The sequence below is a fragment of the Diaphorobacter sp. JS3051 genome (genome assembly GCF_015832135.1).
GTDB lineage: Bacteria > Pseudomonadota > Gammaproteobacteria > Burkholderiales > Burkholderiaceae_C > Diaphorobacter > Diaphorobacter nitroreducens.
Genome location: NZ_CP065409.1, coordinates 1 through 56,129, shown reverse-complemented (window position 1 = coordinate 56,129; position 56,129 = coordinate 1). Strand labels below are relative to the sequence as shown.

Annotated in this window: 52 protein-coding genes and 5 pseudogenes (1 of these 57 running past the window's edge); 27 read left to right on the top strand and 30 right to left on the bottom strand. The window is 64.5% G+C overall.

Annotated features, from left to right (window positions below; all coding sequences use genetic code 11):
- Nucleotides 1-721, top strand: partial view of a cache domain-containing protein gene (locus I3K84_RS21955; RefSeq protein WP_231403509.1) — the 3' portion only. It extends 242 nt beyond the left edge of the window; 721 of the gene's 963 nt are visible here — the last part of the coding sequence; the start codon falls outside the window, past its left edge; the stop codon is at nt 719-721.
- 116 nt (nt 722-837) lie between these two features.
- Here I3K84_RS21955 and I3K84_RS22620 read toward each other — a convergent pair.
- Nucleotides 838-1,029: pseudogene (locus I3K84_RS22620) on the bottom strand (hypothetical protein); the annotation flags it as partial.
- Nucleotides 1,030-1,111: 82 nt separating this feature from the next.
- Here I3K84_RS22620 and I3K84_RS21950 point away from each other — a divergent pair.
- From I3K84_RS21950 to I3K84_RS21935, 4 genes are all read left to right on the top strand, one after another.
- Complete coding sequence (locus I3K84_RS21950) at nt 1,112-1,510, top strand: hypothetical protein (protein WP_196994976.1); 399 nt, start codon at nt 1,112-1,114, stop codon at nt 1,508-1,510.
- Nucleotides 1,507-1,854 carry an IS66 family insertion sequence element accessory protein TnpB gene (gene tnpB, locus I3K84_RS21945; RefSeq protein WP_196994975.1) on the top strand — a complete coding sequence of 116 codons (348 nt, stop codon included), beginning with the start codon at nt 1,507-1,509 and terminating at the stop codon, nt 1,852-1,854. The genes I3K84_RS21950 and tnpB (I3K84_RS21945) overlap by 4 nt, the downstream gene beginning before the upstream one ends.
- Nucleotides 1,855-1,934: 80 nt before the next feature.
- Entirely contained in the window at nt 1,935-3,500 is a 1,566-nt protein-coding gene (locus I3K84_RS21940) for an IS66 family transposase (RefSeq protein ID WP_196994974.1), read from the top strand.
- Nucleotides 3,497-4,024 carry a hypothetical protein gene (locus tag I3K84_RS21935; RefSeq protein WP_196994973.1) on the top strand — a complete coding sequence of 176 codons (528 nt, stop codon included), beginning with the start codon at nt 3,497-3,499 and terminating at the stop codon, nt 4,022-4,024. The genes I3K84_RS21940 and I3K84_RS21935 overlap by 4 nt, the downstream gene beginning before the upstream one ends.
- 129 nt (nt 4,025-4,153) lie before the next feature.
- Here I3K84_RS21935 and I3K84_RS21930 read toward each other — a convergent pair.
- Nucleotides 4,154-6,886: pseudogene (locus tag I3K84_RS21930) on the bottom strand (Tn3-like element IS1071 family transposase); the annotation flags it as partial.
- Between the two features lie 171 nt (nt 6,887-7,057).
- Between I3K84_RS21930 and I3K84_RS21925 the strand changes: the two are divergent.
- Complete coding sequence (locus I3K84_RS21925) at nt 7,058-7,333, top strand: hypothetical protein (RefSeq protein ID WP_196996224.1); 276 nt, start codon at nt 7,058-7,060, stop codon at nt 7,331-7,333.
- A 212-nt stretch (nt 7,334-7,545) separates the two neighbouring features.
- On the opposite strand, the gene cadR (I3K84_RS21920) is transcribed toward I3K84_RS21925, so the two are convergent.
- A complete protein-coding gene (gene cadR / locus I3K84_RS21920) occupies nt 7,546-7,974 on the bottom strand; it encodes a Cd(II)/Pb(II)-responsive transcriptional regulator (protein WP_196996223.1) in 429 nt (142 codons plus the stop codon).
- Between the two features lie 209 nt (nt 7,975-8,183).
- On the opposite strand from cadR (I3K84_RS21920), the gene I3K84_RS21915 reads away from it, so the two are divergent.
- The gene (locus I3K84_RS21915) at nt 8,184-9,539 is read left to right on the top strand and encodes an IS5 family transposase (RefSeq protein ID WP_196996279.1); all 1,356 of its coding nucleotides are present in this window, start codon (nt 8,184-8,186) and stop codon (nt 9,537-9,539) included.
- A gap of 12 nt (nt 9,540-9,551) precedes the next feature.
- Here I3K84_RS21915 and I3K84_RS21910 read toward each other — a convergent pair whose 3' ends face one another.
- The 14 genes from I3K84_RS21910 to I3K84_RS21845 form a co-directional block, all read right to left on the bottom strand.
- Nucleotides 9,552-10,184 (bottom strand): thioredoxin domain-containing protein, encoded by a 633-nt coding sequence (locus I3K84_RS21910; protein ID WP_196996278.1) that lies wholly within the window; start codon nt 10,182-10,184, stop codon nt 9,552-9,554.
- Nucleotides 10,181-10,621, bottom strand: coding sequence for a disulfide bond formation protein B (locus I3K84_RS21905; RefSeq protein ID WP_196996277.1), 441 nt, complete (start codon nt 10,619-10,621; stop codon nt 10,181-10,183). Before I3K84_RS21905 ends, I3K84_RS21910 begins: the two co-directional genes overlap by 4 nt.
- Nucleotides 10,614-12,743 (bottom strand): cation-translocating P-type ATPase, encoded by a 2,130-nt coding sequence (locus I3K84_RS21900; protein WP_196996276.1) that lies wholly within the window; start codon nt 12,741-12,743, stop codon nt 10,614-10,616. Before I3K84_RS21900 ends, I3K84_RS21905 begins: the two co-directional genes overlap by 8 nt.
- Nucleotides 12,740-12,976, bottom strand: coding sequence for a heavy-metal-associated domain-containing protein (locus I3K84_RS21895; RefSeq protein ID WP_370567848.1), 237 nt, complete (start codon nt 12,974-12,976; stop codon nt 12,740-12,742). Before I3K84_RS21895 ends, I3K84_RS21900 begins: the two co-directional genes overlap by 4 nt.
- A gap of 35 nt (nt 12,977-13,011) precedes the next feature.
- On the bottom strand, nt 13,012-13,500 hold the full coding sequence (locus I3K84_RS21890; RefSeq protein ID WP_196996275.1) for an isoprenylcysteine carboxylmethyltransferase family protein: 489 nt from the start codon (nt 13,498-13,500) through the stop codon (nt 13,012-13,014).
- On the bottom strand, nt 13,487-14,002 hold the full coding sequence (locus I3K84_RS21885; RefSeq protein ID WP_196996274.1) for a copper chaperone PCu(A)C: 516 nt from the start codon (nt 14,000-14,002) through the stop codon (nt 13,487-13,489). Before I3K84_RS21885 ends, I3K84_RS21890 begins: the two co-directional genes overlap by 14 nt.
- A 239-nt stretch (nt 14,003-14,241) precedes the next feature.
- Nucleotides 14,242-16,710 (bottom strand): heavy metal translocating P-type ATPase, encoded by a 2,469-nt coding sequence (locus I3K84_RS21880; RefSeq protein ID WP_196996273.1) that lies wholly within the window; start codon nt 16,708-16,710, stop codon nt 14,242-14,244.
- A 64-nt stretch (nt 16,711-16,774) separates the two neighbouring features.
- Nucleotides 16,775-17,161, bottom strand: a complete 387-nt coding sequence (locus tag I3K84_RS21875) for a hypothetical protein (RefSeq protein ID WP_196996272.1) — start codon at nt 17,159-17,161, stop codon at nt 16,775-16,777.
- A 43-nt stretch (nt 17,162-17,204) separates the two neighbouring features.
- Entirely contained in the window at nt 17,205-20,324 is a 3,120-nt protein-coding gene (locus tag I3K84_RS21870) for an efflux RND transporter permease subunit (RefSeq protein ID WP_196996271.1), read from the bottom strand.
- Between the two features lie 9 nt (nt 20,325-20,333).
- A complete protein-coding gene (locus tag I3K84_RS21865; RefSeq protein ID WP_196996270.1) occupies nt 20,334-21,446 on the bottom strand; it encodes an efflux RND transporter periplasmic adaptor subunit in 1,113 nt (370 codons plus the stop codon).
- Nucleotides 21,443-22,033: a hypothetical protein gene (locus I3K84_RS21860; protein WP_231403515.1), complete on the bottom strand. Its 591-nt coding sequence runs from the start codon at nt 22,031-22,033 to the stop codon at nt 21,443-21,445. The genes I3K84_RS21865 and I3K84_RS21860 overlap by 4 nt, the downstream gene beginning before the upstream one ends.
- Entirely contained in the window at nt 22,030-23,283 is a 1,254-nt protein-coding gene (locus tag I3K84_RS21855) for a TolC family protein (protein WP_196996269.1), read from the bottom strand. Before I3K84_RS21855 ends, I3K84_RS21860 begins: the two co-directional genes overlap by 4 nt.
- Before the next feature lie 683 nt (nt 23,284-23,966).
- Nucleotides 23,967-25,055, bottom strand: coding sequence for an IS5-like element ISDisp1 family transposase (locus tag I3K84_RS21850; RefSeq protein ID WP_011803559.1), 1,089 nt, complete (start codon nt 25,053-25,055; stop codon nt 23,967-23,969).
- Between the two features lie 195 nt (nt 25,056-25,250).
- A complete protein-coding gene (locus I3K84_RS21845) occupies nt 25,251-25,586 on the bottom strand; it encodes a DUF4148 domain-containing protein (protein ID WP_196996268.1) in 336 nt (111 codons plus the stop codon).
- Between the two features lie 147 nt (nt 25,587-25,733).
- Here I3K84_RS21845 and I3K84_RS21840 point away from each other — a divergent pair, with 147 nt between their 5' ends.
- The gene (locus I3K84_RS21840) at nt 25,734-26,420 is read left to right on the top strand and encodes a heavy metal response regulator transcription factor (RefSeq protein ID WP_196996267.1); all 687 of its coding nucleotides are present in this window, start codon (nt 25,734-25,736) and stop codon (nt 26,418-26,420) included.
- Nucleotides 26,417-27,727, top strand: a complete 1,311-nt coding sequence (locus tag I3K84_RS21835) for a heavy metal sensor histidine kinase (protein ID WP_196996266.1) — start codon at nt 26,417-26,419, stop codon at nt 27,725-27,727. Before I3K84_RS21840 ends, I3K84_RS21835 begins: the two co-directional genes overlap by 4 nt.
- Before the next feature lie 89 nt (nt 27,728-27,816).
- On the opposite strand, the gene I3K84_RS21830 is transcribed toward I3K84_RS21835, so the two are convergent.
- The gene (locus I3K84_RS21830) at nt 27,817-28,335 is read right to left on the bottom strand and encodes a TrbM/KikA/MpfK family conjugal transfer protein (protein WP_196996265.1); all 519 of its coding nucleotides are present in this window, start codon (nt 28,333-28,335) and stop codon (nt 27,817-27,819) included.
- A 160-nt stretch (nt 28,336-28,495) separates the two neighbouring features.
- Between I3K84_RS21830 and I3K84_RS21825 the strand changes: the two genes are divergently transcribed.
- From I3K84_RS21825 to I3K84_RS21770, 12 genes are all read left to right on the top strand, one after another.
- Complete coding sequence (locus I3K84_RS21825) at nt 28,496-28,855, top strand: hypothetical protein (RefSeq protein WP_196996264.1); 360 nt, start codon at nt 28,496-28,498, stop codon at nt 28,853-28,855.
- A complete protein-coding gene (locus tag I3K84_RS21820; protein WP_196996263.1) occupies nt 28,834-29,019 on the top strand; it encodes a hypothetical protein in 186 nt (61 codons plus the stop codon). The genes I3K84_RS21825 and I3K84_RS21820 overlap by 22 nt, the downstream gene beginning before the upstream one ends.
- Nucleotides 29,006-29,374, top strand: a complete 369-nt coding sequence (locus tag I3K84_RS21815) for a hypothetical protein (RefSeq protein ID WP_196996262.1) — start codon at nt 29,006-29,008, stop codon at nt 29,372-29,374. Before I3K84_RS21820 ends, I3K84_RS21815 begins: the two co-directional genes overlap by 14 nt.
- A 32-nt stretch (nt 29,375-29,406) precedes the next feature.
- Complete coding sequence (locus I3K84_RS21810) at nt 29,407-29,652, top strand: hypothetical protein (protein WP_196996261.1); 246 nt, start codon at nt 29,407-29,409, stop codon at nt 29,650-29,652.
- Complete coding sequence (locus I3K84_RS21805; RefSeq protein WP_196996260.1) at nt 29,649-30,575, top strand: zeta toxin family protein; 927 nt, start codon at nt 29,649-29,651, stop codon at nt 30,573-30,575. The genes I3K84_RS21810 and I3K84_RS21805 overlap by 4 nt, the downstream gene beginning before the upstream one ends.
- Nucleotides 30,576-30,834: 259 nt before the next feature.
- Nucleotides 30,835-31,596 carry a ParA family protein gene (locus I3K84_RS21800; RefSeq protein ID WP_196996259.1) on the top strand — a complete coding sequence of 254 codons (762 nt, stop codon included), beginning with the start codon at nt 30,835-30,837 and terminating at the stop codon, nt 31,594-31,596.
- A 13-nt stretch (nt 31,597-31,609) separates the two neighbouring features.
- On the top strand, nt 31,610-32,635 hold the full coding sequence (locus tag I3K84_RS21795; protein ID WP_196996258.1) for a ParB/RepB/Spo0J family partition protein: 1,026 nt from the start codon (nt 31,610-31,612) through the stop codon (nt 32,633-32,635).
- Entirely contained in the window at nt 32,632-32,961 is a 330-nt protein-coding gene (locus tag I3K84_RS21790) for a hypothetical protein (RefSeq protein ID WP_196996257.1), read from the top strand. The genes I3K84_RS21795 and I3K84_RS21790 overlap by 4 nt, the downstream gene beginning before the upstream one ends.
- A 30-nt stretch (nt 32,962-32,991) precedes the next feature.
- Nucleotides 32,992-34,143, top strand: coding sequence for a replication protein RepA (locus I3K84_RS21785; protein ID WP_196996256.1), 1,152 nt, complete (start codon nt 32,992-32,994; stop codon nt 34,141-34,143).
- A gap of 1,080 nt (nt 34,144-35,223) precedes the next feature.
- Nucleotides 35,224-35,973 carry a hypothetical protein gene (locus tag I3K84_RS21780; RefSeq protein WP_196996255.1) on the top strand — a complete coding sequence of 250 codons (750 nt, stop codon included), beginning with the start codon at nt 35,224-35,226 and terminating at the stop codon, nt 35,971-35,973.
- Between the two features lie 11 nt (nt 35,974-35,984).
- Nucleotides 35,985-36,155: a hypothetical protein gene (locus I3K84_RS21775; RefSeq protein WP_196996254.1), complete on the top strand. Its 171-nt coding sequence runs from the start codon at nt 35,985-35,987 to the stop codon at nt 36,153-36,155.
- 45 nt (nt 36,156-36,200) lie between these two features.
- Nucleotides 36,201-36,572, top strand: coding sequence for an H-NS family nucleoid-associated regulatory protein (locus tag I3K84_RS21770; protein WP_196996253.1), 372 nt, complete (start codon nt 36,201-36,203; stop codon nt 36,570-36,572).
- Here I3K84_RS21770 and I3K84_RS21765 read toward each other — a convergent pair.
- Nucleotides 36,514-36,819, bottom strand: coding sequence for a hypothetical protein (locus tag I3K84_RS21765; RefSeq protein ID WP_196996252.1), 306 nt, complete (start codon nt 36,817-36,819; stop codon nt 36,514-36,516). The two genes, I3K84_RS21770 and I3K84_RS21765, sit on opposite strands and share 59 nt — an antisense overlap.
- A 165-nt stretch (nt 36,820-36,984) precedes the next feature.
- Between I3K84_RS21765 and I3K84_RS21760 the strand changes: the two genes are divergently transcribed.
- On the top strand, nt 36,985-39,687 hold the full coding sequence (locus I3K84_RS21760; protein ID WP_196996221.1) for a Tn3 family transposase: 2,703 nt from the start codon (nt 36,985-36,987) through the stop codon (nt 39,685-39,687).
- 96 nt (nt 39,688-39,783) lie between these two features.
- On the opposite strand, the gene I3K84_RS21755 is transcribed toward I3K84_RS21760, so the two are convergent.
- From I3K84_RS21755 to I3K84_RS21740, 4 genes are all read right to left on the bottom strand, one after another.
- Complete coding sequence (locus I3K84_RS21755; protein ID WP_196996251.1) at nt 39,784-40,377, bottom strand: TolC family protein; 594 nt, start codon at nt 40,375-40,377, stop codon at nt 39,784-39,786.
- Between the two features lie 164 nt (nt 40,378-40,541).
- Nucleotides 40,542-40,904 carry a DUF2946 family protein gene (locus I3K84_RS21750; protein ID WP_011804714.1) on the bottom strand — a complete coding sequence of 121 codons (363 nt, stop codon included), beginning with the start codon at nt 40,902-40,904 and terminating at the stop codon, nt 40,542-40,544.
- A 63-nt stretch (nt 40,905-40,967) separates the two neighbouring features.
- Nucleotides 40,968-41,678: a transglutaminase family protein gene (locus I3K84_RS21745; protein ID WP_011804715.1), complete on the bottom strand. Its 711-nt coding sequence runs from the start codon at nt 41,676-41,678 to the stop codon at nt 40,968-40,970.
- 7 nt (nt 41,679-41,685) lie between these two features.
- The gene (locus tag I3K84_RS21740) at nt 41,686-43,947 is read right to left on the bottom strand and encodes a cation-translocating P-type ATPase (RefSeq protein ID WP_011804716.1); all 2,262 of its coding nucleotides are present in this window, start codon (nt 43,945-43,947) and stop codon (nt 41,686-41,688) included.
- A 77-nt stretch (nt 43,948-44,024) separates the two neighbouring features.
- Between I3K84_RS21740 and cadR (I3K84_RS21735) the strand changes: the two genes are divergently transcribed.
- Both cadR (I3K84_RS21735) and I3K84_RS21730 read left to right on the top strand, forming a co-directional pair.
- On the top strand, nt 44,025-44,465 hold the full coding sequence (gene cadR, locus I3K84_RS21735; protein ID WP_011804717.1) for a Cd(II)/Pb(II)-responsive transcriptional regulator: 441 nt from the start codon (nt 44,025-44,027) through the stop codon (nt 44,463-44,465).
- A gap of 298 nt (nt 44,466-44,763) precedes the next feature.
- Nucleotides 44,764-46,461: a site-specific integrase gene (locus I3K84_RS21730; protein ID WP_196995177.1), complete on the top strand. Its 1,698-nt coding sequence runs from the start codon at nt 44,764-44,766 to the stop codon at nt 46,459-46,461.
- 785 nt (nt 46,462-47,246) lie between these two features.
- Here the strand turns inward: I3K84_RS21730 and I3K84_RS21725 are convergent.
- Nucleotides 47,247-47,876: pseudogene (locus I3K84_RS21725) on the bottom strand (IS1595 family transposase); the annotation flags it as partial.
- A 45-nt stretch (nt 47,877-47,921) separates the two neighbouring features.
- On the opposite strand from I3K84_RS21725, the gene I3K84_RS21720 reads away from it, so the two are divergent.
- The 3 genes from I3K84_RS21720 (at nt 47,922) to I3K84_RS21710 (ending at nt 49,964) form a co-directional block, all read left to right on the top strand.
- Entirely contained in the window at nt 47,922-48,362 is a 441-nt protein-coding gene (locus I3K84_RS21720) for a LexA family transcriptional regulator (RefSeq protein ID WP_196996250.1), read from the top strand.
- Between the two features lie 6 nt (nt 48,363-48,368).
- Nucleotides 48,369-49,667 carry a Y-family DNA polymerase gene (locus I3K84_RS21715; RefSeq protein WP_196996249.1) on the top strand — a complete coding sequence of 433 codons (1,299 nt, stop codon included), beginning with the start codon at nt 48,369-48,371 and terminating at the stop codon, nt 49,665-49,667.
- A 120-nt stretch (nt 49,668-49,787) separates the two neighbouring features.
- A complete protein-coding gene (locus tag I3K84_RS21710) occupies nt 49,788-49,964 on the top strand; it encodes a hypothetical protein (RefSeq protein WP_196996248.1) in 177 nt (58 codons plus the stop codon).
- A 116-nt stretch (nt 49,965-50,080) separates the two neighbouring features.
- Here the strand turns inward: I3K84_RS21710 and I3K84_RS22615 are convergent.
- The 6 genes and pseudogenes from I3K84_RS22615 to I3K84_RS21680 form a co-directional block, all read right to left on the bottom strand.
- A pseudogene (locus I3K84_RS22615) lies at nt 50,081-50,284 on the bottom strand (Tn3 family transposase); the annotation flags it as partial.
- Nucleotides 50,285-50,414: 130 nt separating this feature from the next.
- On the bottom strand, nt 50,415-50,942 hold the full coding sequence (locus I3K84_RS21700; protein ID WP_196994973.1) for a hypothetical protein: 528 nt from the start codon (nt 50,940-50,942) through the stop codon (nt 50,415-50,417).
- Nucleotides 50,939-52,504: an IS66 family transposase gene (locus I3K84_RS21695; RefSeq protein ID WP_196994974.1), complete on the bottom strand. Its 1,566-nt coding sequence runs from the start codon at nt 52,502-52,504 to the stop codon at nt 50,939-50,941. The genes I3K84_RS21700 and I3K84_RS21695 overlap by 4 nt, the downstream gene beginning before the upstream one ends.
- Before the next feature lie 80 nt (nt 52,505-52,584).
- Nucleotides 52,585-52,932: an IS66 family insertion sequence element accessory protein TnpB gene (gene tnpB, locus I3K84_RS21690; protein ID WP_196994975.1), complete on the bottom strand. Its 348-nt coding sequence runs from the start codon at nt 52,930-52,932 to the stop codon at nt 52,585-52,587.
- The gene (locus I3K84_RS21685) at nt 52,929-53,327 is read right to left on the bottom strand and encodes a hypothetical protein (protein WP_196994976.1); all 399 of its coding nucleotides are present in this window, start codon (nt 53,325-53,327) and stop codon (nt 52,929-52,931) included. The genes tnpB (I3K84_RS21690) and I3K84_RS21685 overlap by 4 nt, the downstream gene beginning before the upstream one ends.
- Before the next feature lie 81 nt (nt 53,328-53,408).
- A pseudogene (locus I3K84_RS21680) lies at nt 53,409-56,129 on the bottom strand (Tn3-like element IS1071 family transposase); the annotation flags it as partial.

The window sequence follows — 56,129 nt, the reverse complement described above, 5'->3', positions numbered from 1 at the left end:
CCTGTCGCGCTACGGCGGTGCGGAAGGCAAGACCGAGTATTTCTACATCTGGACCATGGACAGCCGCGGCGTGATGCACCCCATCAAGCCCGAGTGGGAAGGCCAGGACATGGCCGGCAAGCTCAAGGACGGCGATGGCAACGACCTGCTCAAACAGATCACGGACGCACTGCAGCGCAGCAAGGATGGCAAGGCGTATGTCTCTGCCAGGTTCATGCGCCCTGGCGAGCAGACGCTCGCACCCAAGCTGCAGTACGCCGTGCGCATCGATGGATGGAACTGGATGGTGGGCTCCGGCCTGTACACCGACGATATCAATGCCGCAGTGCGCCAGGCGCTGCTGACCGACCTGCTTGTGGTCGCGCTCGTCACCCTTGCCGTGGGAGTGGTCGGTTTTGCGGTGTTCCGCTCGGTGGTGCGCCAGATCGGCGGCGAACCTGCCCACGCCATGAGCGTCATGTCGGAAGTCGCGCAGGGCCATCTGGACACCGCCATCCCTCCCGCGCCCGCAGGATCGCTGATGGATGGGCTGTCGCAGATGGTGGCCTCGCTGCGCCGCCTCGTGGTTGAGGTGCGCAGCGCCTCAGACAGCATTGCCACCGCGGCCAGCGAGATCGCGCAGGGCAACAACGACCTGGCCCATCGCACCGAGGACACGGCCAGCAACCTGCAGGCCACGGCCAGCAGCATGGAAGGGGTCTCCTCGTTTTCAGTGCAATAAGTGACGGTACGAAAAGCTAGCACTGGCGCGGAGGTGGTGTTGGTAGATCGTTGATTTCATTGACTTTCCTGTTCACTTTCAAATCTGCGATTCGTGGCGTCAAACCGTGGTCGGTTTCATCCATTGGTGCCAGTTATCGATGCATTTGGCCGCGAAGGCAGGATTTGGTCAGCATAGCGGTCAACCGGGAAGCGAAACACACCCCGCAAGTTGATGCTCTCCAGCCTGGTGGGCGCAATCTTCCCGATCAGTTCCGGTGGAATGACCTGGCGGCGGTTCGACCAGCGATCCAGGACCGCCTGCATCTGGTATCTGTCCGCTCTTCCCCGTTCTTGCTGAACTCGTAGCCACCAGGCATCGTCGAGCCTTCCATCCAACAGGAGAACGACGATGCAGCAAGATCTTCCGGCAGCTGGTGACTCGCCCCGCGGCGACGCTGTCGAATCCGGCCAGGTTCGCGACGGCGCCGAGCGCGACGACGCCTTCTGGCTCGCACACGAGGATCGCCGTCTCAGTCAAGGCATGAGCGTGCGGCAGTATTGCCACGACAACGCCCTGGCTCTGTCCACCTACCGCTATCGCCTGGCCAAGCATCGCCGCTCCATCGGCACCATGCCGGCCGCGGCCGAGGCCGCGAAGGGCTCCGCCTCCTTCATCGCGATCGGCTCGCAAAGCGTGCCGTCGATTGCAAGCGACGTGGAGATCGCTCTGTGCGGGGGCATCACGCTGCGTCTGGCGGGTGCGAGCGCCGAGCGTGTGCTTGCCCGGGTGCTGGAGCGACTGGCGTGATCCTGTCCTCGGCGATCCGCGCCTACGTCTACGCCGAAGCCGTGGACATGCGCAAGTCGATCGATGCGCTCGGCCAGATCGTCGCGATGAGCATGGGCTTGAACCCGTTGTCGGGACACGTGTTCGTGTTCATCGCGCGCCGGCGCGACAAGGCCAAGCTGCTGGTGTGGGACCGTCACGGATTCTGGGTTCTGTACAAGCGCCTGGAGCGCGGCCGCTTCGCCGATCCGGCGCGCTTGGCGGGCAACGGCATCGCCATGAGCGAGCTGGTGGCCTGGCTCGACGGCATCGACCTCAGTCGCGTGAAGCGCCTGCCGGCGGTCACAGCATCGATGGTTGCATAGTAGATCGAGCGCGATGGTGTCTAGCAATTCTCGATTCTCCGAATGGCCATGCCGCGAAGTGCATGGGAAGATCATTGCCCATGTCCACCGCCTACCTCGATCGCGCCCAGTTGCCCGACGCGGTGGAGCCTTTGAAGGACCTGGTGGTGCAGCTCGCGCAGCAGCTGCAGGCGGTGCGCGAGCAGGCCGATGCCCAGATGGCCAATCTCGCCCAGCAGCTCGCTGCCTTGCGCCACCGGATGTTCGGCCGCAGCAGCGAGGTGCTGCATGTGGGCCAGACCGAACTGTGGGTCGACACGGTCGAACTGCCCGTGCCGCCCGAGACGCGCGAGCGCGTGGGCGAGCACCATCGCCGCCGCCGTGGACGCCCCGCGATCGATCCGAGCCTGCCGCGGGTGCGCGTCGAGCACGATCTGAGCGAGCAGGAGAAGGCCCAGTTCACCCGGGTCCAGCGCATCGGCGAGGAGGTCAGCGAGACGATCGAATACACGCCAGCCAAGCTGCTGGTGCTGCAGCACGCGCGGCTGAAGTACCGCTGCGAGGACGACCAGGGCAGCAGCACCGTGCGCACCGCCAGCGCCATCACCTCGCCGCTGCCCCGCAGCAATGCCGGGCCGGGCCTGCTGGCACACGTGCTGGTGGCCAAGTACCTCGATCACAACCCGCTGGCGCGCCAGGAGCGTGGCTTTGCGCGCCTGGGCTTTGCCGCCCCGCGGCAGACGCTGTGCGACTGGACGCTGGACGGCTGCGAATTGCTGGCCCGCCTGATGCCGCCGCTAAAGGCACACGTGCTGGCCAGCCCGGTGATCCTCACGGACGACACCACCCTGGCGATGCAGGCCGCACGCGGCAGCGGCGCCGGCAAGACCATCACGGCGCGGCTGTGGTGCTACCTGGCCGGCGGGCACAAACGCGATGCAGCAGGCCAGTGGCAGCCGGTGGCGCCAGCGGCGCTGTACGACTTCACCACCGACCGCTCCGGCGCGCACCCTCGGCGCATGCTCGCCGGCTGGAAGGGGTGGCTGCAGGCCGACGACTACGCCGGGTATCACAGCCTCTTCAAAGGTGGCGACGTCATCCACTCGGCATGCTGGGCCCATGCCCGCAGACGGTACATGGAGGTGGTCAAGACCGCACCGCCCGGCGCGCCGCCTGGCGTGGCCCATGAGGCCCTGCGCTTCATCGGGGAGATGTATCACATCGAGCGGGAGATCGCCGAATCCGACCCTGATCAGAAGCGGTTGCAGCGTCAGCGTCGCAGTCGCCCGCTGCTGGCCGACTTCCACCAGTGGCTGCTGGGGCACGTCGCAGCATTGCTGCCGCAATCGGCGCTTGGCAAGGCGGTGGCCTACACCCTGAGCAACTGGCCCGCGCTGACGGCGTTCCTCGATGAGGGGATGCTGGCGGTGGACAACAATGCCAGCGAGCGGGCGATGCGGCCGATCGCCCTGTCGCGAAAGAACTGGCTCTTCGCGGGCAGCGAACGCGGCGGCCACGCCGCGGCGGTGGCCCTCAGCCTGATCGAGACGGCCAAACTCAATGGCGTGGAGCCGTACGCGTACCTGAAGGACGTGTTCAGCCGCATCAACGACTGCCGCCTCAGCCAGCTGGAACAACTGCTGCCGATGCACTGGAAGCCGGCATGATGATCGAGGACCAGGAGCGTCGGCTGCTCGATGCTCTCGGGCAGGCCAGCAGCCTGCAGCTGTACCGCCTGCAGGCCATCCTGCAGCGGATGATCACCGATCCGAAACGGGTGATCGAGATCCGCCGACAACTTCACCTGGGGCAGACGGTGCGCTACTTCGAGCTGGAGAGCGGGCAGATGCGGCCGGCGCGGGTGGTCGAGATGAAGGACAAGGAGATCCTGGTGCAAGACCAGGCCACGCTGCGGCATTGGCGACTGGCCTATGCGGCGGTGGAACCGCCCGCCTGCGCAGAGACCGACATCACGCAAGGCGCCACGGCGACCATGCCGCCGCCGGCCGCGCCCAAGCCAAGTCGCGACGACTTCCAGCGCGGGCAGAAGGTGTCCTTTGAAGATAAGCACCTGCGCGCTCAAGTCGGGGTCATCACCCGGATCAACCAGCGCACCGCCAGCATCGACACGGGCGACGGTGGGCTGTGGAAAGTTTCCTTCGCGCTGCTGCGTCACGTCGTGGACGTGTGACCACGGGCGCCGGAGCGGCGGCCGGTGCCAAGGTAGCCCTGTCTGCATCGAAAAACCCCCTGTCCATTCAGGAGGTGACGATGCCTGGCCGCGAGCCGGTCAGCAAGTACGGGGTTGGGCGGACACTTACTGCATCTGTGAGGTATTCCACGCCATCACGATGTTGGCCATCAGGCTCAACGCATCGGCCACAGCCTGCATTTCATCGACACGTTTGGCCTGCGCCGGGCTGATCCGGCCGGTATAAATGGCGCGCTTGAGGGCGTTAACAGCCTCGCCCCGATTGAGCACCCGGCGCAACTCGTTCCTGAAAGCGTCCTTGACAAAGTAGTCAGCCAAAAACGCCGTACGCAGCAACCGCCCCAATTGCACGCCAGCCTCATAGATTGGATCGCCCTGGGCGGCAGAACCGAACCGCGCAAGAGCTGCCACCGCACTGGCATGTCCGCTCATGACCGAGGCTGCCAGGTGCACCAGACTATCCCAATGCTTTTCGATCAAAGCGACGTCGACATTGGCTTCGCACACCGCAGCGATTTCTGCGGGCACTTTGGTGCCGCGTGGCACAAAGAGGTGGCGCTGTTTGAGTTCCTTCAACCGCGGGCAAAGATCAAAACCAAGCAAACGGGCATGTGACATGGCAAAGTCGGTGTAGCCATGGGTATCCACAGCAAGCTGGCTGGTCTCCAGCTTTTCTTGGCGGATGACACCTTCAATGGCCACGCCCGCCTGGCGCTCATTGAGCACAAAGGGCTGCGCATGGAAGATGCCCCACCGGTCTTTTACATGGGAGTAGATTCCAATGGAAGGTGTGTTGCGCCGAGGATCAAGCCGGGCTTGCCACACCCGTTTGGTGGTCTCCATGGTCATCATGTCAGAAGATGCCAAATCGGACCGCCCCCAGGTGGCGGCAATCGGGTGTCGCTGCATGAATTCCAGCACAGCCTGGCAGGCCTGGCTCAGACGCCGTTCGTCCCGCGCCCAGCGCATGGCCTGGCGAATGCTGGTGGCAGACAATTGCGGAATCATGCGCGCGCATTCGACCGCAGTCAGACTGGTGCCGTGGGCCATGATGCCGGCATAGACCATCAGCAGCTCGTCGGTAGAGCGCGGCTCACGTCCGAGCATGATCCAGCTAAAGCGCACCTGGGCGTCAACGGCCAGAATCACTTCCGGCAATTGAACCTCACCGATGCGGTGATCCAAAGCCGCGCGCAGCTTGGTCACTTCTGGGTCTTCGTCCTCTGCGGGCAATGGCGACAAATGGAGTTCATCATCCACGCGCAGTACGCCACTGCGGGCTGCAGCGGCCACCGCATCGACACCGGCAGTTACTCTGGCCAGCAAAGGCTTCAAGAAAGTGGCAGCCTTGCTGGGTAACGATAGACGGGCATAGTGTTTCTTGGACTCTGCCTGCCAACGCTCGTCCGTGAAGAACAAGCGCGCACGACCCCGAAAGCTCAGGCTGTGCTCAATCCAGACCGAGCCATTGCGCACCGCGCGGCGCAGGGCAAACAGGGTGGCCACCTCCAACGCCTGAAACGCCCGTTCCCGGTCTGGGCTGGAGATCGAAACCTGCCAGATCATTCCCAGACTTGGTGCCACCACTTCAACTGGCAGCTTTCTGGATCCTTTGAGATATAAAGCTTGCAGCTTGGCAAGGTACTCGATGGCAGGATGCTCGCCGGTGGCCTGCCAGGGCAGCTTTGCAATGGCGACGAGCAACGACCGCACGGGGCGAATTCCATCAATCAATCCCTCGCGGACCAGGGAGGCCCTGCTCGGTGGTTTGCGTTTCTGGGTTTCGGTGATCAAGGCTTCAAGACGGGCACGCAACTCAGCATCTGGCACCGCACCTTGCGCGCTCAAGGCAACAAGTTCGCCGAGCAGCGTTTTGTACATTGCGGCCCAATTGACGGTAGCGGGGACATCGGCGGCAGCCTGACGCCACAGATCGGCGATCCGGCGCTGCACCATAAGGATCAACTGGTCTGTGGTGGTGAACAGGCAATACCGAAGAAAGCATGCGACCTCCACGGTGCGCGCTGGCTCTTTGATCTTGGCTCCGGCTGAGGGCGGCCTGGAGACAAGTCGGCGCGCGTAGCGGCGCAAGATGAGATCGGGGATGTCTGCCAGGTGCTTATGAACGTCCAGCGTGTAAAGCAGGTCGATGCGCTCCAGTACCTCGCTGATTTGGCGGGTTGAGTGTTTCGCCGGTGCAGCCCATAGCCAACTCTGCTGGGTTTGTCCATCTGGGCGCAGCTCTGAAACTGAGGCTCGCCAGCGATCAAGTGTTGCTGGATCAACGCTGGCGGCGATGGCGGTGCCTGTTTCAACTTCAAGCTGGGCAAGTGCCGCCGCAATCAGTGTCCGAATTGCCCGCTCGTGCACGATCACCAGCTTGTTCTTGTACAGCCATTGACGCGCCCGCACGAGTAGCTGATCGCGGTCGGCGCAGCGCGCCACTTCGTCGCGCAGTTCACGTACCAGTGAGCGGCGCTGGTGCTCGCTCATCCACTGGAATCCAAGGACCGTGCAGGCTACTTGTTGGTGATCGAATAGCGTGCGCCCGCGTTCATACATGGCTCTCAGCGAGGCGACTTCTGGTGCTGCAATGCCAAGCTCGTTGCCAAGGTGGCGCCACAAGGCTACTGGAATTACCCGAAAGGCACCGAGCAAACGCCCACTCATGCGCAGGAAACCAATATGGAGCGCCAGACCAAGCTTGTGGGAATCACCTCGGCGTGCATTGATTGCGTCGCGCTCGGCACCATCGAAGGTGAAAAATGCCTTCATCTCGAAGTCGCTGATATCGCGGGGGAGCCCACGCATCCCCAAAAACGTTGTGTGCCAACCCTGCATCGTGAACCTCAAAAGTGGGAGGCCACCATACCCGTTTACAAAGCGAACAGGAAAGTCAATGAAATCAACGGTCTACCCAGACCACCCCCGCGCCAGTGCTAGCTTTGCGTACCGTCACTTATTGCACTGAAAACGAGGAGACCCCGGTGGCAGGACAAGTGCGAGGCGGTGATGGAGGGCGCGCAGAGCGACCTCGATGTGGAGCAGGGCCTGGCCGCGCTGGGCCCGCGCCCGGCCGAAGGCACGCCGCTGCTGGTCAACCAGTACGACTGCCGGATCGTGGAGCGCGCGGCGCTGCCTGTGCAGCCGGACCGGCCCGCGCCCCAGGCTTCGCCTTCTTCCCCGCTTGCGCCGTCGCCCTATGCGCGGGGCAAGGCGATGCAGGCGTCCACCGGGGCCGAAGCACCGGCTAAGTTTTCAGTTTCTACGAGCCAGCATCTCCGGTAGTGTTGCGCGTTTCCGAAGACAGCTACTACAGGACAGATTCATTGCCTGAGGAATCGATAGCGAAGCCAGGCAATTCCGTCCGCGAGCTTGTCGATGGAAGCCGACCAAGAACGACGGACGCTTTCGCGCGTGACTGACTGGCTCAAGCAAGTTCCACCAGAGGGTTGAGTCGCCAGACGCAACTGATCCGACAGCCAAGCGACATACCCTTACTATGTGCCGGTAGAGCGGCATGCCGATCGGGATTCGCTCGACGCATCCATGAACGACGCGAGGATGGCGCAGTCGTGCGAGGCATCACCGTCACAGCGCGCACGTAGCACCATCAACTGGCGATCTAGATCATGCAGTGCCTTCAAGCGCCGCCGCACATGCGCGATGTGCTTGTCCAGCAGCGCATCAACCTGGGCGCAAGATTGGGACGGCGCAGCTGCGAAGGCCAGCAACTCGCGGATTTCCGGCAAGGGAATGTCCAGCGAGCGGCAGTGCCGAATGAAGCGCAGGCGCTCCAGATGGTGTTCGGCATAGATCCGGTGGTTCGAAGACTCGCGCGCCGGGGCTTCCAGTAACCCTTCGCGTTCATAGAAGCGCACGGTCTGTACGTCGCATTCGGCTTTGGCGGCCAGTTCACCGATCTTCATGCTCTTGCTCCACGGGGCGCACTTCGATCTCCATCCTGTCAGCGTCCAGCCTTCACACGTTCCGCCTCGCTCTTGACCATATCGAGTCCGCCCTGAACAACGCGCAACCCCTTGCTGTGCCTTGGGTTTGCTCGTTGCAGGCGCAGCGCGATTTGCAAGATATGGTGCCTGTCGAGTCGGTTTCCCTGCAAATATCTCCAAGGACTGCGATGCGCCCCAAGCCTTCTTTGCCCCAGAGCGGTGAACTGTTTCGCCCGCGCCTGGACGAGCAACTGAACATGCGCCACCCCCTGATCCGCCTGGCCGCCCTGATGGACTGGGATCAGATCGAGCAGCACTTCGCCTCTCACTTCACCTCGGGGCGCGGGCGTCCGGCATTGCCGCCGCGCCTGGTCGCTGGGTTGCTGTACCTGCAGCACGCCAACGATGCCTCTGATGAAGCCGTGGTCAACACCTGGCTGGAGAACCCGTACTGGCAGTTCTTCACGGGCGAGACCTACCTGCAGACCGAGTTGCCCATCGACCCCAGCAGCCTGACGCGCTGGCGCCAGCGCATCGGCGAGGAAGGGGTCGAACTGCTGCTGGCGGTGACCATCGAGGCGGCCCGCTCTGCAGGCCTGATCAACAAGGCCAGCGTGCAGCGCGTGATCGTGGACACCACCGTGATGCCCAAGGCCATTGCGCATCCGACGGACAGCCGCTTGCTGGACACAAGCCGCCAGCACCTGGTCAAGGCGGCCCAGGCGCATGGGCTGAGGCTGCGCCAGAACTACAACCGTGTCGTGCCCAAACTGGCCGCACAGATCGGCCGCTACGCCCATGCCAGGCAGTTCAAGCGCATGCGCCGGGCCGTGCGCACCCTGCGCAGTCGCGTAGGCCGGGTGCATCGGGACGTGCAGCGCCAGCTCGGATCGCTGCCCGAGAAAGCTCGGCTTGAGCTGCAGGAGTTGCTGCAGCGCACGGACCGCATCCTGACCCAACGAACCAAGGACAAGAACAAGCTGTATGCCCTGCATGCCCCCGAGGTCGAGTGCATCTCCAAGGGCAAGGCCCGCACTCCGTACGAGTTCGGTGTGAAGGTCAGCGTGGCCACGACCTTGAAGGAGGGGCTGGTGGTGGGCATGCGCTCCATGCCGGGCAACCCATATGACGGCCACACGCTGGCCGAGCAACTCGAGCAGGTGGGCATCCTCACGGGCACGGACAGGCCGCCGCACACGGTGATCGTGGACAAGGGCTACAGGGGCGTGGAGGTCGAAGGCGTGCGCATCCTGCGCTCGGGCCAGAGGCGGGGCATCACCAGGACGCTCAAGGCCATGATCCACAGGAGAAGCGCCATCGAGCCGGCCATCGGGCACATGAAGATGGACGGGCGGCTGGACAGAAACCCGCTCAAGGGGGCACTGGGCGATGCCATCCATGCGGTGATGTGCGGCGCCGGGCACAACCTGCGCCTGATCCTGGCCGCGCTGCGGCTTTACTGCGCCAGATTCGGCTTGAGTCTGCGAGCAGTACTGGCGTCACTGGCGCCAAGGGCGGTAGCTCAGCAGCCAGCAAGCGCTTGAAAACTCAATTGTTCAGGGCGAACTATCGAGCAACACGCGCGGGTCCGGCTCGGGCAGCGGCTTGCCGTTGACGAAAAAGGTGGGCGTGGCGCGCACGCCCACGGCCTTCAGATCAGCCACGTCCTGTTCCAGCAGCTTGTCCACTGCGCCGGTATCTACGTAAGCGCGGGCCTTCTCCAGGTCCAGGCCAGCGGTGCGCGCGAACTCCCAGGCCCGCTCAGTGGCGGGAGTGCCGTGGCTAGCCCATACCGGCTGGGACTCCATCAGCGCGTCCATGACCGGCTCGAAACGTTGCTGCTGGCGCGCCGCTTCGAGGATCTGCACACCGGCGATCGATGGCTCCCGATGGAAAGGGACATAGCGGATCACCAGCCGCACATCCTTCGGGTGGGCGGCCAGGATCTGCTTCACGTAGGGGTAGAAAGCGCGGCATGCCTCGCAGGCCGGGTCGAAGAATTCGACGATGGTCACCGGCGCGTTGGCCGGCCCCATGACGGGCGAATGCCCCCGCACCATCACATCGAACTGCGCGGCAGCCTGCTCAGCCATTTGCTGCCGCTCGTGGCGTTGGTAGAGAAAGACGGCAGCGGCAAAGGCCACCAAGGCAACAAGCGCGGCAAGGATGACGGTGGTGCGTCGGGTCATGTAGAAGTCCTTGAACGGGTCACGAGAAGCAGCACGGCGATGGCACAGAAGGCCGTCAGCGCCATCATGGGCAGCGGCAGACCGCCCAGGATGGTCATGTCGGCGCTGCTGCACGACACCCCCTGGCTGCACGGCGTAATGCGCTCGGGGATCACACTCAGGTAAAGCAGGCTGTGGAAGCCCGCCACCAGCGCACCGCCGACGGCCAGCGGCAGCGCGTAGCGCCAGACGGCCCCCTCCGTGCGCAGGGCCGCCACGCCCAGCACGATCGCCAGCGGGAACATGAAGGCGCGCTGGAACCAGCACAGGTTGCATGGCGTCTGGCCCATGACCTCGCCGACGAACAGCACCGCGAGCGAGGCGAGCAAGGCGATCAGCCAGGCGGCGAACAATGGCGCCCAGGCGGTGCGGTTTGCCTGAACCGCTGCATCAGTCATCGGTGGCTCCCCGGTTGCGGATCAGCCGCGACGAGTTGGCCAGGATGCCGATGTCCGGAATGGATTGAAGCGCCGCCGCGTAGATGGGCGGCAGCAGGCCGAAGGCCGCCAGCGACAGTCCCACGAGGTTGTACAGCGCGGTGAAACCGATGTTGGTGCGCACCACGCCCATGGTGCGCCGCGCGATGCGTACGGACTCGGCCACGAGCCGCCAGTCCTCGCGCATCAGCACGATCTGCGCCGCCTCCATCGCCACGTCGGTGCCGCCGCCCATGGCGATGCCCACGTCAGCCTGGGCCAGCGCGGGGGCATCATTGACGCCATCGCCGACCATCACGACGCGGTGGCCCTGCTGCTGCCATTCGCGCACGATGTTGATCTTGTCCTCGGGCAGCAGGCCGGCCCGGTAGCCCAGACCCAGCGGCGCAGCGATGGCGGCTGCCGTGCGCTCGTTGTCGCCGGTCAGCAGTTCGATGCGGCCAATTCCGGCAGCGCGCACGGCAGCCAGCGCGTCGGCCACCTCGGGGCGCAGCGTGTCTTGCGCGGCGAATAGGCCGGCCAGTTGGCCGTCCACCACCATGAACAGCAGCGTTTTGCCTTCGCCTTCGAGGCGCTGGGCTGCGTCGGCGGCGGCGCTGGCACCGGTATTGGCGCTGGCATCTTCCAGCATGCGGCGGTTGCCGATCTCCACGGTCAGCCCTTCGATTTCGGCGCGCACGCCGCGCCCGGGCCGTGCCTCGAAACGATCTGGCTCCTGCGCGGGCATGCCGCGCTCTGCGGCCAGAGCGCGCACGGCCTCGGCCAGTGGATGCTCGGAATGCCGCTCGGCCGCAGCGGCCAGGTGCAGCAGCGTGTTTTCATCCAGCCTGCCCAACGGCACCACGTCGGTGATGCGAGGGTTCCCGGTCGTCAGCGTGCCGGTCTTGTCCACCAGCATCACGTCGCACTGCACCAGGGCCTCGATGACCTTGCCGCCCTTGATCAGCAGGCCCTGGCGCGCGGCGGCGCCGACCGAGGCCATCATCGCAATGGGGGTGGCGAGGGCGAACGAGCACGAGCAGGCGACCACCAGCACCGCCACCGTTGCGAGGATGTTGCCGGAGAGCAGCCACGTCAGCAACGCGATCGTGGCGACCACGGGCAGATACCAAGCGCTGAAGCGGTCGGCCACTCGCTGCACCTTGCCACGGTTGGCTTCGGCGTCCTCCACCAGTTGAAGGGCGCGGCCGAAGGTAGTGTCGCGGCCGATACGTTCGGCGCGCAGCTTGACGTGGCCGAGCCGGGCCAGCGTGGCCGCATAGACCCGATCGCCGGCTTCGGCCTCCACGGGCATGCTCTCGCCGGTGATCGCGGCCTGATCCAGCGTGGCCTGGCCTTCGAGCACCACGCCGTCCACCGGCACACGCTCGCCGGGGCGCACGATGATCACATCGCCCGGCACCACGGTCTCGATAGCGACCTCGCGCTCCCCGCCGTCGCGTTGCACGCGCGCGGTCTGAGGCACCAGTGCGGTCATTTCCTTGAGCAGCCTCCGCGCGCGTTCGCTGGTGAAGCGTTCGGTGAATTCTCCGACGCGCATGAAGAACACTACGATGGCCGCCGTGGCCCACTGGCCGATGGCCAGCGCAGCCACCGCGCCCACGCTCATCAGCGTGTGGCTGGTGACCTCTCGGCGCAGTGCGCTGGCCAGCACGTCCTTGAAGATCGGATAGCCGAAAGCCAGCACCGCCAGCAGGCCCGCCCACCAGGGCACGCTCTCAGTGATCTTCTCGAACAGGCCCAGGCCCTCGCCGATGACCACTACGAACAGGATGGTGCCGAACAACAGGCCCAGCGTCGCAAAAAGCTGGCGTTGCAGCGCCTTGGCTTGCAGCAGATGATCCGGGGTTTCGTCCTCCGCGGCAGCTAACGGCTGCGGTACCGAGAAGCCGACCTTCTCGATGGTGGCGCGCAGTGCGTCAGGCGTCGCCGCGTCGGTATCGAACTGGATCACCGCTTTCTCAGCGTTGAGCAGCACGTCGGCGCTTTGCACGCCGGGTACGCGCATCAGGGCGCGCTGTGCTTTGCGGGCGCAGGCCGCGCAGTCCATGCCCGAAACGGGCAACTCCAGAGTCTGGATCATGGCTGCGCGGCCGGCACGTCGAAGCCGGCATCCTCGATGGCCGTGACCAGTGCCTCGCGCGTGACGCAGGCTGGATCGAACTGCACCACAACCTGGGGCGGCTCCAGCGAGGCTTGGGCGTCGGCCACGCCGGGCAGTGCGCGCACGGCCTTGTCCACACTGCGCACGCAACCGCCACAGTCCATGCCGTCCACGGGCAAGGTAAGGCTTTGCAGGTTGGAGGGCTGATTCATGGGAATACTCCTGATGGGCAATGGAAAGCGAGGGTTTAGAGCCAGCGCCGCACCAGCTCGGCGTAGGCATCGAATTCGCTGCCGAAGCGCTCACGCAGTGCGGCTTCCTCGGGCTTGATCTGAAAGACGGTCAGGTAGACGGCGAAGCACGGCAGCACCAGAAGCGCCGACAACTTGGCCAGGTACAGAGCCCAGCCCAGCAGCACCAGCACAAAGCCCAGGTACATCGGATTGCGCGTGTAGCGGTAAATGCCGCGCACGACCAGCGACGTGGCGGCATTGGGCCGCATGGGATCTACGGTCGTGCTTGCCTGGCGGAAAGCGAGCACGCCGGCCAGACAGACGGCCGCGCCCACCAACCCCATGGCGATGCACAGCGCCATGTGCCAGGGGCCAAGGCGCGGCAAGGTCGCGATGGGAGGCAGAAGCCACATCGCCAGCGCGGAAAGCGCTACCAGCGCCAGCGGCGGCACCTTCAGGGCCAGCGCCGGCGCGGGCTGTCGGGAGCGGTCAATGCTTCCCATGGTGGGCAACTCCAGCCTTGCTTCCGTCCGGCGCACTCGTGGTCCCCATCGGCGCCGCCACCAGCTCGATCTCGACCTTGCCCGCGCGCTCCAACACCAGTGTCAGGGGCACGCGCGTTCCTGGCCGAATGGGCTGTGCCAGGTCTAGAAACATGATGTGGGTGCTGCCAGGCTTGAACTCGATGGTTTGTCCCGGAGGCAGTGCAACACCGTCTTTCTGCCAGCGCATGCGTGCCACATCATCGGCGGTCTCCATCGTGTGGATCTCGGCGCGGCCTGCGATGGGAGATGTGACCTCGATGAGTCGGTCGGCCTCACGCCCCTCGTTCGTCAAGGAGAGATAGCCCGCACCAGTGGGGACAGCGGGGGGCGTGGCTCGCGTCCACGGCTTGTCGATGCGGATCGGGCCCAACTGGTAGTTCTGCGCCCAGGCGCCAGTCGCAGCGGCGAGTACAAGCCCCAACGTCAACAGGGGCGAAAGGCGACGAAATGGATGCGGCATGGTCAGGCTTCGCGTTCACACGGATCAATGGTCAAAGGGCCGTGAAGGTCGCTCTCTTTCACGGCAAGCCAGCCAGCAAGAAACTGGCCCTGGTCAAGCATAGAACCTATAGTTGGTATAGGTGCAAGCCTGTGACCACGCACGATGGCCTACCCCTGGATCTCGCCGCCATCGCTGACCTGATGAAGTGCAAGCGAAGGCCATCGCAGCAGTACGATCAAAGTGCAGCTGATACTTGGCTATGCCGAGCGCGGGTCGCGGTATGCGAGCAACCTGAGCGCATTGAACACCACCAGTAGCGTGGACCCTTCGTGGATGGCGACGGCCGGCCCGATGCCCAGGCCGAAGATGGTGGCTGGCACCAGAAAGGCCACGATCCCGAGGCTGACATAGACGTTCTGCCGGATGACGCTGCGGGTATGCCGGCTCAGGCCTACCGCGAACGGCAGGTGGCGCAGGTCGTCGGCCATCAGTGCGACGTCGGCGGTTTCCAGCGCGACGTCGGAGCCGGCCGCACCCATCGCGATGCCGACGGTGGCATTGGCCATTGCGGGTGCGTCGTTGACGCCATCGCCGACCATCGCGACCTTGTCTTGCTCGCGCAGCTTACGGATGGCTTCGACCTTATCCTCGGGCATCAGGTCTCCCCAGGCTTCGTCAAGGCCTACTTCCGACGCGATGGCTTGCGCGACGCGCTGGTGGTCACCGGAGATCATGATCATTCGCTTGATCCCGAGCGCACGCAGCTCCTTGAGTGCTTCCGGCGCACCTTCGCGTGCGGTGTCGAGCAGGCCAATGGCGCCCAGGTCTTGGCTGCCTTTGCGAACCACCATCGAGGTGCGGCCGGCCTCGCGCAGCTGTGCAATAGCGGCCGCTGCGGATTTGCCCAGGGCCTCAACGCCATCGGCACCGAACATCTCCGCCTTGCCGATCCACACCGTCTCGCCGTCGAGCGTGGCGGTAACACCGCGGCCGATGAGGTTTTCCAAACCATCGGCGGACGGAATCTCACGCCCACCCAACCGCTCCCGCCCATCCCGGGCGATGGCCGCGGCCAATGGATGGTCGCTGAGCGACTCGACCGCGACCGCGACGGTAAGCAGTTCCTCCTGCGTGACGCCGTCCACCGCAATGACGTCGGTGATACGTGGTCGGCCTTCGGTCAGCGTACCGGTCTTGTCGAAGGCCATTGCGTTGAGCGAGCCCAGCTCCTCCAGCGGCGCGCCGCCCTTGATCAGCACGCCGGCGCGTGCCGCACGGGCAATGCCCGAGAGCACCGCGCTGGGCGTGGCGATGGCGAGTGCGCACGGACTGGCCGCCACGAGGACGGCCATCGCACGGTAGAAGCTGTCGCGGAAGGGTTCGTCGATGACCACCCAGGCGAACAGCAGCAGGAAGGCCAGGGCCAGGACCGCGGGTACGAAGATCCGTTCGAACCGGTCGGTGAAGCGCTGGGTCGGCGACTTGCGCGTCTCGGCTTCGCTGACCATCTTCACCACGCGCGCCAGTGCCGAATCGCCGGACTTGCGTGTGACCTCGATCTCGATCGAGCCGCTGCCGTTGATGGTGCCGGCGAACACGCGCGAAGCGGCATCGATGCCGTCGGGCCGCGCGCGCGCCGTCGTGGGGTTGTCCACGGGGCGCTTGTCGACCGGAATGCTCTCGCCGGTCACCGGCGCCTGGTTCACGCTGGAACTGCCGAGCACGAGGAATCCATCGGCAGGCAGGCGCTCGTTGGGCTTGACCAGCACAATGTCGCCAACGGCGAGTTCTTCGACCTTGACTTCCTGCAATTGGCCGTCGCGGCGCACGACAGCCGTGTCGGGTGCCAGTTCGGCCAACGCCTCGATCGCACGCTTGGCGCGGCCCATGGCGTAGTGTTCCAGCGCGTGGCCGAGGCTGAACAGGAACAGCAGCAACGCGCCTTCGGCCCATGAGCCGAGTGCTGCGGCACCGGCGGCTGCGACCAGCATCAGCGTGTCGATCTCGAAGCGCTTCATGCGCAGGTTGTCGATTGCCTCGCGCAGGGTGTAGAAGCCGCCGAAGAAGTAGGCCGCGAGGTAGCCCGCCAAGGGGAGCCAGCCGGGTGCGCCCGGCATCAGCTTCTCGATGGCGAACCCGGCGAGGAGGAAACCTCCGCATATCAGGGCGAAGATCAACTCAGTGTTGGGGCCGAGCAAGCCTCCGTGTGCATGCTCATGGTCGCCGGCCTCGTGGTCATGATCACCGTCAGCATGAACATGTTGGCCTTTCGTCGGCTGTCCACGTGGCACGACCTTGAGTGCGGCCAACTCCATCAAGAGGTTCTGTTCCGAGGTTTGCTGGCGGTCGAACTCGATGCTGATTCGTCCCGCGGCGCTCGTGGCGGCTTCCAAAACACCGGGCAGTGCCCGCAGACGATCGCTGATCGTCCGTGCTCGACGTTGATGACCGATGCCGTCCACGTCCCAGGACGCATGACCGTAACGACCGCTGATCTCGGCACCGGCCGCTTGGACAATCTCACGGATGCGCGTCAGGGGAAACGCCTCGGCATCGTAGTGAATGCAAAGCTGCGCCGGAGACCCATCTTCGCCGTCGCGGACGTGAACCTGCTCGATCCCATCCCGGCCCTCAAGATCGCGGATCAAGCGTCCGACGCAGGCGTCGGCCTGGTCGGGCACATGCGGGAGCAGGATCTGTAGATCCACGCGTAGCTTTTCAGTCATGGAGTTCTCCGTGGGTCTGCTGGGTAGATTTCAGCGCAGAATCGCCCCCGCATGGGCAAACAACCTACTTCAGCGTAAAGCGCGCTGTCGATGGTTTGCCTTTGATCGTGACGACGGCCACAGCCTTGGTGCCAGGGCCGACTTTGAAGCTGCCGGTGGCCTGCAGCTTGTCGCCCGCAGGTTTTAGCTCCACCTCCTGCTTTTCTTTCCCGGTGAGCAGAGTGACTTTCGCGCTCGCCTGCGAAACGTCCGCGGGTTTGCCGTGATCGCGCAAATGGAGATCAATCGAGTCAGGCTTGGCGACAAGCTCGTAGTCCATGTCCCTGACCTCGACTACGACGCCGCCGTGCATCGATTGGTGCTCATGGGCGTGGTCGTGCTTTTCTCCGGCGGCAATAGCCGCACCGGCGAAACTCAGAGCGATAGCCGCGACAAATGCATGTGTCTTCATAGGAATCCTTTCAATCGAGTGAAGAAAATAAGTAGCTCGGAAATCACAACGCCTCAGCGTCCTTGTCGTTTTCCAGCCGCTCAGCGTCTTTCCGGCCGAACAGCCAGAACATTGCGGGCGTGAGGAAGGTGTCAAGCAGGGTCGAACTGATCAGGCCGGAAAAGATCACCACGGCCACTGGGTGAAGCACTTCGGTGCCGGGCTGCTCGGCCTCGAACAGCAGCGGTGCTAGTGCAAAAGCCGTGACCAGCGCCGTCATCAACACCGGGCTCAATCGTTCAAGAGAGCCACGGATAATCATCTTTTGATCGAAGCTCTCACCTTCGAAGCGCATCAAATTGATGTAGTGGCTGACCTTGAGGATGCCGTTGCGCACGGAGATGCCAGCCAGCGTGATGAAGCCGACGAGCGCGGCCACCGACAGCGGCTGGCCTGACAACCATAAGCCGACCACCGCTCCAACCAGTGCGAGCGGGATGTTCACCATGATCAGCGCCGAGAGGGTGGTGGACTTGTAGCGGCTGTAGAGCACCACGAACATCAGCACCAGCGACACAATGGACAGCAGGCCGACGAGTCGCGAGGCTTCTTCCTGCGCCTGGAATTGACCTCCCAGCGTAATGAAGTAGCCCTCGGGCAGCTTGGTCTCGGCAACGATCTTGCGGATGTCTGCAACAATTTCTGAAAGTGCCCGTCCTGACGCATTGGCAGACAGCACGATGCGACGCTTGCCGTCGTCGCGGCTGATCTGGTTCGGGCCGTCGCCATCCTCGATCGTGGCAACTTTCGAGAGTGGAATGCGACCTGTCGGTGTTTCAATCAGGATCTGGCTCAGCCCCTCGATCGAACGTGCGTCCTCGGGGAGTTTGACCACCAGCGCGAAACGCCGCCCGCCTTCGACAATCTGAGTGATCTTCTCGCCCTCGACCAGCGATTGCAACGTGGCCAGCACCTGCGGGGCCGGCACCCCGTACTGCGCGGCCGCGGCGTAGTCCACATGCACCTTGATCTGTGGCGCAAGCACCTGCTTCTCGACCTGAAGATCAGCGATCCCAGGGATAGACGAAAGCCGCTGCCTCAGCGCTTCAGCCTGCCCGCGCAGCGCATCGAGGTCTTCGCCGAAGACCTTGATGGCGATTTGCGAGCGCACGCCGGAGAGCATGTGGTCGATGCGGTGCGAGATCGGCTGCCCGATCTCAATGGCGGCCGGCAGGTTCGCCAGTCGCGAGCGGATATCGGCCCGCACCTCGTCCATGCTGCGCGTCAGCTCGGCGGTCGGTTTCAGGCCCACGTCCAGTTCGCTGACATGAACGCCCTCGGCGTGCTCGTCCAGTTCGGCGCGTCCGCTGCGCCGCCCGACGTGCGTAACCTCGGGCACCTGGCTCACGAGCACCTCGGCCTGGCGCGCCACCGCGGAGCTTTCCGACAGCGTGACCCCGGGATTCAGCCGCAAGCCGATCAGCAGCGTGCCTTCGTTGAAAGGTGGCAGGAAGGTTGTCGGAAAGAACGGCACGGCGGCAATGGCGGCCACAACCGCAAAGCCTGCGGCGACGAGTGCGGCTTTCGGCCGGTTCAGCACGGCCTCAAGGCCGTTGCGGTACCGTGCTTTCAGCCAGGCCAGCATCTTGGTGTCGCCGTGGTCGAGGTTCTTCATGCGTGGCAGCAGATAGAAGCTAAGGACAGGCGTGATCGTCACCGAGACCACCAGCGAGGCCAGCGTCGAGACGATGAAGGCGATGCCCAGCGGCACGAACAGCTTGCCCTCCAGGCCCGGGAGTGCGAACAGCGGGATGAACACCAGCACGATGATCACCGTGGCGTAGAGGATCGCGGAGCGCACCTCCATCGTGGCGCGGCCTACCACTTCGAGCGGATGAATTTTGTGGTCGGGGTGTTTGGAGCGGTCTTCCTTCAGGCGCCGCAGCACGTTCTCCACGCCGACCACGGCATCGTCCACCAGCCCGCCGATCGCGATCGCCAGACCGCCCAGTGTCATCGTGTTTATCGACAGGCCGAAGTAGCGGAAAACCAGTGCCGTGATGAAGATCGACACCGGGATCGCGGTCAACGCGATGATGGTCGGCCGCAGTGTGCCGAGAAAGAAGAACAGGATCGCCGCGACAAAGACCGAGGCGCCAATCAGCTTACCCTGCAGCGTGGTGATCGAGGCCTCAATGAAGCTCGCTTGCCGGAATGTGACGCGGGGTGCATCCATGCCCGCAGGCAACGAGGTCTTCAGGCCAGTCAATGCCTCTTCGATGGCCGTGGTCAAGGCGATGGTGTCGGCGGTCGGTTGCTTCTGAATGCCCAGGATCACAGCCGGCTTGCCCTCGAAGCCGGCGTCGCCGCGCTTGATCGCTGCGGCGAAGGTCACTTCGGCAATCTGGTGCAGCAGGATGGGTTGCCCCTGGCTGGCGGTGAGCGCGAGATTCTTTAGATCATCCAGGCGCGACGTGCGGCCGATATTTCGGATCAGGTACTCACGGCCGTTCAGTTCCAGGAAGCCGCCGGAGGTGTTGGCCGAGAAGCCCTTGAGCGCCGCTTCAAGTTGCTCGTGCGAGATGCCCAACTCGGCCATGCGGGCCGTGTTCGGTTGCACCTGAAACTGCCGCACTTCCCCGCCGATCGGGATCACCTGCGCCACACCCGGCACTGACAGTAGTCGTGGGCGCAACACCCAGTCGGCGTACTCGCGCACGGCCATTGGGCTGATCTTCTGCTGATCGACCGGAATGGCGATCTGCATGATTTCACCCATGATCGAACTGATGGGGCCCATGCGCGGAACGACGCCCTCGGCCAGACCTTCTTCCATGGAGGACAGTCGCTCGGAGACCAACTGACGAGCCCGGAAGATGTCGGTGCTCCAGTCGAATGTGACGTAGAGGAAAGACAGACCGGCTGATGAGGTCGAGCGTACCGATTCGACGCCCGGCAACCCGTTCATCGTCGTCTCCAGCGGGAAGGTGATGAGTTGCTCCACCTCCTCGGCGGCCATGCCTCCGGCCTCGGTCATGATCGTGACCGTGGGTTTGTTGAGGTCCGGGAACACATCCACCGGTGTTCTGGACAGCGTGAATGCCCCGTAGGCCATCAACACGACGCTGGCGATGATCACCAGCAGCCGGTTGGCCAGGCTGTTATCGAGAAGCCACTTGAACATTCGGGTTCCTCAGCGCACTTGATTGATCAACGTGGCCCCTTGTGTGGCCACGCGATCGCCTGTTTTCAGGCCAGAGGTGATGGCCACGTTCACACCGTCCAGCGGCTGAACCGTGACGGGACGAGGCTCGAATCGCTCCGGGGAGGCTTTCACCCAGACGATGGTCTGGTTCGCGGGGTTCTTCATCAACGAAGCCACCGGAACGGCCATGCCCTTAACCTTGTCCTTGCTCTGAACGAAGACCCGCACGGGCTGGCCGACCGCCAGGGCCGACAGCGCCGCCCCTTCCGCGCGGAACGCTAGCGGCAGCGCCTGCTCGCGCAGGCTGCGCGCGGCGCCGACGAAGGTCAGCGGCACCCGCTCCTTGCCGACAGCGAGCGCGGCGCTGCCGATGTTGGCGCCGATGGCCGCATCGAAGGCGAGGGCCTCGATTCGCAGACGCGCCGGATCGACGATCTCGAAGACGAGTTCACGGGCATCGACCACCTGGCCCGCCACGGCATTGGCAGAGGCGATCACGCCCGAGACGGGTGCGACCAGCGCCTCGCGCGTGGAGAGCCCGCCGCCCACGGCGGCGATGCGCTCGGTCAGGCTGCGTGCCTCGCTCTCGGCCGCCTCGATGTCCTTGCGTGGCACGGTGTCGGCGAGTTCCTGCAGGCGCGCGACGCGCTTGTCCGCCAGGCTCTTGGCCGCGCGCAGTTCGGCCAACTGCGCAGCCTGGTTCGATCGCTCGATCGGTGCCGCCGAGGGCACGACATAAGCCAGCACCTCGCCCTTGCGCACTGTCTGGCCGGGGTTCGGCAGGCCTCGTGGCCCGGGTTCAATGCGGCCGGCGTTCAGCGGCTGCACCTTGCCTCCTGCATTGGGGTCCATCGCCACCTTACCGTTCAGTTCGAATGAGCGCGGCAACTCGGCTTCTTGGGCAGTCATGGTGCGCACGCCAAGCTGTCGCTGTGCCGGCTTCGGCAGGAACACGCTGCCATCGGGCAAGCGTTGCGGGCCATTGGCATTCGCCGCCGCAGGTGCATCGCCATGGTCGTGCCCTTCGCCGGCGAAGGCGGGAGTGGCTGTGCCCAGCGTTAGTGCGGTCGCTACGGCGAGAAAGAGGTGTTTCGAGGTCATGCGGCATCTCCTGCGCGGCGTGAACGAGAGGTAGTCATGCGGCGGCCGATGACGTACAGGGCCGCAAGTGCGGCAGCGATGCCAGCAGCCCAGGCTGCGTAGCGAGTCCATGGCTTGGCTGGTGCAGTCGTATCGTTGTGCGCGACTTCGTGGCGATCGAGTTCGCCGGCAAGAAGGTCGCTTTCGCTCCCTACCATGACTGTCGCAGTGATGGGTAGCACCCCCGTAGCTGGTTCGGCGGCGAGTTCGACCTCGTAAACATCTTCATGCTTCTTAGCGGTGTGCTTCTTGCCGCCGATTTCGAGTTCGATTTGGGCGTCTGTCACTGGCGCGTTGTCGGAAGCACGGTCAAGGTAGAGCGTTATCTCCTTGCCGTTGAGTACACCCACGAGTTCGAAATCGTCGGAAACGGCAGTGAATCGCGGAAGCGAAGGCCCTGCAGCGACAGGAGCGGCATCGTCATGTCCATCATGGGCACGCGCCGGCAAAGACAGAGAAAGCGCCGCGACGACGCTTAGCACGGCCAGTAATGAAGAGAGTTTCATGTTGAAGATCCGAAAGAGGGAATGGCCGGGAAGCGACTTCATTGCGGCAGCAAGCCCAACGACTGACGCCATGAGGAAATTGCTGAGGCCAATTCAATACGTGAGCGAGCCGCTTGGCGCTCAGCCTCGGTGGCCTCGGCCTCAATGCGTAAGCGTGATGGAAGGTCGGTCTCGCCCAGACGGAACGACTTCTCGAAGAATCCACGGGTTTCACGCGCAAGCGTGGCACGACGCTCCGCTGCTGCGAGTTGTGCACGAGCAGCATTGACGCGACCGACCGCGGATTCTTGTTCGGATTGCAACCGGGATCGATCGAGCGCAAGCTGGGCTTGTGCTTCCAGTGCATCGGCTCGGGCAGCCGCTACGCGGCTGTCATAGCGAGGTCCAGCGCCAAAGGGAATGCGAATGCCAACGGTGACACTTTGGCTATAGCGCTCACCAAACTCGCCCCGGTCGCGGGTGGTGGATAGCGTCAGTTCCGGGTTTGAGCGTGACTGCCTGGCAGTCAGCGCAGCCGTGCGCTCGGCCACGGTGGCACGATCTTGCAATTCGATCAGTGCGGGATGCGTGGTAGGGCTTATCGACGCAGGTTCGGGTTCAGCGTGGGGCATACCCGCAGGCGATGTGGGAGCAACACCACCGCTCAGGGCCTTCAGTTGCTGCAACGCCGCAGAAACTCCAGCCTCGGACTGCGCAACATTGGCTTCGGCAGCAGCAACGGCGCCATCTGCCTGGTGCTGGTCCGCTCTCGCCAGGTCTCCGGCCTTGGCGCGACGGGCGACATCGGAAGCAATGCGACGCGCGCTGTCCAACTGCGCGCGCGCCAATTCAGCATCTATGTGCGCGAGTTGCCAGTTCCACCACGCTTCACGCACGGAAGCGGCCAGGCGCAACCGAGCAGCCTCCACACGGCTCTCTAGCGCCGCCGTTTCCGCATCTGCGAGTGCGCTGCTGCTACGCCGCTCACCTGGCAACCACAAGGGAATGGCGACGCCGACCTCAAGTTCGCGGGCGCCGCTGTTGCGATTAAATCGATCAGTCTTCTTTGAAACTTCAAGTGCCGGAGGTTCAGGGGTCCAGGATTCTGCGGCGCGCCTCTGCGCATGCACGGCGTCCCGGCGCACCAATAGCGCCTGAGATTCGGGTTGCTGTGTCCAGGCAGCGTCGAAGAGGTCCTTCAGGCTTGCAGGCGGAGCTACTGATTGTGCATATGTGCTGACGCTTGTACCAATAATGGTGATGGCAAGCGCAGCCTGCCGCAGACGGGTCGATATTCGTGATTTCGGATGCATCCGATGCTCCAGTGTTTAGGGGATTACACAGGAGATCGGCGAGCCGCGACCAAGCGGTCGCATCGCACCCCCGCGCCGACGGAATCGAGCGCTTTGGTGCGAACGGGATCACAAAAAGAAGGTTCCCGTCTCGCCGATCAGGCGAGTGGAACCCATTTGGGGCGCTCGGGTCTAACCGCCGCATATGCGGACAATGGGTCGTCGCCCAGCGGGGTGGACAGGCTTCGGAACTGCTCGAACTGCAGGGGGGCGAAACCAGTCAGGATGCCAGCGAAATGGCCGTGGCAGTGTCCGCAGTCATGACCTAAGTTGGTCGAGCCATCGCTGCTGGAGTCCGCTGTATCTGACGGTACATCAAGAAGCGTGAGGGCGTGACTGTGCGAGGCACGATCATGGTGCCCAAAGTGGCTTACCGTTGTATCAGGCTCGTCAACGCAGTAGCCAGCCACCACCGCCCAGGTTGCCTGGGTTGGCAGCAGTACGAGCAAGAGGATGGCAAGCCAACGGCGCATGTAAAAGTGTAGCAGTACTAACAGGCCGTTGAAAAAGTGCTTTTCGAACGCATCAGGGACGCTGAGTGCGAAGACACGAGCTGCCCAGACGCGTCTGCGCAGCGATTGCAACGGCCCATCTGGCCGGTTTGCAGGCCCTCCCGCCCATTTCGGGCGCACGTATCCCTGGGCTCACGCATGATGCGCGTCCCACCAGCCGCCGATGCTGCCCATTCGCACAAGGTTGTAGGTGGCAAAGCACAGCAGCGCCTGGCCCGTGAGCTTGGCCTGACCGATCAGCTTGGTCTTTGCCAGACCACCGACGGTCTTGATCCAGCCAAAGGCCTCTTCGATGCGCTTGCGCACCTTCAGGCTGGTCTTGTAGCCCTCGTGCCGTGTCACTCGCGCATCCACCGCCGAGTGTTTGTCCTTGGCCGCCACGTGGGGCGTGACTTTGAGCTTTCTGCAGCCTTTGATGAAGGCCTTGCTGTCGTAGCCCTTGTCGGCACCGACCGTGGCCCGTTTGTTCCTGTTGCCCCGACGCTCCAACATGGCCAGCGCCGCCTCGCGCTCGGCCGTGCCGCTGGCGTGGGTGATCTCGACATCCACGATCAGCCCGTTGCGGTTCTCCATGAGGATGTGCCCCATGTGGCACAGGCGGGATTTGTCGCCCTGGCTCTTCTTGAACAGCCGGGCATCGGCGTCCGTGGTGCTCTCGTGGGTGTCGTTGCAGCGCTCCTGCCCCTTGAAGTCCACCTCGGGGTTGCGCCCAGGCGGCGTGCCGCTGTCGTCGTCTTTGCGCTTGAAGCTCTTGTGCGAGGCCCAGGCGTCAATGAGCGTGCCGTCCACGCTGAAGTGCTCGTCGCTGGCGAGCTTGCCCCACTGGGCACTGAGCTTGACGCGCTCGAAGAAGGCGCGGGCGAGGTCTTCGTTGAACAGACGTTCGCGGTTGGCGCTGAAAGTGGAGTGGTCCCAGACCTTGTCTTCGATGTTCAGGCCCACGAACCAGCGGTACAGCAGGTTGTAGTTGATCGCTTCGACCAACTGGCGCTCGCTGCGGATGGAGAACAGGATCTGCAGCAGCAAGGCCTTGAGCAGCATCTCCGGTGGCACCGATGGGCGGCCACGGCGGGCGTACACCGCTTCGAACTCGCGGTTCATGGTTGCCAGCAGCGCATCAACCACCGCGCGCAACTTGCGCAGCGGGTGTGCCTGCGGCACGCGCTCTTCAAGGCTGATGTAGCTGAACATCGCCCCCTGGAAATCTTGACTGCCTCTCATCGTCCTCGTCTGGGTCGTTCACCGATGGCTTCAGATCGTAGCGGCCAACGCGGGCGTCGGCGGGGGATTTTTCAACGGCCTGCTAAAGTGCAGCCAAGGAGAAGGAGAGCCAGCTTGTATTTTCACCTCACAGACCGCTCAAGCGACAACGCAGGCGTTGAGGCTGAGGCGGCCCGGGAGGGTCAAGCATGTAGATCAACCGCCAGAGTAGAGCTCCTGGCGCGCGCGACGCGCTTCCGGCGTTTCGTTGCGCATCTCATCCATCACCTGCTGACGTGTTTTCGGCGCCTCGGTGCTCTTAATGGGCAGCGGGATGCCGCGTTGCAGCAACGCGAGCGAACCATCCTTGCGAGCTGCCTCGACCTCGGCCATCACTTGAGCACGGGTTTTGGTGCTCTTGAAGTGATCAGGGTGTTCGGTGTAGCCCTGCTCATTGGAAGCAGGATGCCACATCGAATCGGCCTGTGCCGCCATGGGCAGCGCTGTTGCCAGTACGACAGCATGCAGTGCGACAAGATGGGTGAATTTCATTGCGAGATCCTTTGCAGTGTGTGATCGAAAATACCTACATGCCCGAGGGCATGCACACAATGTAGAAATCCGCACCGAACGGGAGCAAAACGTGAAGATGACAATTTGGACAGGTAGCGAGAAGCCGGGGAAGGATCGGCACACCTCATGAAGCTTCTTATCGTAGAAGATGAAGCCAAGATCGCGGACTACCTTCGTAAAGGGCTTGCTGAAGAGGGTTACGTGATTGATGTGGCTGTGAATGGCATAGACGGTCTTCACATGGCTTCGCATGGCAACTATGACCTGATCGTCCTCGACACCATGCTTCCGGGGATTGATGGCTTCGGCCTGCTGGCTGCACTGAGGCAGAGCAAGCAAACACCAGTGATCATGTTGACAGCCCGCCATCGAATCGAGGATCGCGTACGAGGACTAAAGACAGGAGCAGACGACTACCTTGTCAAGCCTTTCGCCTTTTCTGAACTGGTGGCCCGAATCGAAGTGCTTCTTCGTCGCGTGGCCGGAACCACACCTGTACCTGACTCACTTGTTCTCACACTGGCGGACCTGCAAGTTGACTTGGGAAGGCGACGCGCGACTCGGGCCGGGCAACGTATCGACTTGTCGGCCAAAGAATTTCAATTGCTGTCACTTCTATTGCGCCGCAAAGGAGAGGTACTTTCTCGGACCGAGATTGCAGAGCAAGTGTGGGACGTAAACTTTGATCATGGTACGAATGTCATTGACGTCGCAGTGCGTCGGTTGCGGAACAAACTCGACCTACCTTTTGATCAGCCACTCTTGCATACGGTCCGTGGAATGGGCTACGTGCTTGAAGAGCGACAATCGTGAAGAATAAGCGTGCTGGATCATTGGGTCGTCGGCTTGCACGCTGGCTTGCTCTTCTGACATTGGCCGGATTGGCTCTGACTTGCTTAGGGGTATACACCGTTACTGTGCTGAGTTTCCAAGATCGGCAAAATGACACGCTGCGGCAGCAACAAATCCAAGTGAGTCATCTAATTGCTGAGGTTGGAGGACTTGATTACCCCACTCTTGCGCACAAGCTAGACGACGCAATGGTGGGCCGGCGGGACATCAGATTGACCCTGACCGCACCTGATGGGCGTGTGTTTTACGCCAGCGGTAATGTTCCTAGTGATAATCGTACTATTGACGTGCGTTTCGAGATTTCGACCGGCAACGGCTCCATGCAAGCTTTGTTGAGTCTGGACGTCAGCGAAGATGATCGTGTCCTTAGGCGCTTGGCTCAGACTCTGATTGCGGCCGCGCTGGCTGGTGCAGTGGTGATTGCGGTCGGCGGATTCACGCTGGTTCAGATTGGCCTGGAGCCGGTACGTGATCTCTCGACGCAGATTCAAGCATTGGAAGCTGATAGTCTCCATCAGAAACTGGATGGCTCCTCTCAACCCGATGAGTTGGTGCCTCTTGTATCTCATGTCAATGGAATGCTGGAACGCCTACATAAGGCCTATGAGCAGCTTGAAGCGTTCAACGCCGACGTCGCGCACGAATTGTTCACGCCGCTGGCAACATTGATGGGAAGCACAGAGATCGCTTTGCGCAAAGCACGCGATGTCGAGACGCTGCGAGACGTGCTGGGGGATCACCTCGAAGATCTGCAACGAATGTCGATGATCGTGCAGGACATGCTGTTTCTGTCGCAGGCTGACCGTGGGGCAGAGGCCCGCCGAGAGAGCGTAGACAGCCTGGCCAGCATTGTGAATGCGGTGGCGGAACTGCACGAGGCAGCGATAGAGGATGCTGACCTTCAGTTGCATGTTGACGGCGATGCGACCTGTGCTGTAGATACACGCCTCTTGCAACGTGCTCTGTCCAACCTCATCGGAAATGCGACCCGGCATGCACTTCCGCAGAGCACGATAGTTGTGAAGATCGATAGGCACAATGCCGAGGTGGCTCTACGAGTGGTGAATCAGGGTCATACCATTCCGGGCGAGCATCTGCCGTATCTATTCAATCGCTTTTATCGCGTGGACGCGGCGCGCACGGAGGCAGTCCGAAATCACGGGCTGGGCTTGGCGATTGTTGCCGCCATCGCCCGCATGCACGGAGGGCGAACCGTGGCTGAATCAAGGGGTGGCGTCACGTCCATTGGGTTTGTTCTATCTGATTGATTCAGGCCTTCTGGACTGTGTTTAGAAGTCGAAGCTTTTGAGCACAACTAACAGGATTGACCCATGTCCGCGAAAACAGCCACCCGTCTTCAACGATTCGCGGGATCGACCCAGCGGCCGCCGAGTTCGGGCTTGCCGACATAGACCGGGCGGGCCGATCCCACGTCGAGGCCGGTGTTGCCGTAGTAGGCTTGGCAACTCGCCGGCATGGCATTGGAGATGTAGTAGCCGTTGTCGCCGCGGGCGGGAATCCAGCCGCGCCCGTTGAGCGCGGCGGCGTCGCAGCGGCCGGAGCCGTCCACCAGTGCATCGACCAGCTGGCGCGTGTAGCCGTCCTCTTTCGCCGTGGGGCACTGGTTCAGGAAGTCGCGCCGCGCGCCCAGTGTCTTGCCGAGAGTGCGCCTGACGATGGAGAAATAGCGCCGGATGGCGGGCTGGCACTCGCTGGGTCGCTCGCCGGTGGACAGGCACAGGATGGCTTCGCACGCCAGGCGGGTATCACCCCTGAGCAGTTCCATGTCCGGGCTCTGTTCTGCTTGGGCCTGGGCGATGCCGCACAGAGCCAAGGCCAGGGCGGTCAGCAAAGTCTTGGTGCGTGGAGTTGCCATGAGAAACCTCTTGCGTGTGTCGCCTTCAGGTCTTCATTGTATTGTTAAACGATAATTCTCTATCTTTTATGTTCTGATGAACGATACATTTAGCATTCTTCAAGGTGAATTAAGTGGTGTAAAATGAGGTGTAGTTTTCACCATCTCCCATGAGGCCGACATGACCGACACCCCCCTGAAAAAACGTGTTCCGCAGCGCTGCACGCTGAAGGAGCTTGAAGAGGCGGTGACGTATTTCAGGATCGCGCCGGCCACGGTCGCGCGCGTGCGGCGCGTGCTGGTGGACGGCGAGGCGGTTTCCGTCGTGGCCCAGGGCGACAACCTCACCTACCAGCCGCTGTCCCGGACCTGCAAAAAGGTGATGGACAAGGTGGAGGAACTGCGCAGCAACGCGCCCGTGCTGGTGCCGCCGGGCTGGGAAGAGGCCACGATCGTGGCGCCGGTGGAATTCATCGCCGAGACGCGCAAGCGCCTCGAACGCTACCTCTTGGACAAAGGATGGAAGAAATCGACCGCGTGATGCGGGACCCCGCCGCTTCCCGATGGCTCAGGGATGCCCTGCGCGGCGCGCTGGCGCGCGACCCGGTGGATGCCGCCAACGATGCGCAGCTGCTGGCGCGGCTGCTCGATGCGCGCTGCGCTGGCGTCCTGGCGCCCGGAAAGGACCCGCATGGATGCCCTTGAGAGGGAAAGCCGGCTGTGGCAGGCGCGCGCGGCGGTGGGCCAGGATCTGGACCGGCTGACCGCCGAGGCGGTGGCCCTGGCCCTGGACGCCGATCCTGGCCAGCGTGCGCGCGTGGCGGCGGCCAATGCCGCCAGCCGCCTGCTGCTGCGGCTGGTCGATCAGGTGGCCGATTCGGAGGCGAGGATCGAGGACGTGGCCGTGCTGTTCAGCGTGCGCCCGTTCACCGGGGATTTCACCGGCGGGGCGGGCGGCACGCGCATCGACGCGGCGCTGCAGCGCCTGCGCGCGTTGTCGGTGCTGACGCAGGCCGACGTCGAGCGCATGCGAGGCGAACTGCACGGCGCTTCGCCGTGACTCCGGCCCACGCACGGAAAAGAGGGTGACGCATGGATCTGCTGCTCGGCTGGCTTCGACTGCCCATCGGCCTGTGCGTGGCCGTGCTGCGGCTGCTGTCGTTTGGCGCCGGCATCGCCACCTTCGGCGGGCTGCTGATGCAGCGCAGCGAATCGCGGATCATCTGCTTCGTCGTGATGCCGCTCACGTCCTTCGCGTGCTACGTGCTGGCCGCGAAGCTGTCGGAGCGGTACCGGCGCGCGATGGAGCGGCAAGAGGCCGGTTCGGGCGCGCGATGAGCCCGCCGGACTACGCCGAGTTCGCGCTGGCTGCCGAGCAGCGGCGCGCTATCTACGAGGCGCTGATCCGGCCGCAGTATCTCGATTGCAGCGCGCGCGGCCTGGCGCGGCCGGTGGCCGTCATCACCGGCGGCCAGCCGGGTTCGGGCAAGAGCGCGCTGCGGCGCAACGCCGAGCAGGCCCTGGCGCCGCAGGGCGGCGCGGCCCTGTCGGACCCCGACGAACTGCGCCGCTTCCATCCGCGCTTCATGGAGTTCAACGCCCTGGACGACATGAGCACGGCCAGCATGACGCAGGCCGATGCGTCGGCCTGGGCCCGGCAGCTGCTGGCCGATGCGATCGCCGAGCGTCGCAACATCATCTTGGACCGCACGCTGGGCAGTCCCGGCCAGCTCGCGCAGATGGCCGATGCGCTCCAGGCGGCCGGCTACGACATCCGCATCGAGGCGATGGCCGTGCGCTCCGAGGTCAGCGCCGTGCGCATCTTCTACCGCTACGAGCACGAGCGGGCGCTGTACGGCTACGGCCGCTTCACGCCGCCTGCGTTCCACGACCAGGCCTATGCCGGCCTGCCCGATACGCTGGCGCGCGCCCAGCAGGCCGGGCTGGCGGGCAGCATCAGCCTGTACGACGAGAGCGCCCGGGACGCGCTGGCGGCGCAGACGCGGCAGGTGGTCGGCATGCGCGCCGGCCGCGCGCACACCGGCGAGGAACTGAAGGAGTTGCAGGGGCTGGAAAGCGCGGTCCGGCGGATCGCTTCGGCGCAGGGCTATGCGCTGGGCGAGTCCGCGCGGCCGACGCCCTACGCCAGGGGCAAGGGTCTGTCTCCGGGCAACACCCCCGATCTATTGGCGGCGGTCAAGCACGCCACCATGCCCGCAGAGGTGAAGCCTGCGGAGCCCACGAAGAGCCGCGCGCGGTAGCGGGTTCTTTAGTATTCGTACCTGTACGAATACTGCAATGCGAGCGTGCCAGCCGAGGTACAGGCCGGCGACGGCGCACGATGGTCGGTCTTTCCCCGGCGAGAAACGGGTGGGTCTCGCAGCTGTTGAATTACACCTTTGGAGGTGTATTAAATAAACTTCTAGAGGTTGATTGCAGGCCCTCGCCGTCCTACAATACAGGCTTACAAAAAAGAGAGCGTCAGTTAGTCCGAACAACCAAATCAACAGGAGTGAGAGCATGAAAATTCTGGTGACCGCCAACCAGAAAGGTGGCGTCGGCAAGAGCACGCTGACCGCGCACCTGGCCTATGCCGCGCACGAAGACGGCAAGCGCGTGCTGATGGTGGACATGGACCGGCAGGGCAGCCTGTCCATGACGTTCCCCAGCACGGGCGGCCACGGCATCGTCGCTTCGCAGCTGTACCTGCCTGCCCTGCCCGCCGATGCCGCGATCGAGATGGTGGACGAGGGCCTGGGCATCGTGCGCGCCGATGCCGCACTGCTGGAGGTGGACCGCGCGGAAAACAGCGTGGTCAAGCGCCCGCGCGCGGCCCTGCAGCATTTCGCCGACCAGTTCGACCTGTGCCTGATCGACACGCCGCCGCTGCTGGGCATGCGGCTGCTGGCGTCCCTGGCGGCCGCCGACTATGTGGTGACCCCGCTGTCCATCGGCGTGTACGAACTGGCCGGGCTGGGCGACCTCATGCAGACCATGCAGGCGCTGCGCCAGAAGGGCGTCAACCAGCACGCCAAGCACATCGGCTTCGTGCCGGTGAACACCAACACGCGCAGCACGGCCGAGCGCGACGGCCTGGCCATGCTGCGCCAGCGCTACGGCGATGCGGTGCTGATCGAGGCCACCCTGCCCTCGCGGGCGGCCGTGAAGAAGGCGGTGGCGGCGCGCAAGCCGGTGTGGCACTCCACCCAGGGCGGCGGGCACCTGGCGGCGGGCAAGGAATGGCGGGCGGCGTGCCGGCTGATCCTCAAGCGGGTGAAGTGAGGGGGAGACGGGCATGAGCAAGAAATCCACCAAACCCGCCGCTGCGAACATCTTCGCCGGCGCCATTGAGGGGCTGGGCGATTCGGTTTCCGCCTTCTTCACGGACGACGAAGCCCAGCAGTTTCCGGTCGCGCTGGATTTGATCGACATGCGGCCGCAGATCCGCACCGAACTGGAGGACGAGGACAACCCCCTGCCGGAACTGGCGGCCAGCATCAAGGCCGTCGGCGTCATCAGTCCGATTTTTCTGCGCAGGAAAGGCGAGCGGTATGAACTGATCGCCGGCGAGCGGCGCGTGCGGGCGGCGCAGATGGCCGGCCTGGATGCCATCCCAGCGATGGTGCGCGATCTGACGGACCAGCAGGCCGAGGACATCCAGGCGGCCGAGAACATCCAGCGCAAGAACCTGACCAACATGGAGCTTGCGCGCCGCCTGCAGAAGGATCTGGAGCAGCTGGGCAGCATCGACGCCGTGATGGCCAAGCGCAACAAGAGCCGTTCCTGGGTGTCCAAGATCCTGTCGCTGAACAAGCTGCCCGAGCAGACCCAGCGGCTGGTGACCGAGGGTGTGACCGCCGACCTGGCCATCATCAGCGACGTGCGCCAGATCGAAGCGCGCGATCCCGTCGCGGCCAAGGAACTGGTGGACGACCTGAAGAGGAACTTCGGCAAGGGCGACTCGCGGGAGAAGGTGCAGCGGGTGCGCGCCAAGATCAAGCCGGCCGCGAACAAGGCCAAGGCCGCCAGGCACGACCTGGGCGAACTCTATGCGCAGGCCAGGACGGGCGATGCCAAGGCCATCGCCGCTGCGCTCACCCCCGAGCAGAAGAAGGCGTGCGAGGAGTTGCGCGAATACTTCGAGCAGGGCTGCCATGCCGCCAAGACCGGGCGGACGGTCTTCGAAGGCTTCGACAGCCGCGTGTTCGGCACCGCCGGCGCCGGCGCGCTGCGGCTGGCCGCTTTCCTGCGCGGGGTGGACGCGGGCCAGTCGGGCCGTTTCCAGCTGGCCGAAATCCTGCGCCTGGTGCAGTCGGCATGAAGCTGGGACCGCTCGACCCCGGTGAGTTCGCGGCGCTGCACTTGATCGCAGTGCGCATCGGCCGCCTGAGCGAGGCGCGCATCGCGGCCGCGCGGCTGGTGATTCAGGAAGGCAAGACCTACAAGTATGCCGCCGAACTGCACCACGTCACGGCGCAGGCGGTGTGGAACACTGTCGCCAGAATGAACGCGCTGCTCTCGGCGTACCGCGAGGCCAAGACGCTGGAGGCGGCGGAGGCCGGGACCAGACCAAAGCGGGGCCAGCCACGGCCGCGCTCAGCACAAAAAAAACCGGCGCTCCATGAAGAGCGCCGGGCAAACAGTTAGTCCGCAACAGGAATGTTGCAAGGGGATTTTATGACGAAGAAGGATCTCCCGGGGAGCGCGCACGACGCCTCGAACACCCGGCCGCCGCGCGCCGCCGGGGCCGATCCGGCGCCCGAGCAGGACGGCAGGCCGCTGTCGCTCGACTACCGTGCCAGCACGCCGATGCCCAAGTGGGTTCACGACGTGATTGACGAGTCCTTTGCGATCGAGACCGAGGAGGCGAAGAAGGCCGGCGCGCTGGGCTTCATGGCGCGCGCGCTGGTGAACGCGACCCTGCCGTACAAGGACCCCAAGAGCCCGATCTTCGAGCGCCGCAACGGCCACTACGTGCTGCGCATGATGGGCGGCAACGACAACGGCCTGCCCTACGGCGTCTACCCGCGCCTGCTGATGAGTTGGATCACCACCGAGGCGGTGCGCACCGGCTCGCCGGAGCTTGAATTGGGCGAGAGCCTGAGTTCGTTCCTGCGCAACGTGCTCGGCATCCAGCGGGGCGGCGGCAAGCGCGGCGCCAACGCGCGCGTGTCCGAGCAGATGGAGCGCCTGTTCTCGACGCTCATCACGGCCACGTACACCGGCGACCGCGGGCGCTCGTTCAACCTACGCAACGTGCTGATCGTGGACGAGGCGTCCATGGACAGGGAGACGGCCCAGCTGCTGGACGAAGCCGCCGGCGATGCGGCCATCGCGCCGGCCGCCGATGCCAGGGATGGGGATGGAGACGATCGGGACGACGAGGACGACAACCGCCTGTGGACGCCGCAGAGCCGCGAAACGGCCGGGCGCTGGCGCTCCCGTGTCGTGCTCAGCGCGCGCTTCTTCGCGGAAATCATCGAGCGGCCGGTGCCGATCGACCTGCGCGCCTACCGCGCGCTGCGCGGCTCGCCGGTGGCCATGGACCTCTACACGTGGATGACGTACCGCATGAGTTACATCGAGCGCTCCACCCGGCCGGTGCCGTGGGAGGCGCTGATGCTGCAGTTCGGCTCCAACTACGCGGTGGACCCGAAGGACCCCAGCCGGGCGGTGCGCGAGTTCCGCAACAAGAGCTTCAAGCCGGCGCTGAACGTGGTGCGCGAGATCTACCCCGAGGCCAGGTTCGACGTGACGGAGCGCGGCCTGATCCTGCACCCGTCCAAGCCACACGTGCCGCAGATCAAGGGCCAGGGCGACCTGTTCTGAACGCTTGTCGCATGTCGTGCTCGGGCCTTTCGCATGGTGCGATCTACTCTCGGCGCCGGCCCGCGCGCGGTGCGATCTACTCTCGCCGTCAGGCCGTCAGGCCGTCCGAAGGCCACCCCATCCCCTGTAACCAACGGTGCGATCTACTCTCGCTGCTGTGGATAAGCCGGTGGAGAACATCAAGATGTGCGTGCGATCTACTCTCGGTAACATCTTCAATTGGATCAAGGGCTTAGCGGGTTATTCGTGCGATCTACTCTCGCAAGGTGTGCGATCTACTCTCGCTAAGGAGCTCTCGAAACACGCATAAGATATTGATTTTCAACAGGAAAATTGGTTATCCACAGGCGCCCCCTGTATTTCTTTCCCTTGTATTTATTTATTTAACCTGTAGTAGAGGGCCGCGTTTGTGTACAGGCCGCGCCACGTAGAGGCACCGCCTCTTGGGGGCTACGCCCCCGCCGGCTCGCTCCGGCCGCAAGCGGCCTACGCCCCGGCCGCCTGCGGCGTCCTTCCCACCCGGCATCCCCCAGGGCTATCGCCCTCGCGCTACGCGCTCACCCAATCCAGGCCCCCCCAAGGGGGCCGAACAAAGACAACCCCCCAACAAGCCACGCCCTGATCAAGTCACAGCTGTAAATTCCAACGGCAAACTGCTTGTCAGGACGCGGGGCAAGTTGCGTGCCAGCCAGCGGCGTGCTCCGCGCTCAAACGTCAGTGGTGTGCATAGGCTGCGGGAACCCTCAGTGGCGACCAACAAGGCCGCGCCCCAAGGTGACTGCGGGCGCGGATGAACGCTGCGCCCTGTGGGCTGGGCACGTGCGCGTTCAGGCGGTGACATGGGCTTCGCCCATACCCAATACCGCCAGGTGCAAGCACCTGGCCGAGCAGGCTCGGTTTCTCGGGGAGAAAAGAAGGCCGCTCGATAGCGGCCGAATCGGCACTCCGTTTGGGGAGGAGGGAGGGAGGAGAAGGAGCGCCGGATCGCATGATTCCCACGCGGCGGCCTGAAATAGGCGTTTATGTATCGTTTAACAAAACATATAATCAACCTATGTTTTGTTAAACATGAGGTTTGCCGTGAAAGCGCTTTTCCTTGTCGCCGCCGCGGGCTGGCTCGCCGCGTGTACCTCGCCCGGCCCGGCGCTGGAGGCCGCCCGCCCGGCCGTTCGTCATCAGTACGTCATCGACGCGCAGCCCAACATCGCGCTGCACCGCGCCTACAACGACGACGGGCACACCTACCTCGAATTCCTCGATGCCAGGCGCATGAATCCGGTGGTCACCACCGTCGATGGCACGGCCCTGCCCTACGCCTGGACCGACCGGCTGCTGGTCTTGGAAGGGGTCTACGACAACCTCACCGTGACGACGCCGCACGGCGTGGCGCACGTTTACGCCAGGATGCCGGCGCCGCCGGCGCGCGTGGCCGCGCCGGTGCCGGCGCGTGCGCTGGAGTATGGCGCGCCGGTGCCTGCGGTGCACCCGCCGGCGCCCGACAACTACGGCTACGCGGCCGAGTTGCCGGCCCGGGGCGACGCGACGGCGCCCGATCGCATCAGCGTGGTCCTCAACGGCAGTTTCTCGGAGTCGCTGGGCGAAGGCCGGGCCAGCCAGCTGGTGGCCGCCTCGCGCGAGGCCAGCCGCGTCACCATCGGCGCAGCCGTGGCCCGGGGCGGCCGCCTGGTCGAGGCCCGGGCCTACTCGCGCATCGCCGAGGCGCGCCAGTTCCTGATCGACAACGGCGTGCCGGCCGAGCGGATTCGCACCACCCGGGCGGTGGTCGGCGGCGCCCGCGACAGCCAGGTCGATTTCGTGATCGCGTACTGAGGGCGGACGGCATGATCGGCGCGAGAAAAGTCGTCCGCCGGGCGTTCGGGCTGATGGTGCCGCGCACGTCGCTGAAGATGCGGCGCAACGAGGTGTACCGCTGGACGAACCGGCTGGTCTGGCTGGCCATTGTGCTGCTGGGCCTGGCGGCGGTCCTGTTCGGCACGCCGGGCAGAAGCTGAGGCGCTGGCGCTGCCGCCGGGGCGGCTGTCGCTAGACTCTCGGCCATGACTGCTGACCAATGGGCCGGGCTTTCCCTGGCAGAGCTTCTTGTGGCACGCGAGGCGCTGGACGCGAAGATCCAGGCCATGCGCTCCGAGGCGCGCGACGCCGCCATCGCGCAGATCCGCGAACTGATGGCCACCTACGGCCTGAGCCAAGCGGACGTGATGCTCGGAGCCGCTGCGGCGGCACGCAGCCGGAAGATTGAGCCCAGGAAGAAGGCGACGGCCAGGTACTACGACCCAAACAGCGGCAAGACATGGACCGGGCGCGGCAAGGCGCCGCGCTGGATCGCCGGCCAGGACTACACGAACTTCCTCATCCCGGCCGAGGGGATCTTGCGGAAGATGGCCCAGCAGGCGCCGGCGGGCGCTTGAGCGCATCCTTGTAGCGGCGAAAGAGCGCCGCGCACTCGTCGTTCAACGCCGGGGACAGCCGGATCTCGTCTCCCCGGCCGCCGCCGGCGCGGGCTTCATCGGCGAACTGGCGAAGGTCGGCGCTGGTCTGCGACTGGCCGAAGCGGTCCAGCTGCCACTTGCGCACATGCTCGCGGCCGGGCCGGATCGAGCCCAGCACCGACAGGGTGATGCCCTGCTTGAGGTACTGGCGCCAGGACTTAACCACGCCGCCGAGCCGGGCGAATTGGGGTCTCCTCGTTTTCAGTGCAATAAGTGACGGTACGCAAAGCTAGCACTGGCGCGGGGGTGGTCTGGGTAGACCGTTGATTTCATTGACTTTCCTGTTCGCTTTGTAAACGGGTATGGTGGCCTCCCACTTTTGAGGTTCACGATGCAGGGTTGGCACACAACGTTTTTGGGGATGCGTGGGCTCCCCCGCGATATCAGCGACTTCGAGATGAAGGCATTTTTCACCTTCGATGGTGCCGAGCGCGACGCAATCAATGCACGCCGAGGTGATTCCCACAAGCTTGGTCTGGCGCTCCATATTGGTTTCCTGCGCATGAGTGGGCGTTTGCTCGGTGCCTTTCGGGTAATTCCAGTACTCGTGCGGGCGCGTCAATGGCTGTACAAGAACAAGCTGGTGATCGTGCACGAGCGGGCAATTCGGACACTGATTGCGGCGGCACTTGCCCAGCTTGAAGTTGAAACAGGCACCGCCATCGCCGCCAGCGTTGATCCAGCAACACTTGATCGCTGGCGAGCCTCAGTTTCAGAGCTGCGCCCAGATGGACAAACCCAGCAGAGTTGGCTATGGGCTGCACCGGCGAAACACTCAACCCGCCAAATCAGCGAGGTACTGGAGCGCATCGACCTGCTTTACACGCTGGACGTTCATAAGCACCTGGCAGACATCCCCGATCTCATCTTGCGCCGCTACGCGCGCCGACTTGTCTCCAGGCCGCCCTCAGCCGGAGCCAAGATCAAAGAGCCAGCGCGCACCGTGGAGGTCGCATGCTTTCTTCGGTATTGCCTGTTCACCACCACAGACCAGTTGATCCTTATGGTGCAGCGCCGGATCGCCGATCTGTGGCGTCAGGCTGCCGCCGATGTCCCCGCTACCGTCAATTGGGCCGCAATGTACAAAACGCTGCTCGGCGAACTTGTTGCCTTGAGCGCGCAAGGTGCGGTGCCAGATGCTGAGTTGCGTGCCCGTCTTGAAGCCTTGATCACCGAAACCCAGAAACGCAAACCACCGAGCAGGGCCTCCCTGGTCCGCGAGGGATTGATTGATGGAATTCGCCCCGTGCGGTCGTTGCTCGTCGCCATTGCAAAGCTGCCCTGGCAGGCCACCGGCGAGCATCCTGCCATCGAGTACCTTGCCAAGCTGCAAGCTTTATATCTCAAAGGATCCAGAAAGCTGCCAGTTGAAGTGGTGGCACCAAGTCTGGGAATGATCTGGCAGGTTTCGATCTCCAGCCCAGACCGGGAACGGGCGTTTCAGGCGTTGGAGGTGGCCACCCTGTTTGCCCTGCGCCGCGCGGTGCGCAATGGCTCGGTCTGGATTGAGCACAGCCTGAGCTTTCGGGGTCGTGCGCGCTTGTTCTTCACGGACGAGCGTTGGCAGGCAGAGTCCAAGAAACACTATGCCCGTCTATCGTTACCCAGCAAGGCTGCCACTTTCTTGAAGCCTTTGCTGGCCAGAGTAACTGCCGGTGTCGATGCGGTGGCCGCTGCAGCCCGCAGTGGCGTACTGCGCGTGGATGATGAACTCCATTTGTCGCCATTGCCCGCAGAGGACGAAGACCCAGAAGTGACCAAGCTGCGCGCGGCTTTGGATCACCGCATCGGTGAGGTTCAATTGCCGGAAGTGATTCTGGCCGTTGACGCCCAGGTGCGCTTTAGCTGGATCATGCTCGGACGTGAGCCGCGCTCTACCGACGAGCTGCTGATGGTCTATGCCGGCATCATGGCCCACGGCACCAGTCTGACTGCGGTCGAATGCGCGCGCATGATTCCGCAATTGTCTGCCACCAGCATTCGCCAGGCCATGCGCTGGGCGCGGGACGAACGGCGTCTGAGCCAGGCCTGCCAGGCTGTGCTGGAATTCATGCAGCGACACCCGATTGCCGCCACCTGGGGGCGGTCCGATTTGGCATCTTCTGACATGATGAGCATGGAGACCACCAAACGGGTGTGGCAAGCCCGGCTTGATCCTCGGCGCAACACACCTTCCATTGGAATCTACTCCCATGTAAAAGACCGGTGGGGCATCTTCCATGCGCAGCCCTTTGTGCTCAATGAGCGCCAGGCGGGCGTGGCCATTGAAGGTGTCATCCGCCAAGAAAAGCTGGAGACCAGCCAGCTTGCTGTGGATACCCATGGCTACACCGACTTTGCCATGTCACATGCCCGTTTGCTTGGTTTTGATCTTTGCCCGCGGTTGAAGGAACTCAAACAGCGCCACCTCTTTGTGCCACGCGGCACCAAAGTGCCCGCAGAAATCGCTGCGGTGTGCGAAGCCAATGTCGACGTCGCTTTGATCGAAAAGCATTGGGATAGTCTGGTGCACCTGGCAGCCTCGGTCATGAGCGGACATGCCAGTGCGGTGGCAGCTCTTGCGCGGTTCGGTTCTGCCGCCCAGGGCGATCCAATCTATGAGGCTGGCGTGCAATTGGGGCGGTTGCTGCGTACGGCGTTTTTGGCTGACTACTTTGTCAAGGACGCTTTCAGGAACGAGTTGCGCCGGGTGCTCAATCGGGGCGAGGCTGTTAACGCCCTCAAGCGCGCCATTTATACCGGCCGGATCAGCCCGGCGCAGGCCAAACGTGTCGATGAAATGCAGGCTGTGGCCGATGCGTTGAGCCTGATGGCCAACATCGTGATGGCGTGGAATACCTCACAGATGCAGGCGGTCCTGGATCGCTGGTCGAACCGCCGCCAGGTCATTCCACCGGAACTGATCGGGAAGATTGCGCCCACCAGGCTGGAGAGCATCAACTTGCGGGGTGTGTTTCGCTTCCCGGTTGACCGCTATGCTGACCAAATCCTGCCTTCGCGGCCAAATGCATCGATAACTGGCACCAATGGATGAAACCGACCACGGTTTGACGCCACGAATCGCAGATTTGAAAGTGAACAGGAAAGTCAATGAAATCAACGATCTACCAACACCACCTCCGCGCCAGTGCTAGCTTTTCGTACCGTCACTTATTGCACTGAAAACGAGGAGACCCCGTTGAACGTTGTCGAGCTGGCCGCGTGCGGCATCGAGCTCCACACGGGCCCGCTGCCACGCCCACCACGCTTCGCGCACAGCGGCAGCCACGCGCAGCTGTGCCGCCGTGGTACGGCTCTCGATGGCACGGCCCTCGGCGTCGGCCAGGGCCTGGCTGCGGCCACGTTCGCCCGGCAGCCACAATGGGATGGCCACGCCGACCTCGACCTCACGGGTGCCGAGGTTTCGGTTCAGGCGGTCCGTCTTGGTGGACAGCTCCATCGCCACTGGCTCGGGCGTCCATGCTTGGGCCGCGTCCCGCTGCGCGCGTGCCGCGTCGCGCCGCGCTGCCAGCGCTTGCGCTTCGGGCTGCCGCGCCCAGGCGGTTTCGAAGGCTGCTCGCAGCGTGGGCGGGGTCGGCTCGCTGGGTGCAGCAGGGGTCTGCGCACGCGCTTCGATCGCGACGCCCATCAGCGCTGCGGTGAGTGCCGTACTGGCTACGGTCGCCAGGGTGGCGCGGGCGGCGTGATGCCAGCGCCCGGCCGGCATGATTCTTCTTCGGTGCATCCGATGCTCCAGTGTTGAAAACAACCCACAGGAGATCGGCGAGAGTCGACGCTGAGGAACTCAGGGTCGGATCGGGCCTCGAGCGGCGCCGCTGACCCATGTGTCGGGCGGCGCGCACGCAGGCGCGAACGGGCTTCAGAAGGAGAAGGAACCCGCCTCGCCGATCAGGCGAGGGGCAGCCACTGAGGGCGTTCGGGCGGGCTTTGCGCGAGGGTTCGCACGGTGCCTTCGACAGGCGTTACCGGGTGGGAGGCCAGAGTCAGCGGCGAAATGTCGCCCATGGGCGCGGGCATGCTGGCGCAGGTGCCGTGGCAATGGCCGCAGTCGAAATCGAACCCAGCCGGCGCGCTCTGATCTGCCGGCGCGCTGCCCTGGTCGGCCGTGGCCTCATCCGTGTGCTGGTGCTCGTGATGGCCCAGGTGCTGAACATGCTGGCCGGTTTCGTGCCCGCAATACGCCGCCACTGCCGCCCAGCTGAACTGGAGCGGCAGCAGGGCGAGCATGAGGATCGCGAGCCAACGGCGCATGAAAAGAGTCTAGCAGCTACAGAGTTTGAGACGGGTTCGCCGGGCTGATCGCCGTGACCGGCATCACCACTTTTCGGCGCGGATGCGTCGGACCTGGGCGTTCATGCGGTGCCGGATGACCTGCGTGAAGAGCCAACGCTTGAGGCCGGAGAGGTTCGAGCCGTGGCGCGCATAGAACTCGTCCGGGCTGTCGAACACGCCGAAGTCGTCAGCGATCCCGTCCTTCTGGATGTACGTGTCCTGGCCGCGCCATTCAACGCCAGGCGCCGACAGGTCGGGCGTGGCCGCGCCGTAGCCGCAGAACCGCTGTCGGACCGGGAAGCGCCGCTGCAGGCTGGTCAGGTAGGGTGCATCGAGGATGAAGCCTTCCAGGTTCACCCACCGTCCCTCGAAGGCCACTTCGACCCAACTGTGGATGATGCGTCGCGGTGCCAGCACATAGGCGAGCCCCGTGATCGCACCCTTCTGCAGCGGCTTGTCGATGGTGAAACCGTGGAAGCGGCAGGCAATGCCCACGGCGCGCAGCAAGGCCATCAGCAGCGTGCCCTTGGTGTTGCACTGGCCGATGCCATCGGCCAGCACCGCCGATGCCGGCAACTCGTCGCCAGCGTTGTAGCCGAAGGCGATCTCGTTGCGCACGAAGTCGTAGACGGCGCCGATACGGTCATACATCGGCAACGGCCGCCACCCCCGCTTCTCGACCAGCGCTTCGATGGCGGGGTGCGTGAAATCGAGCAGCCGCGTGGGCTGTAGCAGTTGGGCTTTGGCCTCCATGGTCGCCTCAGCTTCGTTCGGGGTTTCGCAACAGGCGCAGGCCGTTGAAGACCACCAACAGGCTGGCCCCCATGTCGGCGAACACGGCCATCCACATGCTGGCGTTGTCGAACAGCGCGAGCACCAGGAAGACGGCCTTGATGCCGAGAGCCAGCGCGATGTTTTGCCACAGCACGGCGTGCGTGCGTTGCGACAGGCGCACCGTCTCGGCAATGCGCCGCAGATCGTCGTTCATCACCACCACGTCGGCCGCTTCCATCGCGATGTCGGTGCCGGCAGCGCCCATCGCCACGCCGATGTCGGCCTGCGCCAGCGCGGGTGCGTCGTTGATGCCGTCGCCGGTCATCGCCGTCGCCCCATACTGCTTCTGCATGGCCTGGATCGCGGCGAGCTTGTCCTCGGGCAGCAGGTTGCCGCGGATGTCCGTCATACCGGCCTCGCGGCCGATGGCCTCGGCGGTGGCCTGGTTGTCACCGGTCAGCATCACCGGCGTGATGCCCATCGCCTTCAGCTCGCCGATGGCGGCGGCCGACGAGGGCTTGATCGTGTCGGCCACCGCGAAGAGCGCCAGCACCCCGGACGCGGTGGCCAGCAGGCTGACCGTGCGGCCCGCTTCCTCGTGACGGTGGAGCACGGCCTCGATCTCGGCGGAGCACTGGCCGCGCTCCTCGATCAGGCGGTGGTTGCCCAGCACGTAGCGCTGGCCGCCGATGTCGGCTTCGATGCCGCGCCCGGACAGCGCGGCAAAGTTGCGGGCCTCGACGCTGTTCGGCGTCAGCCCCGCGGCGATGGCGCGCGACACCGGGTGGTCCGAGTGCGCCGCCAGCGCGGCTGCGATGTGTTCGGCCTGCGGCTTGGGCAGGCTGGTGGACAGCATCTCCCACTCGACGAGGCGCGGCCTGCCTTCGGTGATGGTGCCGGTCTTGTCGAGCGCGACCGCCTTGAGCAGGCGCGCCTGTTCGAGGTGGACGCCGCCCTTGATCAGAATGCCCCGCCTGGCCGCCGACGCCAGCCCGCTGACGACGGTGACGGGCGTCGAGATCACGAGGGCGCACGGGCAGGCGATGACCAGCAGCACCAGCGCCTTGTAGACCGCGGCCAGCACCGTCCAGCCGAAGAGCCACGGGCCGGCGATGGCAACGGCCAGTGCCAGCACGAACACCGCCGGTGTGTACACGGCCGCGAACCGGTCGACGAAGCGCTGCGTGGGCGCACGGCTGCCCTGGGCCTGTTCGACCGCGTGGATGATGCGGGCCAGCGTCGATTGCGACGCCGCGGCGGTGACACGGCACTCGATGGTGCCGGTCTGGTTGATGGTGCCGGCGAAGACCGCATCGCCCGGCCCCTTGTCGACCGGCAGGCTCTCGCCGGTGACGGGCGCCTGGTCCACGGCGGTGCTGCCGTCGGTGACGATGGCATCCATGGCCACGCGTTCGCCCGGCTTGACCCGGACCGTGGCGCCGATAGGTACGCTGCCGACGGGCGCGGATCTCCAGGTGCCGTCGGGCTGCCGCAGGTCGGCGGTGTCGGGCGACAGCGCCAGCAGGCCGCTGATTGCATTGCGCGCGCGGTCGACGGCCCGCGCCTCGATCAGTTCGGCGATCGCGTACAGCGCCATGACCATGGCCGCCTCAGGCCACTGGCCGATCACGAAGGCTCCCGCGACCGCCACTGACATCAGTGCATTGATGTTCAGGCGGCCGTGCCGCAGGGCGGACAGGCCCTTGCGGAACGTGCCGAAGCCGGCCAGCCCGATGGCCGCGGCTGCAACGGCCAGGCCAGCCCACTTGGACCAGGGCGCGTCCGGTGCCAGGAAGGACAGGGCCTCGGCAGCCGTCGCAAGAGCGAGGGCAGCCAGCAGGCGGGGCAGGCCGGACCCGGTTGCTGCGTCGTGGCCGTGATCCGATCCATCACCGGCGTTGGACGACTCCGTCGCGTCGGGCCAGGCGTGAACCTCGAATCCGGAGTTCCGGATGGCTTCCACTGCCGCCAGCGCTGCCTGCGGCTCGCCGGCTATGCGCAGGCTGCGCTCGCCCAGCTGGAAGCGTAGCCCCAGGACGCCGGGGATGCCCTCGACAGCGCGACGGATCTCGGACTCCTCGCTGGCGCAGTCCATCGCCGGAATGCGGAAGCGCTGGCCACCACCCAGGGGGACCGAGGCAGAGGCAGCAGGTGCGTGGTCGGAAGCGCCGCAGCAGGCGCCGCAGCCAGCCGGTTGCAGTGCGCCGGCCGGATCCGGCTTGATGTCGTGGGGGTGATCGTGGGCCATGCCGACATTGAAAACCCTGAAGTGGGTATAGAGTCAAGGTGCGTCGCGAACTGTCACCGGCACAAGGGGAACCGCACATGCGCATCGGCGAACTGGCCCAGGCCAGCGGAACGCCCATCGAGACGATCCGCTTCTATGAACGAGAGGGGCTGCTGCCGGCCGCCGCGCGCACGGAGGGCAACTACTGCATCTACACCCCGCAGCATGCGGATCGGCTGGGGTTCATCCGCCAGTGCCGCAGCCTGGACATGACGCTTGACGAGGTGCGGGTGCTGCTGCGTTTCAAGGACCAACCCTTGGCCGATTGCGGCGAGGTGAACAGCCTGCTGGACGAGCACATCGGCCATGTGGCCGAGCGGATCAAGGCCCTGCGCGCCCTTGAGAAGGAGCTGAGGGCGCTGCGGGCGGCCTGCCCCGTGCCTCATGCCTCTGCCGACTGCGGCATCCTCCAGGGCATCGATCACGCAGGTGCGAAACCTGCGGCGGCTTCCAAGCGCCATGTGCGCGGCGCTCACTGAGCATTGCCTGGGGTCGGTGAGCGACGGGTTTCTGGTGCTGGCGGGGCCGACCGCTTGTGGCCGATGGCTGGTCTCCGCGAGCGGCAGCTTCCTGGAGCCTCAGTTGGGGCTGCACCCACCTCCCGGGCATCGAACTTGGGGTCTATCGTGATCACCTCGGCGTGCAACGGCACCCCGTGCTGAGTCTGCCAAGACTCTCACCGCGGTGAGAGTTCGCTGGCGAGCATATTCATCAGCAGTGATGCCAAGATAAACAACATTAGCGTGGCATGCATGCCGCGGGTCTAAACTGGCGCGGATGGAAAACGCGCTGTCAGCGCCGCCCAGCATGCTCACAGCCCCGACCTGGCCGGACGAGGCTTCGTTGGCCGCATTCCGCGCCTGGCTTCAAGGGGTGCCGACCCGCGCCGCGGTGGATCGCTATTTGCCTGATCGCCGGACTGCCGGCGCATCGGCGCGCTCCGTGATCGGGCGGGTGAAGCGCCAGCTCGTGGCCTTCGCGACGAGCCGTGCGCAGGCGGAACTGGCTTCCACACTCGCGGCGGCCAGTCCATCGGATCGGAAACTCGCCAGGGCAGCGACAGCCGCCATCGAGACGCTGCGAGGGATGCCGCGGCCGCAGCCCCTCATCGGCGACGCCGTCGAGCGCTGGCTACCCGTGCGGCTCGTGGACGTACTGCACGCGGCGGGCATTCGCACGCTGGCCGACCTGACCCTGCGCGTGCCCAGGCGCCGGCGCTGGTGGGCCGGCATCGCGGGGCTCGGGCCGGCCGGCGCCCGCCACATCGAGGCATTCTTTGCCCAACATCCTGCGCTCACCGAACGCGCTCGCGCGCTGATCACAGTGAACCAGGCGCAGGAACTGATCCCCTGGGAGCGACTGGTCGTCCCCGACGACGTCGATGGCTCACGGGGTACCTTCCGAGCGCCGCAAGCCAGCTGTGCGCTCGACGCCAGCAACGATTACCAGGCCGTGAACGCCTGGCTGTCGCTGCACGAGTCGGCGGCGACCCAGCGGGCCTACCGCAAGGAAGCCGAACGGCTGATCCTGTGGGCGATCGTCGAGCGAGGGCGGGCCCTTTCATCGCTGACCACCGAGGACGCCATTGCCTACCGCGCCTTCCTGCGTCACCCGGGCCCTCGCGCGCGCTGGGTCGGCGCACCACAGCCGCGGTTGTCGCCCGCGTGGCGCCCCTTCGCGGGAGAGCTCTCGGCGCGCTCCGCGGCTTACGCGCTGTCGGTACTCAACGCCCTGTACCGCTGGCTCATCGAGCAGCGCTACGTGCTGGCCAACCCTTTCGCCGGCGTCAAGGTGCGAGGGAGCCGGCCGGCGCAGCTCGACACGTCACACGCGTTCACCGAGCACGAGTGGAAGCTCCTCCGGGTCGTCGCCGACGGCCTGGAATGGTCCTACGGCTGGAGCGAGCCGGCAGCGCAGCGGCTGCGTTTCATGCTGGACTTCGCATACGCCACGGGCCTGCGAATCAGCGAATTCGTGGGCGCACGACTCGGCGCGGTCGACTCGGACGCACACGGCGACACGTGGATCGGGGTCGTCGGCAAGGGACACAAGGCCGGCAAGGTCGTGCTCCCGCCGCTGGCCCGGGCCGCCCTTGATCGCTACCTCGTTCAACGGGGGCTGCCCGTGACGCCTTCGAAGTGGCGTCCATCGACCCCGCTGATTGGCAGCCTTGGAGAGGATGGAAGTGGGATCTCCTCGTGGCGGCTATGGCGAGTGATGAAGCGGTTCTTCGCCACGGCGGCCGAAGTCGTGGAGGAAGCCACCCCGGCCCTTGCCGAGAAGTTGCGCCTGGCCACGCCGCACTGGACGAGGCACACGCATGCCACCCACCTGCTCGAAGGCGGCGCCGAGCTGACCACGGTGCGCGACAACCTGCGGCACGCCTCGCTCGCCACGACCTCGATGTACCTGCACACCGACGATGCCCGACGGGCCAAGCAGGTGGCTGATCGGTTCGCGGTGCCGCGTTCGTAGCCTAAAGTTGTCTCGCCTACACGCACACCGCATCACCCATGCAGCCAATCACCTGCGACGCCTGCCGTCAGCCCGCGCTCAGCCACGATGTCGTGAACTACGGGTCGACGGAGGGCGGCTACCGGCAGCTTTGCGGCCGATGCTTCAACGAGGCCGCCGCCAGCCGCCTCGGTCTGCATGGGTTTGAGCACGTGGTCTTCGAGCCCGTGCGCATGATCGACGGGCGTGGCGTCGAGCACGAGTTCCGGTTTCGCACCCGACTGTTCGGGCCCGGTATGGCGATCGACGCGTTCGAGCTGCGCGATGGCTGCCCGGCCGGGTATCGGTTTCAGGTGATCGGCGAGCCTGACGACGACCCTCTGGAGTTGCTGGGCAAGCTCATTGGCAAGATGCGCCGGGCCCTGGCTCTCACGCATCTTGAGGACACCGACCACGGGCCGCAGGTGAACGATCGCCTGATCCTGCGCGGCACCGTCGACAGCGATCCCGACGAGGACCACCGAGTGCCGATGGTCGTCATCGATGGTCGCGAGATCTCCTGGGACGAACTCGGCCGCATGGTGGCGGCCTTCGAGGGCTGGCAGTTCAAGCTGGAGTTTCGCGACCGAAGCGACGAGGTCTGACCCGGCAGATCGCGGGAAACCGCAGGGTGCGGCCTCATAGGGTGCCTGGGACGAAGCGCACCAATCTGCACGAAAAATGCGAAGCGCCCGAAAGTGCGGGAAACGTAAGTGCTTGTCGTGCAACGGGTTTTCGGAGCAAAGCGCACCAATCTGCACGAAAAGTACGACTACCCCAACAAAGGGAACGACGTAGGAGGCGGAGTCTCGGGCTATGCGACGCAGCCGGATGCGTCCAAACCCCTTGGGCTCCACGACCTCCACTGCCATGGCCACCAACACTTTGGTGGTGCTGCTCTTGCGCCCTACAGGGGTGATGGGTTTTTTGCGGTCCGTGATGGACAGGTAGGTTTCATCCACCTCGACAAGCCCCTTGAGCTTGTCCCTGCCTGGTCGAACCATGGCGCGTCGAAACCGGTGCAGCATGGTCCAGGCTGTCTGGTAACTGCCCAAGCCCAGAACGCGCTGCAGCCCCAAAGCGCTCACGCCTTGCTTCTGATTGGTCAGATACCAGGCAGCTGCCAACCACACCCGCAGTGGCGTTCGGGTCTTGTCAAAGATGGTCCCGGAGGTCACTGTTCCCTGGTACTGGCAAGCCCGACACATCAAGCGGGTGCGGCTGGCTCGGTACACATCCCCCACATTGCCACAGCGCGGACAGATGAAGCCATGGGGCCAGCGCAGCTTCTCCAGGAAGGTCAGGCAGGCTTCTTCGGTGGCAAACCAGTCAAGAAATTCGTTCCAGGTGCGGGGGTAGTCCTGGCCGGGAGTGGGCGCTATTATCTGGGTTTCCATCCAGTTATTCTGACATTGCTGGAGCTAAATGGATACCCCTTATGGATGCACAGTATAGACCAATGTTCTAACGCGCCGGTCCCGCTGGCCAGCAGCGGCCTGGTGCTGCCGCTGGCCAACGCCAGCGTGCACGCCGGCTTTCCATCGCCGGCGGACGACTACTTGGTCAAGCGCATCGACCTCAACGAAATCCTCGTTACCCATCCCCAGGCCACCTTTCTGTTCCGCGTCGCCGGGGACTCCATGCAGGATCTGGGCATCTTCGACAACGACTTGTTGTTGGTGAACCGCGCCCTCAAGCCCTGCCACGGCAACATCGTGTTGGCCGTGGTGGACGGTGAATACGCGGTCAAGCAACTCTACCTGCGCGCCGGCCGGCTCAAGCTCAAGGCGGGCAACCCGACCTACCCGGAGATCGTGCCCACGGAAGGGCAGACGATCGAAGTATGGGGCGTGGCCACCAGCTGCATCAAGCGGTTCCAGTGATGCACCATGCTGGCACTCCTCGATGGCAACAACTTCTACGTCAGCTGTGAGCGCGTGTTCCGCCCGAGCCTGCAGGGCCGGCCGGTGGTCGTGCTCAGCAACAATGATGGCTGCGCGATCAGTCGCAGCAACGAAGCCAAGGCGCTGGGCATCAGGATGGCCCAGCCGCACCATGAATTCCGCCATCTCGAAGACCGCGTCGGCCTGGTCAGCCTGAGCGCGAACTTCACCCTGTACGGCGATATGTCCGACAGGATGATGAGCCTAGCCGCCGGCCTCGGGCCCGGGCAGGAGATCTACAGCATCGACGAGTGTTTCGTGGACCTGCAGGGCGTGCGCGGCGACCTGGCCGAGCGCGCCCATGCCATCCGCGCGCGTATCCACCGCTGGATCGGCATACCGACGTGCATCGGCATCGCGCCCACGAAAACCCTGGCCAAGCTGGCCAACCACATCGCCAAGAACGCCGAACGCAAGCCCGGCAGCTACCCCGCGCAGCACGCGCAGGTCTGCCACCTGGGCGCGCTGCCGCCCGCCGAGGTCCAGCAGCTGCTCGGGGCCACGGACGTGGGCGACGTGTGGGGCGTGGGGCCGCGCATCGGCGCGCAGCTGCGCGAGGCCGGCGTGGCCACCGCGCAGGATCTGGCGCGGCTCGATCCGGCCTCGGTGCGCCGCCGCTGGTCGGTGGTGCTCGAACGCACCGTGCGCGAGCTGCAGGGCATGCCCTGCATCGATCTGGAAGAAGCGCCGGCGCCCAAGCGCGAGATTGCAGTGACGCGCTCCTTCGGCCGGCCGGTGCGCGATCTGCCGCAGCTGCGGCAGGCGGTGAGCGACTTCGCCGCGCGCGCGGCCGAGAAACTGCGGCGCCAGGAAAGCCTGGCCGGGCGCGTGCTGGTCTTCGCGCACACCTCGCCGTTCCGGCCCGGCCCGCGCTGGGCCAAGTCGCTCGTGGTGCCGCTGCGCCGGCCCACGGCCGACACCGCGAAGATCATCGAAGCGGCCACGATGGGCCTGGAGCTGATCTACGAGCCCGGCTACAACCTGGCCAAGGCCGGCGTGATGCTGCTGGAGCTGTGCGACCGCAGCATCCTGCAGGGCGAGCTCGACCTTGAGGACGAGTCCGGGCGCGACCGCGGGCAGCTGATGAGCGTGGTGGACAAGCTCAATGCGCGCTGGGGAAAGTCCACCGTGAGGCAGGGCAGCGTCGGCACCGCGGCCGCGCGGCGCGATTGGGCGATGCGGCAGGACCGGCGCACGCCGCAGTACACCACCGACTGGCGGCAGGTTCCCGTCGCGCGCGCCTGACGCCGGCGGGCGACATTTCTCCCCGAAACCGCAGCGCCTGGCCAGTCGAACGGCCTGAAGCCGGTTCTCCTGCCTTCAAAATAGTTTGCGTACCTGTACGATTACTGAATAAAGTGCGGGGTGTCCACGCCGCCCCTTCGTGCCCTGGAACGCGAATTCCGCCGCCAGCTGCTCCCCGGCGTCGGCGGCCTGGCCACCTACGCCGATCGGTACGACGCCCAGCTGCAGCGCCTGCGGGAAGCCACGCCCGTGCAGGCCAAGGCGGAATTCGGGGTCTCCTCGTTTTCAGTGCAATAAGTGACGGTACGAAAAGCTAGCACTGGCGCGGAGGTGGTGTTGGTAGATCGTTGATTTCATTGACTTTCCTGTTCACTTTCAAATCTGCGATTCGTGGCGTCAAACCGTGGTCGGTTTCATCCATTGGTGCCAGTTATCGATGCATTTGGCCGCGAAGGCAGGATTTGGTCAGCATAGCGGTCAACCGGGAAGCGAAACACACCCCGCAAGTTGATGCTCTCCAGCCTGGTGGGCGCAATCTTCCCGATCAGTTCCGGTGGAATGACCTGGCGGCGGTTCGACCAGCGATCCAGGACCGCCTGCATCTGTGAGGTATTCCAGTAAGTGTCCGCCCAACCCCGTACTTGCTGACCGGCTCGCGGCCAGGCATCGTCACCTCCTGAATGGACAGGGGGTTTTTCGATGCAGACAGGGCTACCTTGGCACCGGCCGCCGCTCCGGCGCCCGTGGTCACACGTCCACGACGTGACGCAGCAGCGCGAAGGAAACTTTCCACAGCCCACCGTCGCCCGTGTCGATGCTGGCGGTGCGCTGGTTGATCCGGGTGATGACCCCGACTTGAGCGCGCAGGTGCTTATCTTCAAAGGACACCTTCTGCCCGCGCTGGAAGTCGTCGCGACTTGGCTTGGGCGCGGCCGGCGGCGGCATGGTCGCCGTGGCGCCTTGCGTGATGTCGGTCTCTGCGCAGGCGGGCGGTTCCACCGCCGCATAGGCCAGTCGCCAATGCCGCAGCGTGGCCTGGTCTTGCACCAGGATCTCCTTGTCCTTCATCTCGACCACCCGCGCCGGCCGCATCTGCCCGCTCTCCAGCTCGAAGTAGCGCACCGTCTGCCCCAGGTGAAGTTGTCGGCGGATCTCGATCACCCGTTTCGGATCGGTGATCATCCGCTGCAGGATGGCCTGCAGGCGGTACAGCTGCAGGCTGCTGGCCTGCCCGAGAGCATCGAGCAGCCGACGCTCCTGGTCCTCGATCATCATGCCGGCTTCCAGTGCATCGGCAGCAGTTGTTCCAGCTGGCTGAGGCGGCAGTCGTTGATGCGGCTGAACACGTCCTTCAGGTACGCGTACGGCTCCACGCCATTGAGTTTGGCCGTCTCGATCAGGCTGAGGGCCACCGCCGCGGCGTGGCCGCCGCGTTCGCTGCCCGCGAAGAGCCAGTTCTTTCGCGACAGGGCGATCGGCCGCATCGCCCGCTCGCTGGCATTGTTGTCCACCGCCAGCATCCCCTCATCGAGGAACGCCGTCAGCGCGGGCCAGTTGCTCAGGGTGTAGGCCACCGCCTTGCCAAGCGCCGATTGCGGCAGCAATGCTGCGACGTGCCCCAGCAGCCACTGGTGGAAGTCGGCCAGCAGCGGGCGACTGCGACGCTGACGCTGCAACCGCTTCTGATCAGGGTCGGATTCGGCGATCTCCCGCTCGATGTGATACATCTCCCCGATGAAGCGCAGGGCCTCATGGGCCACGCCAGGCGGCGCGCCGGGCGGTGCGGTCTTGACCACCTCCATGTACCGTCTGCGGGCATGGGCCCAGCATGCCGAGTGGATGACGTCGCCACCTTTGAAGAGGCTGTGATACCCGGCGTAGTCGTCGGCCTGCAGCCACCCCTTCCAGCCGGCGAGCATGCGCCGAGGGTGCGCGCCGGAGCGGTCGGTGGTGAAGTCGTACAGCGCCGCTGGCGCCACCGGCTGCCACTGGCCTGCTGCATCGCGTTTGTGCCCGCCGGCCAGGTAGCACCACAGCCGCGCCGTGATGGTCTTGCCGGCGCCGCTGCCGCGTGCGGCCTGCATCGCCAGGGTGGTGTCGTCCGTGAGGATCACCGGGCTGGCCAGCACGTGTGCCTTTAGCGGCGGCATCAGGCGGGCCAGCAATTCGCAGCCGTCCAGCGTCCAGTCGCACAGCGTCTGCCGCGGGGCGGCAAAGCCCAGGCGCGCAAAGCCACGCTCCTGGCGCGCCAGCGGGTTGTGATCGAGGTACTTGGCCACCAGCACGTGTGCCAGCAGGCCCGGCCCGGCATTGCTGCGGGGCAGCGGCGAGGTGATGGCGCTGGCGGTGCGCACGGTGCTGCTGCCCTGGTCGTCCTCGCAGCGGTACTTCAGCCGCGCGTGCTGCAGCACCAGCAGCTTGGCTGGCGTGTATTCGATCGTCTCGCTGACCTCCTCGCCGATGCGCTGGACCCGGGTGAACTGGGCCTTCTCCTGCTCGCTCAGATCGTGCTCGACGCGCACCCGCGGCAGGCTCGGATCGATCGCGGGGCGTCCACGGCGGCGGCGATGGTGCTCGCCCACGCGCTCGCGCGTCTCGGGCGGCACGGGCAGTTCGACCGTGTCGACCCACAGTTCGGTCTGGCCCACATGCAGCACCTCGCTGCTGCGGCCGAACATCCGGTGGCGCAAGGCAGCGAGCTGCTGGGCGAGATTGGCCATCTGGGCATCGGCCTGCTCGCGCACCGCCTGCAGCTGCTGCGCGAGCTGCACCACCAGGTCCTTCAAAGGCTCCACCGCGTCGGGCAACTGGGCGCGATCGAGGTAGGCGGTGGACATGGGCAATGATCTTCCCATGCACTTCGCGGCATGGCCATTCGGAGAATCGAGAATTGCTAGACACCATCGCGCTCGATCTACTATGCAACCATCGATGCTGTGACCGCCGGCAGGCGCTTCACGCGACTGAGGTCGATGCCGTCGAGCCAGGCCACCAGCTCGCTCATGGCGATGCCGTTGCCCGCCAAGCGCGCCGGATCGGCGAAGCGGCCGCGCTCCAGGCGCTTGTACAGAACCCAGAATCCGTGACGGTCCCACACCAGCAGCTTGGCCTTGTCGCGCCGGCGCGCGATGAACACGAACACGTGTCCCGACAACGGGTTCAAGCCCATGCTCATCGCGACGATCTGGCCGAGCGCATCGATCGACTTGCGCATGTCCACGGCTTCGGCGTAGACGTAGGCGCGGATCGCCGAGGACAGGATCACGCCAGTCGCTCCAGCACCCGGGCAAGCACACGCTCGGCGCTCGCACCCGCCAGACGCAGCGTGATGCCCCCGCACAGAGCGATCTCCACGTCGCTTGCAATCGACGGCACGCTTTGCGAGCCGATCGCGATGAAGGAGGCGGAGCCCTTCGCGGCCTCGGCCGCGGCCGGCATGGTGCCGATGGAGCGGCGATGCTTGGCCAGGCGATAGCGGTAGGTGGACAGAGCCAGGGCGTTGTCGTGGCAATACTGCCGCACGCTCATGCCTTGACTGAGACGGCGATCCTCGTGTGCGAGCCAGAAGGCGTCGTCGCGCTCGGCGCCGTCGCGAACCTGGCCGGATTCGACAGCGTCGCCGCGGGGCGAGTCACCAGCTGCCGGAAGATCTTGCTGCATCGTCGTTCTCCTGTTGGATGGAAGGCTCGACGATGCCTGGTGGCTACGAGTTCAGCAAGAACGGGGAAGAGCGGACAGATACGTATTCCACGCCATCACGATGTTGGCCATCAGGCTCAACGCATCGGCCACAGCCTGCATTTCATCGACACGTTTGGCCTGCGCCGGGCTGATCCGGCCGGTATAAATGGCGCGCTTGAGGGCGTTAACAGCCTCGCCCCGATTGAGCACCCGGCGCAACTCGTTCCTGAAAGCGTCCTTGACAAAGTAGTCAGCCAAAAACGCCGTACGCAGCAACCGCCCCAATTGCACGCCAGCCTCATAGATTGGATCGCCCTGGGCGGCAGAACCGAACCGCGCAAGAGCTGCCACCGCACTGGCATGTCCGCTCATGACCGAGGCTGCCAGGTGCACCAGACTATCCCAATGCTTTTCGATCAAAGCGACGTCGACATTGGCTTCGCACACCGCAGCGATTTCTGCGGGCACTTTGGTGCCGCGTGGCACAAAGAGGTGGCGCTGTTTGAGTTCCTTCAACCGCGGGCAAAGATCAAAACCAAGCAAACGGGCATGTGACATGGCAAAGTCGGTGTAGCCATGGGTATCCACAGCAAGCTGGCTGGTCTCCAGCTTTTCTTGGCGGATGACACCTTCAATGGCCACGCCCGCCTGGCGCTCATTGAGCACAAAGGGCTGCGCATGGAAGATGCCCCACCGGTCTTTTACATGGGAGTAGATTCCAATGGAAGGTGTGTTGCGCCGAGGATCAAGCCGGGCTTGCCACACCCGTTTGGTGGTCTCCATGCTCATCATGTCAGAAGATGCCAAATCGGACCGCCCCCAGGTGGCGGCAATCGGGTGTCGCTGCATGAATTCCAGCACAGCCTGGCAGGCCTGGCTCAGACGCCGTTCGTCCCGCGCCCAGCGCATGGCCTGGCGAATGCTGGTGGCAGACAATTGCGGAATCATGCGCGCGCATTCGACCGCAGTCAGACTGGTGCCGTGGGCCATGATGCCGGCATAGACCATCAGCAGCTCGTCGGTAGAGCGCGGCTCACGTCCGAGCATGATCCAGCTAAAGCGCACCTGGGCGTCAACGGCCAGAATCACTTCCGGCAATTGAACCTCACCGATGCGGTGATCCAAAGCCGCGCGCAGCTTGGTCACTTCTGGGTCTTCGTCCTCTGCGGGCAATGGCGACAAATGGAGTTCATCATCCACGCGCAGTACGCCACTGCGGGCTGCAGCGGCCACCGCATCGACACCGGCAGTTACTCTGGCCAGCAAAGGCTTCAAGAAAGTGGCAGCCTTGCTGGGTAACGATAGACGGGCATAGTGTTTCTTGGACTCTGCCTGCCAACGCTCGTCCGTGAAGAACAAGCGCGCACGACCCCGAAAGCTCAGGCTGTGCTCAATCCAGACCGAGCCATTGCGCACCGCGCGGCGCAGGGCAAACAGGGTGGCCACCTCCAACGCCTGAAACGCCCGTTCCCGGTCTGGGCTGGAGATCGAAACCTGCCAGATCATTCCCAGACTTGGTGCCACCACTTCAACTGGCAGCTTTCTGGATCCTTTGAGATATAAAGCTTGCAGCTTGGCAAGGTACTCGATGGCAGGATGCTCGCCGGTGGCCTGCCAGGGCAGCTTTGCAATGGCGACGAGCAACGACCGCACGGGGCGAATTCCATCAATCAATCCCTCGCGGACCAGGGAGGCCCTGCTCGGTGGTTTGCGTTTCTGGGTTTCGGTGATCAAGGCTTCAAGACGGGCACGCAACTCAGCATCTGGCACCGCACCTTGCGCGCTCAAGGCAACAAGTTCGCCGAGCAGCGTTTTGTACATTGCGGCCCAATTGACGGTAGCGGGGACATCGGCGGCAGCCTGACGCCACAGATCGGCGATCCGGCGCTGCACCATAAGGATCAACTGGTCTGTGGTGGTGAACAGGCAATACCGAAGAAAGCATGCGACCTCCACGGTGCGCGCTGGCTCTTTGATCTTGGCTCCGGCTGAGGGCGGCCTGGAGACAAGTCGGCGCGCGTAGCGGCGCAAGATGAGATCGGGGATGTCTGCCAGGTGCTTATGAACGTCCAGCGTGTAAAGCAGGTCGATGCGCTCCAGTACCTCGCTGATTTGGCGGGTTGAGTGTTTCGCCGGTGCAGCCCATAGCCAACTCTGCTGGGTTTGTCCATCTGGGCGCAGCTCTGAAACTGAGGCTCGCCAGCGATCAAGTGTTGCTGGATCAACGCTGGCGGCGATGGCGGTGCCTGTTTCAACTTCAAGCTGGGCAAGTGCCGCCGCAATCAGTGTCCGAATTGCCCGCTCGTGCACGATCACCAGCTTGTTCTTGTACAGCCATTGACGCGCCCGCACGAGTAGCTGATCGCGGTCGGCGCAGCGCGCCACTTCGTCGCGCAGTTCACGTACCAGTGAGCGGCGCTGGTGCTCGCTCATCCACTGGAATCCAAGGACCGTGCAGGCTACTTGTTGGTGATCGAATAGCGTGCGCCCGCGTTCATACATGGCTCTCAGCGAGGCGACTTCTGGTGCTGCAATGCCAAGCTCGTTGCCAAGGTGGCGCCACAAGGCTACTGGAATTACCCGAAAGGCACCGAGCAAACGCCCACTCATGCGCAGGAAACCAATATGGAGCGCCAGACCAAGCTTGTGGGAATCACCTCGGCGTGCATTGATTGCGTCGCGCTCGGCACCATCGAAGGTGAAAAATGCCTTCATCTCGAAGTCGCTGATATCGCGGGGGAGCCCACGCATCCCCAAAAACGTTGTGTGCCAACCCTGCAT

Excerpts from the sequence above, each read along its gene's own strand:
- I3K84_RS21820 (WP_196996263.1), top strand. The coding sequence starts at position 28,834 with ATGGAAGAAATCGACCGCGTGATGCGGGACCCCGCCGCTTCCCGATGG.
- I3K84_RS21855 (WP_196996269.1), bottom strand. The coding sequence starts at position 23,283 with ATGCATCCGAAATCACGAATATCGACCCGTCTGCGGCAGGCTGCGCTT.
- I3K84_RS21865 (WP_196996270.1), bottom strand. The coding sequence starts at position 21,446 with ATGACCTCGAAACACCTCTTTCTCGCCGTAGCGACCGCACTAACGCTG.
- I3K84_RS21790 (WP_196996257.1), top strand. The coding sequence starts at position 32,632 with ATGAAGCTGGGACCGCTCGACCCCGGTGAGTTCGCGGCGCTGCACTTG.
- I3K84_RS21860 (WP_231403515.1), bottom strand. The coding sequence starts at position 22,033 with ATGAAGTCGCTTCCCGGCCATTCCCTCTTTCGGATCTTCAACATGAAA.
- I3K84_RS21915 (WP_196996279.1), top strand. The coding sequence starts at position 8,184 with ATGCGCCCCAAGCCTTCTTTGCCCCAGAGCGGTGAACTGTTTCGCCCG.
- I3K84_RS21830 (WP_196996265.1), bottom strand. The coding sequence starts at position 28,335 with ATGGCAACTCCACGCACCAAGACTTTGCTGACCGCCCTGGCCTTGGCT.
- I3K84_RS21750 (WP_011804714.1), bottom strand. The coding sequence starts at position 40,904 with ATGCGCCGTTGGCTCGCGATCCTCATGCTCGCCCTGCTGCCGCTCCAG.
- I3K84_RS21880 (WP_196996273.1), bottom strand. The coding sequence starts at position 16,710 with ATGACTGAAAAGCTACGCGTGGATCTACAGATCCTGCTCCCGCATGTG.
- I3K84_RS21745 (WP_011804715.1), bottom strand. The coding sequence starts at position 41,678 with ATGGAGGCCAAAGCCCAACTGCTACAGCCCACGCGGCTGCTCGATTTC.
- I3K84_RS21890 (WP_196996275.1), bottom strand. The coding sequence starts at position 13,500 with ATGGGAAGCATTGACCGCTCCCGACAGCCCGCGCCGGCGCTGGCCCTG.
- I3K84_RS21825 (WP_196996264.1), top strand. The coding sequence starts at position 28,496 with ATGACCGACACCCCCCTGAAAAAACGTGTTCCGCAGCGCTGCACGCTG.
- I3K84_RS21695 (WP_196994974.1), bottom strand. The coding sequence starts at position 52,504 with ATGTCCACCGCCTACCTCGATCGCGCCCAGTTGCCCGACGCGGTGGAG.
- I3K84_RS21785 (WP_196996256.1), top strand. The coding sequence starts at position 32,992 with ATGACGAAGAAGGATCTCCCGGGGAGCGCGCACGACGCCTCGAACACC.
- I3K84_RS21900 (WP_196996276.1), bottom strand. The coding sequence starts at position 12,743 with ATGATCCAGACTCTGGAGTTGCCCGTTTCGGGCATGGACTGCGCGGCC.
- I3K84_RS21940 (WP_196994974.1), top strand. The coding sequence starts at position 1,935 with ATGTCCACCGCCTACCTCGATCGCGCCCAGTTGCCCGACGCGGTGGAG.
- cadR (WP_196996223.1), bottom strand. The coding sequence starts at position 7,974 with ATGAAGATCGGTGAACTGGCCGCCAAAGCCGAATGCGACGTACAGACC.
- I3K84_RS21870 (WP_196996271.1), bottom strand. The coding sequence starts at position 20,324 with ATGTTCAAGTGGCTTCTCGATAACAGCCTGGCCAACCGGCTGCTGGTG.
- I3K84_RS21895 (WP_370567848.1), bottom strand. The coding sequence starts at position 12,976 with ATGAATCAGCCCTCCAACCTGCAAAGCCTTACCTTGCCCGTGGACGGC.
- I3K84_RS21685 (WP_196994976.1), bottom strand. The coding sequence starts at position 53,327 with ATGCAGCAAGATCTTCCGGCAGCTGGTGACTCGCCCCGCGGCGACGCT.
- I3K84_RS21760 (WP_196996221.1), top strand. The coding sequence starts at position 36,985 with ATGCAGGGTTGGCACACAACGTTTTTGGGGATGCGTGGGCTCCCCCGC.
- I3K84_RS21740 (WP_011804716.1), bottom strand. The coding sequence starts at position 43,947 with ATGGCCCACGATCACCCCCACGACATCAAGCCGGATCCGGCCGGCGCA.
- I3K84_RS21800 (WP_196996259.1), top strand. The coding sequence starts at position 30,835 with ATGAAAATTCTGGTGACCGCCAACCAGAAAGGTGGCGTCGGCAAGAGC.
- I3K84_RS21950 (WP_196994976.1), top strand. The coding sequence starts at position 1,112 with ATGCAGCAAGATCTTCCGGCAGCTGGTGACTCGCCCCGCGGCGACGCT.
- I3K84_RS21885 (WP_196996274.1), bottom strand. The coding sequence starts at position 14,002 with ATGCCGCATCCATTTCGTCGCCTTTCGCCCCTGTTGACGTTGGGGCTT.
- I3K84_RS21770 (WP_196996253.1), top strand. The coding sequence starts at position 36,201 with ATGACTGCTGACCAATGGGCCGGGCTTTCCCTGGCAGAGCTTCTTGTG.
- I3K84_RS21775 (WP_196996254.1), top strand. The coding sequence starts at position 35,985 with ATGATCGGCGCGAGAAAAGTCGTCCGCCGGGCGTTCGGGCTGATGGTG.
- I3K84_RS21715 (WP_196996249.1), top strand. The coding sequence starts at position 48,369 with ATGCTGGCACTCCTCGATGGCAACAACTTCTACGTCAGCTGTGAGCGC.
- I3K84_RS21815 (WP_196996262.1), top strand. The coding sequence starts at position 29,006 with ATGGATGCCCTTGAGAGGGAAAGCCGGCTGTGGCAGGCGCGCGCGGCG.
- I3K84_RS21925 (WP_196996224.1), top strand. The coding sequence starts at position 7,058 with ATGGAGGGCGCGCAGAGCGACCTCGATGTGGAGCAGGGCCTGGCCGCG.
- I3K84_RS21805 (WP_196996260.1), top strand. The coding sequence starts at position 29,649 with ATGAGCCCGCCGGACTACGCCGAGTTCGCGCTGGCTGCCGAGCAGCGG.
- I3K84_RS21810 (WP_196996261.1), top strand. The coding sequence starts at position 29,407 with ATGGATCTGCTGCTCGGCTGGCTTCGACTGCCCATCGGCCTGTGCGTG.
- I3K84_RS21840 (WP_196996267.1), top strand. The coding sequence starts at position 25,734 with ATGAAGCTTCTTATCGTAGAAGATGAAGCCAAGATCGCGGACTACCTT.
- I3K84_RS21905 (WP_196996277.1), bottom strand. The coding sequence starts at position 10,621 with ATGACTGATGCAGCGGTTCAGGCAAACCGCACCGCCTGGGCGCCATTG.
- I3K84_RS21935 (WP_196994973.1), top strand. The coding sequence starts at position 3,497 with ATGATGATCGAGGACCAGGAGCGTCGGCTGCTCGATGCTCTCGGGCAG.
- I3K84_RS21720 (WP_196996250.1), top strand. The coding sequence starts at position 47,922 with ATGCACAGTATAGACCAATGTTCTAACGCGCCGGTCCCGCTGGCCAGC.
- cadR (WP_011804717.1), top strand. The coding sequence starts at position 44,025 with ATGCGCATCGGCGAACTGGCCCAGGCCAGCGGAACGCCCATCGAGACG.
- I3K84_RS21850 (WP_011803559.1), bottom strand. The coding sequence starts at position 25,055 with ATGAGAGGCAGTCAAGATTTCCAGGGGGCGATGTTCAGCTACATCAGC.
- I3K84_RS21795 (WP_196996258.1), top strand. The coding sequence starts at position 31,610 with ATGAGCAAGAAATCCACCAAACCCGCCGCTGCGAACATCTTCGCCGGC.
- I3K84_RS21755 (WP_196996251.1), bottom strand. The coding sequence starts at position 40,377 with ATGCACCGAAGAAGAATCATGCCGGCCGGGCGCTGGCATCACGCCGCC.
- I3K84_RS21700 (WP_196994973.1), bottom strand. The coding sequence starts at position 50,942 with ATGATGATCGAGGACCAGGAGCGTCGGCTGCTCGATGCTCTCGGGCAG.
- I3K84_RS21730 (WP_196995177.1), top strand. The coding sequence starts at position 44,764 with ATGGAAAACGCGCTGTCAGCGCCGCCCAGCATGCTCACAGCCCCGACC.
- I3K84_RS21845 (WP_196996268.1), bottom strand. The coding sequence starts at position 25,586 with ATGAAATTCACCCATCTTGTCGCACTGCATGCTGTCGTACTGGCAACA.
- I3K84_RS21910 (WP_196996278.1), bottom strand. The coding sequence starts at position 10,184 with ATGACCCGACGCACCACCGTCATCCTTGCCGCGCTTGTTGCCTTGGTG.
- I3K84_RS21875 (WP_196996272.1), bottom strand. The coding sequence starts at position 17,161 with ATGAAGACACATGCATTTGTCGCGGCTATCGCTCTGAGTTTCGCCGGT.